Raw genomic sequence first — 56116 nt, forward strand, 5'->3', positions numbered from 1 at the left:
GACGATCTTCTTCTCGGCAGCATCGAACTCTTTTGCCTCGCGGCGGAGCTGGGCAGCTTCACGCTGGCGGCAACCGCGGCGAGCGTCACGCCCGCGGCGGTGAGCCGCTCCGTCGCGCGGCTCGAAAAACGCCTGGACGTGCGGCTTTTCGTGCGCACGACGCGCCAGATTCGACTGACCGATGCGGGGCGCCGCTACTTCGAGCAATGCCGCGACGCGCTCAATCGTCTTGCGGAAGCGGAACGCGAAGCCACCGGCCAGCAGACGACGCCGAAGGGCGTGCTGCGCATCAGCATGCCGACGCCTTACGGCCACTATCGCATGCTGCCGATCCTCGCGGAGTTCCGAACGCGTTATCCCGATGTGACCGTCGAAGCGCATCTGAGCAACCGCAACATCGACTTCGCCGATGAAGGTTTCGATCTGGCGATACGCGGCCGCGCGCCGCGCGATTCAGGACTGATCGCGCGCAAGCTGGAGGACGCGGAGCTGGTCGTCGTGGGCACACCGGCGTATCTGAAGCGCGCGGGCACGCCGAAAAGCATCGAAGACCTGCTCGAACACGAGTGCATTCAGTTCGAGATGCCGAGCACCGGACGCCCCGTGCCGTGGCTTTTCATGCAGAACGGCGAACCGGTGGAGATCAACACGCAAGGCGGCTACGGCACGTCCGGCGATGCGCTCGCGGGCATTCCGCTCGCGTGTCACGGCGCGGGCCTTTTTCAGACCTACCGATTCACCGTCGAAAACGAATTGCGCGCGGGCACGCTCACCGAAGTGCTGCGCGAGTTCGGCGGCTGCAGCAGACCGTTCATCCTGCTGTATCCGCACGGCAGGCATTTGTCGTCGCGCGTGCGGGCTTTTGTCGACTTCGTCGTCGAGAAGCTCGCGAAGCGTTGAATCACGCAATGTTTAAAGGATGCATATCCATGAGCAAGAACGCATTGACCTCGTTACTCGGCATCGAGACGCCGATCATTCAGGCGCCGATGGCAGGCGTCAGCACGCCCGCGCTCGCGGCGGCCGTATCGAACGCGGGCGGCCTCGGCTCGCTCGGCGTCGGCGCGATGAACGCGCAGGGCGCGCGCAAGGTGATCCGCGAGACGCGCGAGCTCACCAGCAAGCCGTTCAACATCAACGTGTTCTGTCATGCGCCCGCCAGCGCCGACGCTGCCATCGAGAAGGCGTGGACCGAATGGCTCGCGCCCGTATTCGCGCAATACGGCGCGACGCCGCCCGCGAAGCTGAGCGAGATCTACACGAGCTTCGTCGTCGATAAGGCCATGCTCGACGTGTTCATCGACGAGAAGCCGGCTATCGTGAGCTTTCACTTCGGCCTGCCGTCGAAGGAATATATCGATGCGTTGCGTGGGGCCGGCATCAAACTGATTGCATGTGCAACTAACGTGCGTGAGGCGGAGCAACTCGTGGCGGCGGGCATGGATGCGATCGTTGCGCAGGGCATCGAAGCGGGCGGGCATCGCGGCATCTTCGACCCGCAAGCCGACGATGACAACCTCGGCACCTTCGCACTCACGCGCTTGCTTGCAAGCAAGTTCGATGTGCCGGTGATCGCGGCGGGCGGCATCATGGATGGCGCGGGCATCGCGGCGGCGCTGGCGCTCGGCGCGCAGGCCGCGCAACTCGGCACGGCGTTCGTGCCGTGCTTGGAGACGTCGATCGATGAAGGGTATCGTCGCGCCATTCTCGGCGACGCGGCCAATCACACCACATTCACCGCGGCAATTTCGGGCCGCAGCGCGCGCGGCCTCGTCAACAAGTTCACCGAACTGGGGCGCGGCGCAGAGGCGCCCGCGATTCCCGCGTATCCCATCACCTACGATGCGGGCAAGTCGCTTCATGCCGCCGCCAAAGCGAAGGGCGAATTCGGTTACGGCGCGCAATGGGCAGGACAGGCGGCCGCGCTCGTGCGCGAATTGCCCGCAGCCGAACTGATGGCGCGGCTTGAATCGGAACTGCAGCAAAGCATCGCGGGCCTGCAGCAATACATATCTCGCTGAGCGCTATAAAGCTTAGTCGAAACGCTTCGTTGGTCGGGCGTCCTGTCGATGCTTCAATGATTCCGTCGCATTCACTGCGGCCTGCATCCGACAAACGCATACCAACGGAGATTTTCGATGTCCGATATCCCCACGCTCGCCGCCGATTCCACGCTTGCCCCCGTCACGTCGAACGAACCGTTCCAGGTGCGCCCGATAGGCGGTCGCATCGGTGCGGAAGTGCGCGGCGTGACGCTTTCCGCCGATCTCGACGCCGCCGCTATCGCCGCGATCAATCAGGCGCTGCTCGAACATAAAGTGCTGTTTTTCCGGGGCCAGTCGCATCTCGACGACGCCGCGCAGGAAGCCTTCGCCGCGCGCTTCGGCGAGACCGTCGCGCATCCTACCGTGCCGTCGCTGTCGAGCGGAAGCCGCCTGCTCGAACTCGATTCGAAGCACGGCACGCGCGCGAACTCCTGGCATACGGACGTCACGTTCGTCGATGCCTATCCGAAGATATCGATTCTGCGCGGCGTGGTGATTCCGCCCGCAGGCGGCGACACGGTGTGGGCCAACACGGCCGCCGCATACGCGAATCTGCCCGACGCCCTGCGCGATCTCGCCGACAAGCTGTGGGCGCTTCATTCGAACACCTACGACTATGCAGCGACACGTCATTTGCCCGACACCGAAACCGAGCGCGAATATCGCAAGCAGTTCACTTCGACGCTCTACGAAACTGAGCATCCCGTCGTGCGCGTGCATCCGGAAACGGGCGAGCGCACGCTCGTGCTCGGGCACTTCGTGCAGCGCTTCATCGGCCTGTCGCAGCGCGATTCGGATCGCCTGATCGAACTCTTCCACGACCACGTCACGCGTCTCGAGAACACGGTGCGCTGGCGCTGGACGCAAGGCGACGTCGCGATCTGGGACAACCGCGCGACCCAGCACTATGCCGTGGCCGATTACGGCGACGCGCATCGCGTCGTGCGCCGCGCGACGGTGCATGGCGACGTGCCCACGGGCATCGACGGGCGCAGAAGCCGCATCGTCAGGCAGGAAACGCGCAGCGCCTGACACGCTTCGCTTTTGCCCTTCACTCTTTCTCGATTGCACGATGACACTACGATTCAAGCTCCTCGTCGGCGCCGCGACGTTGTTCGCCGCGCTCATCGGTCCCGCGCATGCCGCCGATCCGGCTGTGGTGCGCATCGGCGTCGCGCAGCAGGGCAGCGGCGATCCGCCGACCTTCGGCGGCTCGCCGGCCGCGACCGCGCAGTTGCAGCATCGTGTCGAGGATGCATTGCGGCCCGCGCAGGTCAAGGTCGAATGGATCTTCTTCAAAGGCGCGGGACCGGCCGTGAACGAAGCGCTCGCCAACAAGCAGATCGATTTCGCATACCAGGGCGATCTGCCTGCCGTGATCGGCCGCGCGAACGGTCTGAAGACGCATTTGCTGGTGGCGTCGAACGTGCGCGCGGGCGTCTATGTCGCCGTGCCGCCCGACTCCGATATCAAGAGCGTGAAGGATCTCAAGGGCAAGCGCGTGGGCATCTTTCGCGGGACGAATCTGCAACTCGTCGCCGATAACGTGCTCAAGCAAAACGGCCTCACCGAGCGCGATCTGCGCGTGATCAATCTCGATACCGCCGCTGCACAGGCCGCGCTCGCATCGAAGGGCGTCGATGCGGTGTTCCTCGACTACTCGCTCTTCAAGCTGCAACGTCAGGGGCTCGCGAAGATCGTCTATGCATCGCGCGACGACGGCTTGCAGCTCACTCGACAGGCGCATCTGCTCGTGCTCGACGACTTCGAAAGCGCGCATCCCGATACCGTGCAGAAGGTCGTGACCGCGGTCGTTCAGGCGGCGTACTGGTCGTCCGATGAAGCGAACCGCAACGCGCTCTTCACGCTGTGGTCGAAGAGCGGCGTTCCGACCGAATCGTGGGCCTCGGAGTATGCGAATCAGCCGTTGAAGGATCGCAACTCGCCGCTCATCGATCCGTTTCTCGTCGCGCGCTATCAGGCCGTCGCCGATGACGCTTTGCGCCTGAACCTGATCCGCCAGCCCGTCAGCGTGAACGGATGGTTCGAGCCGAAGTATCTCGATCAGGCTCTGAAGTCGCTGAAGCTCGAAGCGTACTGGCCGCGTTTCGATGCATCGGGCAAGCCTGCCGGCGAACATCTCGCGGAGAATCGATAGATGGCCAATGCCCTGACGCGTGTGTTTCTGCCCGCGTATCGCGCGCGCGGGACGCTGTCTCGCGATACGTTGCGCACGATCGGCTGGACCGCGTTGCCGTGGATCGTGCCCATCGCTCTGGCCTTGCTGTGGATGCTCGGTTCGCGATACGGCTGGATTTCCGCGCAGGTGCTGCCGCCGCCCGCGCTCGTGTTCGAAACGCTCGGCGCGCTCCTGAAAAGCGGCGAGTTGTGGATGCATGTCTCCGCGAGCATGACGCGTGCTGCCGTCGGCTTCGGCGGCGGCGTGGCGCTCGGTATCTTGCTGGGCGGTTTGCTGGGCCTGTCGCGCACGCTGGAGGCTTACGTGCTGCCGAGCTTCAATGCGATCGTGCAGGTGCCCGTGCTTGGCTGGCTGCCGTTTCTGATGATCGTCGTCGGCATCGGTGAGCCGTTGAAGTATCTGCTGATCGGACATGCGGCGCTCGTTCCCGTGACGCTTTCGACGTTGCAGGGCTTTCGCGGCACGCCGCGCGCATTGCAGGAAGTCGCCGCGGTGTATCGCTATTCGCGCTGGCAGGTGATCACGCGTGTGACTTTGCCTTCGGCGATTCCCGTCATCGGCACCGGCGTGCGGCTCGCGTTCACGAAGGCGTGGCTCACGCTGGTGGTCGTCGAACTCGTCGCGTCGTCGGAAGGGCTGGGTTATCTCATCGTGTATGGACGGCAGCTCTTTCAGCTCGATCTCGTGCTGGCTGCGGTGCTGATCGTCGGGGCTATCGGTTATGTGGCCGATCGTCTGCTCAATGTTTTCGAGCGCAAGCTTCAGCGCGGCCGTTCCGTTTGAGGATCAATAGATGTCGACTCTGGATTGGGAAGCAGGATCGGTCAAAGGATCGTGGCGCGGCCTCGTGCTGCCAATCGCCGCGCTCGGCGTGTGGTGGTTCGTGTCGCGCGGCGCACAAGTCGGGCACGGCGTGATGGTATCGCCCGCGCAGGTCTGGGCCACCGCCGTCGAGCAGGTTCGAAGCGGCGCGCTCGTGCGTGCGCTGTCCGCATCGCTTGCACGCGAACTGACGGGATTTGCGATCGGCACGAGCCTCGGCCTCGCGCTCGGCGCGTTGCTCGGCATCTCGAAGCTGGCGAATCGTGCGATCGCGCCGAGCTTCAACACGTTCAAGCAAGTGTCGCTGTTCGCGTGGATTCCACTGATTTCCGTCTGGTTCGGTCTGGGCGATGTCGCGAAGGTCGTGTTCCTGTCGCTCGCGGCGCTCGTACCCGTCGTGATGCACACGAACGACGGCATTCGCGCCGTGCCCGCCGACTTGCTCGATGTGGCGCGCGCCTATCGCTACGGGAAGTTGCAGACGCTGGCGTATGTGGTGCTACCTGCGGCGTTGCCGTCGATCTTCACGGGCGTGTATCTCGCGCTCATCTATTCGTGGCTCGCGACGCTCGGGGCGGAGTATCTGCTCGTCGCGGGCAGCGGAATAGGCAATACGCTCGTGGATGGCAGCGAGCAGTTTCGCATGGATCTCGTCGTGTTCGGCGTGATCGTGGTCGGTTTGACGGGGTGGGCGCTGAATGCCCTCGCGCGCGGCGTGCAGCGGCGCTGGTTCGATACGTCGCGCGCGGCTTGAGGAGAATCCAGGAATGACGACTGTAATCGAGCAAGACAGCGGTCTGACGCTGCGGCATGTGAGCAAGCGCTTCAACGACGATGCGGCGCCTCCGGTACTGGATCGAATCGACTTGTCGATTACGAGTGGCGAGTTCGTGAGCATCGTCGGGGCGAGCGGATGCGGCAAGTCGACGTTGCTGCGGCTCGTGGCGGGACTCGATGGCAATCACGAAGGCGAGATCGAGTTCGACGGCAAGCGTATCGTGACGACCGATCTGTCGCGCGGCATCGTGTTTCAGGATCATCGGCTGTTTCCGTGGCTCGATGTCGAGCAGAACGTGGCCGTTGCGTTACGCAATGCGCCGCTCTCGAAAGCGGCAAAGGCGCGGGCGGTGGCGGAGCATATCGAGCTTGTCGGGCTTACGGGATACGAGCGGCACTATCCGCATCAGTTGTCGGGCGGGATGGCGCAGCGCGTGGCGATCGCGCGCGGGCTCGTCAATCGGCCGCGATTGCTGCTGCTCGACGAGCCGTTCGGCGCGCTCGATGCGCTTACGCGCAGTCGCTTGCAACTCGAATTGCAGCGCATATGGGAGCGCGAGCGGATCACGATGGTGCTCGTCACACACGATGTGGAAGAGGCCGTGCTGCTTTCGGACCGGATCGTGGTGATGCAGGCGCGGCCCGGGCGGATCGGCGAAGTGATCGACGTGAGTTTGCCGAGGCCGCGCAAGGTGGGACATCGCGAAGTCGCGCGCTTGCGGGACGATATCGTCGATACGTTCTTCACGGAAGCCGCCTAAAGCTGCGCTTCGATCGCAGCTTTGTCGATGACGGACCAGACGTTGTCGATCTTCCCTTCGCGGAACTCATAGAACACGTTCTCGCAGAACACGACGCGTTTTCCGTCGACGCGCAGTCCCATGAAAACCCCTCTCGGCGCGCACTCGAACCGCAATCGGCACGCGATGCGCGGCGGTTCCTCGATCAGCATTTGAATGTCGAAAAAGAGATCGGGTATCTCGCGAAAGTCCTTTATCAGCATCTCTCGATAATCGTCGAGCGTCAGCACGCGGCCGTTGTAGTGCAGCGCGTCATGAACGAACGTGCCGAGATTTAACCAGTCTTGCGCGTTCAGACAGGCGATATAGCCGCGATAAATTTCTGAAAGCATCGGATACGCTCTGCAAGAGTCGACGATCCGTGCATCCTCTCACAGCGCGACGCGCTCCAGTTCCCTCGCTCATCCAGCGATCTCTCACGGGAAAACCATGACGAGATTCGCTTTGAACTTCTTTCGTTTCGAAACTAGACTCTTCCGTGACGAAAGAGCGGATGGAAGCGGCCCGATGCTCACCAACAAGAGTTCATTGAAGCGACGCCTTCAAATCGTCGAGCTCGTTCGCAAGCGAGGCGAGGTTTCCGTCGATGAGCTCAGTCAGGCTTTCGAAGTTTCGAGCGTCACCATCCGCAGTGATCTGACTTACCTGGAGCAGCAGCGCTATCTTTTGCGCTCGTTTGGCAAAGCCCGCTATCTCGCGCAGAAGGCCGGAGACGACATACTCGTGCCAGCGTCCGACGCCGCTGCACGCAAGGCCTCCGAAACGCTTCTTGCCCGATTCGCGGCAGAGCGGGTCGCGGATAGCGAAGCGGTCATGTTGGGCGCGGGCGAGATCGTTCATAAGATGATTCCATTCCTCGCAGACCGTGCAAACCTTTCGTTGCTGGTGCAGGACGTTACGGTTGCGCAGACGGTTCAGCGGTTTCTGCACTGCGAGGTGCTTTTGACTGGCGGGCAACTGGAACACGGCTCGACCGTGATGACCGGCCCTGACGCCGAAGCTTCCGTCGGGCGGCGCGCGATCGATCTGTGCGTCCTGCAAGCATCCGGTGTCGATCGTGACGGCAACCTTTTGACGGCGAACCTGGCCCTGGCGCGTGTGGCGCAGGCAGCGCGCCGGGCTGCCAGGCGCACGATCGTCGTTGCGTTCCAGCCGGCGCTCGACGAACGCAGCGGCGAAGTGTTTGCAAGCGCGCAAGAGATCGACACGCTTCTTATCGACGATGGAATCGATCCGCCGACGATGGAGACGGTCATGCGCAAAGGTCTTCAGCTACAAAGGCGAGACACTGGAATTCTGGAGTTTCGCGCTTCCTGACAGGACGTATCGCGAAGTAGAAGAACCGAAGTGCACGCGCTTTCTGGCGCCTCGTGCATCGTTATCCTAATGAAAACCGACATGGCGAAATCTGAAGCGAAGCCGGACGCTCGTCCCGGCTGCATCCTCACGATGGGCGAGATTCTCGTCGAGATTCTCGCTACGGAAATCGGGCAGTCGTTCCGGCGGGCAGGAACTCTGGTCGGACCGTTCGCGAGCGGCGCTCCGGCAATTTTTATCGATCAGGTCGCGAAATGCGGTAGTCCGTGCGCGATCATCGGATGTGTCGGCGATGACGATTTCGGCGCGCTCAATGTCGAACGCCTGCGCGAGGACGGCGTCGATGTCTCCGGCATATCCGTCATCAAGGCCGCGACGACCGGCAGCGCGTTCGTCACCTATCGCAAGGACGGCGACAGAGACTTCATCTACAACATCGTCAACAGCGCGTCGGGACATCTCTCTGTCAGCGAGATTCGCGAACACTTGCTGAAGGATTGCAGGCATTTCCATGTGATGGGCTCCTCGCTCTTCTCGTTCCGCATCATCGAGGCGATGAAGAGCGTCATCGAAACGGTGAAGGCCAACGGTGGCACGGTCAGCTTCGACCCGAACATCCGCAAGGAGATGCTGCGCATTCCGGAAATGCGCGAGGCGCTCGACTTCATTCTCGACTACACCGATGTGTTCCTTCCGAGCGGTCATGAAGTGATGTTGCTCGCGAGCGCGAGCACCGAGAAGGCGGCGATCGACGAGTTGCTGGGCAGAGGCGTGCGCGAGGTCGTGGTGAAACGCGGCAAGGATGGTTGCAGCTACTACGACGGAAAAGACGAGCGCCACGTGCGGGCGTTGCCGGTGACCGAAGTCGACCCGACCGGCGCCGGGGATTGCTTCGGCGGTACGTATATCGCCTGTCGCGCACAAGGATTCGCTGTCGAACGCGCGTTGACGTACGCCAGCGCCGCGGGCGCGCGCGCCGTGACGTATCGCGGGCCCATGGAAGGCACCGCAACCCTCGCGCAACTGGACAAGTTCATCCAGGAGAGATCCGAGGCGAGCCATGACTGAAATCGTCACGCGGCTCACAGGCGACGCACGATTCGCGTCCCGGCTGAGGGGAATCTACTCGGTCTGCTCGGCTCATCCGTGGGTCATTGAAGCGAGCATGATGCAGGCGCTCGATGACGGCACGCCGTTGCTGCTCGAGTCGACCTCGAATCAGGTGAACCAGTATGGCGGCTACACCGGTATGCAGCCGGCCGACTTCGTGCGGTTCGTGCACGGCATCGCCGACAGCGTCGGTTTTCCTCGGGCAAGCCTGCTTCTCGGCGGCGACCATCTCGGCCCGAATGCCTGGAGCAATCGTCCGGCCGATGAAGCGATGGACCACGCGGACGCCCTGATCGATGCGTACGCCGCGGCAGGATTCCGAAAGCTTCATCTCGACACGAGCATGAGTTGCGCCGACGACCCGCCGCGTCTTTCGGACGAAGTCGTCGCCCGGCGTGCGGCCCGATTGTGCGCGGTCGCGGAGAAGGCAGCCGGGCGCGCGGGACTGCGCGAACGCCCGGTCTACATCGTGGGGACGGAAGTCCCCGTGCCCGGGGGCGCATCCGAAGCGCTCTCTGCGGTCGAGGCGACGAGTCCGCGTGCGGCGCTCGATACCGTCGCGGTGCATCGTGCGGCATGGCACGCATGTGGCCTGGACGCGGTGTGGCAGCGCGTCGTGGGTCTGGTCGTTCAGCCGGGCGTGGACTTCGACCATACGAAGGTCGTGGACTACGACGCGTCGTCCGCTCGCGAACTGTCGCATATCCTCGAAGACCTGCCTGACATGGTCTTCGAAGCCCATTCCACGGACTATCAGAAGCCCGAAGCGCTTTCGGCGCTGGTTCGCGATGGCTTCGCCATTCTGAAAGTCGGGCCCGGCGCGACCTTCGCGTTGCGGGAAGCGCTCTATGCGCTCGCGGACATCGAAGACGAACTGGTCGCAGCGGATGCGCGCTCCGATCTGCGAGCCGTGGTCGAGCGCGTGATGCTGGAGAAACCCACGAATTGGGAGAAGTACTACCACGGCAGCGAACAGGAAAAGCGCCTCTTGCGCACGTTCAGCTACAGCGACCGGATTCGCTACTACTGGGCCGATCCGGCGGTCGGCGCCGCAACGCGAAAGCTGGTGTCCAATCTGGAACGCGTCGACATAAGCGAAAACCTTATCAGCCGATACCTCCCGAACCAGTACTGGCCACGCCGGCGCGGTCTGATCGACGGTTCGCCGATGAGCCTGATCTTCGGTAAGGTCCGGGAAGTCATCGGCATGTATGCGGCTGCCTGTAGAAAGTAAGGCGTCTTTCTTACCTGTGCAGGGAAAACCCGCTTTGTTGGGCTTTCGACTCGAAACTAGAATTTTTCACGGTAAAAGCGGCTCGCCATTCCATGACGAGCGCCGAGGCGTACTGGAGGCGACATATGAGCAAGGTGACCCCGGTCAACAATGAGCAGCCAAAGCCTCGCAAGGGTTTCGCGTCTCAAATAATGCACTCGCGCGAGACCGGCATCGTGGGTGCGCTGGCCATCATGATCGTGCTGCTATCGATTTTTGCGCCGGACTTCGCCAGCAAGGGCAATCTGCTCAACGACGCGCGCAATCTGTCGTTCATCGGCATCGTGGTGCTCGGTCAGGCTGCGGTGATGATCACCGGCGGCATCGACCTTTCGGTCGGCAGCGTGTGGGGCCTTGCGGCGGTGGCGTCCGCCGCGATGATGCAGTCGGGCATGGGTGTCGTTCCGGCGTGCGCGCTCACGCTTCTCATCTGCGCCGCCGTCGGCTTCTTCAATGGCTTCTGCGTGACGAAGCTGCGCATGCTGCCGTTCGTGCCGACGCTCGCCACCATGAGCATCGCGCGGGCGCTCGCGCTCATCATCACACGCGGCAAGGCAATCGACGGCTTCCGGCCCGACGGCGACGCGTTCTTCGCGCTCGGCGGCGGCGATTTCCTCGACCTGCCGGTTCCCTTCATCATCTTCGTGGTGCTGGCGATCATCTCCGCGATCGTGCTCAAGAGAACGGTCTACGGCCGCCAGTTGTATGCGGTTGGCGGCAACGAACGCGCGGCGATGCTCACCGGCCTGAATGTGGACCGGCTCAAGATGAGCGTCTACATCATGTCCTCTGTTCTGGCGGGTGTCGCGGGCATCATCGAAGTGAGCTACCTTTCGTCCGCGATTTCGAACCAGGGCCTCGGCAAGGAGCTGAGCGTCATCGCAGCGGCGGTCATCGGCGGCACGGCCCTCTCCGGCGGCGAAGGCACCGTGATCGGCGTGTTCGTCGGCACGGTCATCCTCGAAGTGCTGCGCAATGGTCTCGTCTTGCTCGGAACGGACGCTTATTGGCAAGGGGTGTTCGTTGGTTCCGTCATCGTGCTTGCCGTCTTTATCGACCAACTCAGAAAAGGCGTCTGGCGACGTCGATGAGCGCTGTAACCATAACAACCCTTGGAGAAGACATGACACGCACCATGATCAGCGCAGTAGCAGCCGCCGTCCTGTTCGGACTCGGAATCTCGCAATCGCACGCAGCCGACAAGAAGGTTTTCGCCGTCGTGCCGAAGGCGCTCGGCGTCGCGTTCTACGCCGATGCGGAGAAAGGCTGCAAGGAAGAGGCGGCGAAACTCGGCGCCGAGTGCCTGTTCACGGGCCCGGCGCAACTCGATGACGCCGAGCAAGGCCGCATCGTGAGGGATCTGATCACGAAGAAGGTCGCCGGTATCGCGATTGCGCCGAATAACGCCGACTCCATCGGTAACGCCATCAGTGCGGCTGTCGCGAAGAATATCCCGATCGTCACGTTCGACTCCGATGCGCCGAAGTCCAAGCGGGCCGCGTTCATCGGCACGAACAACGAGGCTGGCGGCGAGGCCGCCGGGGAAGCGTTCGCGAAAGCGCTTCCGAAGGGCGGCACGTACGCGATTCTGACGGGCGGCTTGTCGGCGGCGAATCTGAACGAGCGGATCAAGGGCTTCAAGTCCAAGCTCGGCGGCAGCTTCAAGGAAGTGTCGGGTTCGCCCTTTGCGTGCAACGACGACTCCAGCACGGCGGTGCAACTGATTCAGGACATTCTCGCCAAGAATCCGAATCTCGACGGCATCTTCTTCGCAGGCGGCTGGCCGATGTTCGCGCCTGAGGCCTACATCCGCGCGGTCAAGAACAAGGCAGCCGACATCAAGTCCGGCAAGTTCGTGATCGTCTCGTTCGACACGTTGCCGTCGCAAGTCAAGCTGTTGAAGGAAGGCTACGCGACCACGCTGATCGGCCAGCGACCGCTCGCGATGGGCATCGAGTCGGTGAAACAGCTCAATGAACTGTCCAAGGGCGGCAAGATTCCGCCGATCACGGATACCGGTGTCGACATCGTGAATTCGTCCAACGTGGACAAGTTCGTCGGCGGCAAGTAATCCATCCGCCCGGGACCGGGATGCCCACGGTCCCATGCTTTCCTTGCGAAGAGTCCCCGCCATGACCGTTCTATTGAGCGTTGAGCAGATCACCAAGACCTATCCGGGTGTCAAGGCGCTGCAAGAGGTCTCCTTCAGCGTCGAGGCGGCGACCGTGCACGCGATCATGGGCGAGAACGGCGCGGGCAAGTCGACGTTGATGCAGGTCATCGCCGGGGCGCATTCGCCGACTTCCGGCAGGCTCATATTCGACGGACAGGAAGTCGAGTTCACCGGCACGCGCGACGCGGCGAAGAAGGGCATTTCCATCGTATTCCAGGAGCTCATGCTGGCTCCGAACATGACGATCGCGGAGAACATATTCCTCGGCACGGAGCCGCGCCTGGCGCGCGTGCTGGTCGACCGCGGCACGCTGCTGGAAAAGGCGAAGGCGGCCATGCTGCGTCTGGGCATCTCGCTCGACCCCGACACGCGTCTGGGCGATCTGACCATCGCCCAGCAACAGCTCATCGAAATCTGCAAGGCGCTGATTCACGAGCCGCGCCTGCTCATCCTTGACGAGCCGACATCGAGCTTGTCCGAAGCCGATTCGCTCACGCTCTTCAAGGTCGTTCACGAGTTGCGGGACCGGGGCGTGACCATCTTGTACATCTCCCATCGGATGCGCGAGGTGTTCGACAACTGCGACGCCGTAACCGTCTTGCGCGACGGCAAGCACGTGCGCACTGCGCGGCTTGCCGATACCTCGCCGGACGAGGTGGTCCGCCTCATGGTCGGCCGCGACCTTGCGGAGGTCAAGCGCGTTCGACCGGAGCACGCGGGCAAGCCTGTGGTGCTCTCGGTGGAAGGCCTGGGCGATGACCATCGTTATCGCGACGTCTCGTTCTCGCTTCGACAGGGCGAAATCGTCGGCCTTGCGGGTCTCATTGGAGCGGGTCGCTCGGAAGTGGCGATGGGGATCTTCGGCGCGCCTCCGCCGAAACACGGGACCGTCTCCATCGCGGGCAAGCCAGTCAAGATTTCCCGACCGCGCGATGCGATGCGGCTCGGCATTGCGCTCGCCCCCGAAGACCGCAAGGATCAGGGACTGGTTCTGGGCATGTCGGTCGGGAGCAATCTTTCGCTCGCTGCGCTCGGACTCGGCCGCCTGTCGAAAGGACCGGTCGTGCGGCCCATGCAGGAGGCGCGGCTGATCGACACCTACGTCGGACGATTCAAGATCAAGACGCCGACGGTCGAACAGCTGGTGCGGCTCCTGAGCGGCGGCAACCAGCAAAAGGTCGTGCTGGCGAAGTGGCTGGCGTCCAGACCGCGCGTGCTCATCGTGGATGAGCCGACGCGAGGCGTCGACGTGACGACGAAAGCGGAAATCTATGCGCTGATGCGGGAGCTCGCTCACGAAGGCCTGGCGATTCTCGTGATTTCGAGCGACCTGCCCGAGATTCTCACCATCTCGGACCGCATTCTGGTCATGCGCTCGGGGCAACTGGTCGGCGAGGTCGGCTTCGATGAAGCGTCGGAGGAGCGGATCATGTCTCTCGCCGCGCTCGAACACGCCGACCCCGCGCATCCGGAGGTCAAGCCGACCGGATTCGTTTCCTGAGCTGACTTCGAGACGCTCTCATAGAGGAGTTTCGCCGTGAACAAGGTTGGCATGTTCTACACCTACTGGTCGACCGAGTGGATGGTCGATTTTCCCGCGACGGCAAAGCGTATCGCCGGGCTCGGCTTCGACATGATGGAAATCTCGCTCGGCGAATTCCACAACCTTCCGGATGCGAAGAAGCGTGAGCTGAAAGCGGTCGCCGACGATCTTGGCCTCACGGTGATGTGCTGCATCGGGCTGAAGCCCGAGTACGACTTCGCCTCGCCGGAGCAGAGCGTGCGCGACGCCGGCACCGAATATGTGAAGCGTCTGCTCGACGATTGCCACATGCTCGGCGCGCCGGTCTTCGCCGGCCTCACGTTCTGCGCGTGGCCGCAGTCGCCGCCGCCCGGGATGAAGGACAAGCGGCCTTACGTCGATCATGCGATCGACAGCGTCCGACGCGTCATCGAGGTCGCCGAAGATTACGGCATCATCTATGCGCTGGAAGTGGTGAACCGCTTCGAGCAATGGCTATGCAACGACGCCAAGGAAGCACTTGCGTTCGTCGACGCAGTGGACAGCCCGGCTTGCAGGGTGCAGCTCGACACCTTCCACATGAACATCGAGGAGCATTCCTTCCGCGATGCGATCCTCGCGTGCAAGGGTAAGCTCGGACACTTCCATCTCGGCGAAGCGAACCGTCTGCCGCCCGGAGAAGGCCGTCTCCCGTGGGACGAAATCTTCGGCGCACTGAAGGAAATCGACTACGACGGGACCATCGTGATGGAACCCTTCATGCGCAAGGGCGGCTCCGTAAGCCGGGCCGTTGGTGTCTGGCGCGACATGTCGAATGGTGCGACGGATGAGCAGATGGACGAGCGCGCTCGCCGCTCGCTGCAGTTCGTTCGCGGCAAGCTGGCCTGACCGCGCAGGCCGGCAAAACGGCCATTCTTGCGTCCTGCTTCACGCGCCATCAGTTTTGCTTATCGGCATATCGATGGCGCGAGCCCGGCGCACACCTCGCCGCGCCCGTCCCGGCGGGCTTCCCGCACGCCGAAACCCCATGCACATAAGTAAATTACTGGTTAACGCGTAGTACCAGCGCCGTCGCCTTCCTCGCTACCCTTCGGGCTTCAGTTTCACTAAAGCAAGCCCGCTCGGCCACGCATTCAGAAGGAGTAGCGCACATGGCACGGATCATCGGAGGCATTGCCGCCTCGCACACACCGACTATCGGTTTCGCGTTCGACAAGAACAAGCGCGACGATCCCGTCTGGGCGCCGATCTTCGAAAATTTCGCGCCGCTCGCGAACTGGCTCGCGGAAAAGCAACCCGATGTCATCGTCACGATCTACAACGATCACGTCACGTCGTTCTTCTTCGATCACTATTCCGCGTTCTCGCTCGGCGTAGGCCCGGAATGGCGCGTGGCGGACGAAGGCGGTGGCGCGCGCGATCTGCCGCCGATCAAGGGTCATCCGGCGTTTGCCGCGCACATCGGCACATCGCTGATGTCCGATGAATTCGACATGTCGTTCTTCCAGAACAAGGCACTCGATCACGGCTGCTTCTCGCCGCTCTCGATGCTATGCCCGCACAAGCCCGAATGGCCGGTCAAGCTCGTGCCGCTGCAAATGGGCGTGCTGCAATTGCCCGTGCCGAGCGCGCGCCGCTTCTACAAGCTGGGCCAGGCGCTGCGCCGCGCGATCGAAAGCTATCCGGAGGACATCAAGGTTGCGATTCTCGCCACGGGCGGTCTCTCGCATCAGGTGCATGGCGAGCGCGCGGGCTTCAACAACACGGAATGGGACGCGCGTTTCCTCGATCTCTTCGAACGCGATCCCGAACAGCTCGCGGACATGACCATCGCCGAATATGCGGCGCTCGGCGGTTACGAAGGCGCCGAAGTGATCATGTGGCTCACGATGCGCGGCGCGTTGTCGTCGAATGTCGTGTGCAAGCATCGCAGCTATTACCTGCCGTCGATGGCGGGCATCGCGACCGCGATCTACGAAGGCGAGGACAGCGAGACCAAGGCGGCGATCGTCGAGCGTCATCGTCAGAAGATGGCCGTGCAACTCACCGATGTCGAGAAGCTCGAAGGCACCTATCCGTTCTCGATCGAAACCGCCGTGCGCGCGTATCGCATCAACGAATATCTGCATCGCATGGTCGAGCCCGTGCATCGCGAGGCGTTCAAGGAGAACGAGGAAGCGAGCTTCGAGTCGGCCGGTCTCTCCGAACAGGAGCGCGATCTCATTCGCCGCCGCGACTGGCGCGGCCTGCTTCATTACGGCGTGATCTTCTTCATGCTGGAGAAGCTCGGCGCGGTGACGGGCGTTTCGAACCTGCATATCTACGCCGCGATGCGCGGTGAAACGCTCGAAGAATTTCAGAAGACACGCAACGCGCCCGGCGCGCTGTACTCGGTCGCGGGCAAGGGCGCGGGCAAGCTCGACTGGGACAAGGCGAAGAACTGAATAAAAGAGGAGACAGGAGACAAACATGGCTATCGGTAAAACCATCGACATCAAGGGCTTCATCGACGAACGCCCGATTTCCGCCTACCAGTGGTTGCTGGTGGCGCTGTGCTTTCTGATCGTGACGGCCGACGGCATGGACGTCGCGATCATGGGCTTCATCGCGCCTTCGATCATCGCGGACTGGCATATCTCGCGCCCCGCGTTCGGCCTCGTGATGAGCGCGGCGCCGATCGGTCTCGTGATCGGCGCGCTCGCGGCGGGACCGGCATCGGATCGCATCGGACGCAAGTGGGTGCTGATCACCTCGGTGTTTCTCTTCGGCGTGTTCACGATCGCGACCGCGTTCACGAATTCGCCTTCGAGCATGGCACTGCTGCGCGTGCTGACCGGTATCGGCCTCGGCGCGGCCATGCCCAATACGACGACGCTCCTCTCCGAATACGCGCCGCAACGCAAGCGCGCGCTGCTCATCACGATCATGTTCACGGGCTTCAATCTCGGCTCGGCGCTCATCGGTTTCCTCGCGGGCGGTTTGATTCCGGCGCACGGCTGGCGCTCCGTGCTGATCTGCGGCGGCGCGCTGCCGCTCCTGCTGATTCCGCTGCAAATCTGGTTGCTGCCCGAATCGGCGCGTCTGCTCGCGGTGCGCGGCGCGACCTCGGCGCGTATCGGCAAGGTGCTCGGCCGCGTGTGCGGCGCACGCTTCGACGGCAATGAAACATTCATTTCGAACGAGCCGCCGCTGCCCACGAAAAAGCCCATCGGCGTGTTGTTCTCGCAGGGCTACGGCCTGATGACAGCGGCGCTGTGGATCACGTATTTCATGGGCCTGCTCGTGATTTATCTGCTCACCGGCTGGTTGCCGACGCTGATGAAGGACGCGGGTCTCACGGTGTCGTCGGCGGCGAACATCACGGCGATGTTCCAGATCGGCGGCACGATCGGCGCGATCATCGTCGGCTGGATCATGGACAAGGTGCGCCCGGCGCCCGTCATCAGCGCGGCGTATCTCGGCGGCGCGGTCTGCGTGCTCGGGCTGGCGTGGATCGGGGCGTTGTCGTCGTCGCTTGCCGTGCTCGTGTTCGCAGCGGGCTTCTGCATGAGCGGCGCGCAAACGGGCCTCAACGCGTTCGCACCGAGCCGCTATCCGACGGTCGCGCGTGCAACCGGCGTGAGCTGGATGCTCGGCATGGGCCGCTTCGGCAGCATATTCGGTTCCGCGTTCGGCGGCGCGCTGCTCGGTCTCGGCTGGGAGTTTGGCGCGATCCTCGCGATGCTCGCCGTACCTGCAACGCTCGCCGCGATCTCGATTCTCGTCGCGCAACGCACGCGTGCCGACGAAGCGCACGCACAAACGACCGCAGCACATTAGTACCTGGAGTAAAGGATGATCATCGACATTCACGGCCACTACACCACCGCGCCGAAGGCGCTGGAAGCGTGGCGCAACCGGCAGATCGCCGCCATCAAGAGTCCATCGGAGATGCCGAGCGCATCGGAGCTGCATATCGGCGACGATGAACTGCGCGAGTCGATCGAAGCGAACCAGCTTCGACTGATGCGCGAGCGCGGCCTCGATCTCACCGTGTTCAGCCCGCGTGCGAGCTTCATGGCGCATCACATCGGCGACTTCGAAGTGTCGAGCACGTGGGCCGCGATCTGCAACGAGCTGTGTTATCGCGTAAGCGAGCTTTTTCCCGACAGCTTCATTCCGGCGGCGATGCTGCCGCAGAGTCCGGGCGTCGATGTCTCGACGTGCATTCCCGAGCTCGTGAAATGCGTCGAGCAATACGGCAATGTCGCGATCAACCTGAATCCGGACCCGTCGGGCGGACACTGGACGAGCCCGCCGCTCTCGGATCGCTACTGGTATCCGATCTACGAGAAGATGGTCGAGTACGACCTTCCCGCGATGATCCACGTAAGCACGAGCTGCAATGCGTGCTTCCATACGACGGGCGCGCATTATCTCAACGCGGACACGACCGCCTTCATGCAGTGCCTCACGTCCGATCTGTTCCGCGATTTTCCGACGCTCAAGTTCGTGATTCCGCACGGCGGCGGCGCGGTGCCGTATCACTGGGGACGTTTTCGCGGTCTCGCGCAGGAGCTGAAAAAGCCCTTGCTGAAGGATCATTTGCTGAACAACGTGTTCTTCGATACCTGCGTCTATCACCAGCCGGGCATCGACTTGCTGACGCGCGTGATCCCCGTCGACAACATTCTGTTCGCAAGCGAGATGATCGGCGCGGTGCGTGGCATCGATCCTGAAACCGGGCATTATTTCGACGACACGAAGCGCTATGTCGAGGCCGCGCAGATCGAGCCCGAAGCGCGCTACAAGATTTACGAAGGCAACGCGCGCCGCGTGTATCCGCGCCTCGATGCGGCGCTCAAAGCAAAGGGACGTTGATATGTACGAACTGGGAGTGGTGTATCGCAACATCGATCGCGCGAACGCGGATGCGGCCGACAAGCTCGGCGCGCTGGGCTCGGCGACCGTGCACGAAGCGATGGGCCGTGTCGGCCTCATGAAGAACTACATGCGGCCGATCTACACGGGCGCGCAGGCGGGCGGCACGGCCGTGACCGTGCTGCTGCAACCGGGCGACAACTGGATGATGCACGTCGCGGCCGAGCAGATCCGTCCGGGCGATATCGTCGTGGCTGCATGCACGACCGACAACACCGATGGCTTCTTCGGCGATCTTCTCGCGACGAGCTTCAAGGCGCGCGGCGCGCGGGCGCTCATCATCGATGGCGGCGTGCGCGATGTGCGCATATTGACGGAGATGAATTTCCCGGTCTGGAGCCGCGCGATTTCGGCGAAAGGCACGGTGAAGGCGACGCTCGGTTCGGTGAACATTCCCGTCGTGTGCGCGGGCGCATGGGTCACGCCCGGCGATGTGATCGTCGCGGATGACGATGGCGTCGTCGTCGTGCCGTCCGCATCGGCGCAACAGGTGCTCGACAAGGCCGTGGCGCGCGAAGCGTTCGAAGAAGAGAAGCGCGCGAAGCTCGCAAGCGGCGTGCTCGGCCTCGACATGTACAAGATGCGCGAGCCGCTGGAAAAAGCGGGCTTGCGTTATATCGACTGACGCGCATGAGCATGAACGGCATTTCTTCGATGGCCACGCGCCAGGTGCTCAACGATCTCGCGTCCGCTTTCGAAGCGAAGTCGGGCGAGCGTGTGGCGATCGAATCGGTGGGCGGCGTCGCGGCGCTGAAGCGGATCGAAGAAGGCGAGGCGTTCGATATCGTCGTGCTCGCTTCGGACGCGATCGACCGGCTCGCGGCGTCGGCGCGCATCGATGCAACGAGCCGCGTGCGGATCGCGCGCTCGGGCGTGGCCATCGCGGTGGCGAAGGGCGCGCCGCGTCCCGCCATCGACGATGAAGCCGCCGTGCGCGAGGCCGTGCTCGCGGCACGCAGCATCGGTTATTCGACGGGACCGAGCGGGGTTTATCTGACGCGTCTGTTCGAGCGCTGGGGCATCGCGGAACGCATCGCAGCGCGCATCGTGCAGGCGCCGCCGGGTGTCGCGGTGGGCACGCTCATCGCGCGTGGCGAAGTGGAGCTGGGCTTCCAGCAGATGAGCGAGATGATCGGCGTCGAAGGCATCGATGTGCTCGGCATGTTGCCGCCGCAGATTCAGACGCTGACGGTGTTCGAGGGCGCGATCTGTGCGAACGCGAACGCGAACGCGCCGCAACTCGCGCGCGCGTTCCTTGCGTTTCTCGCTTCGCCCGATGCCGACGGCGCGAAAGTGCGCCACGGCATGGAGCCTTGCTAGTCACATCAATACGTCATTCGGCCACGGCGTAACGTTCGAGCCAGTGCGCATACGGCGCGGGCAACGCCCACGACGGCTTCTCCACCTTCAACTGCTTCGCGGCGTGATACGGCCAGTGCGGATTCGAAAGATGCGCGCGGCCGACCATCACGAGATCGAGCTGACCCGACTCGACGGCGCGTTCCGCGTTGGGCGGCGAATCGAATCCCCATGCCGATGCAACCGGAATCTCCGCTTCCCGGCGCACACGCTCCGCGATCGGGCCGAGGAACGCCGGTCCCCACGGAATGCGCACATCGGGCGTCGAGAAGCCGACGCTCACGCTCATCAGATCGAGTCCCTTGCGACGCAGCGTCTTCGTCAGTTCGATGGATTCGTTCAGCGTGACTTCATCGCGGCCATTGTATTCGATGACACCGAAGCGCGCCGTCAGCGGCAAATTCTCCGGCCACACTTCACGCACCGCATCGAAGGTCTCGACGATGAAACGGCTGCGTCCCGCGAGATCGCCGCCGTATTGATCGTCGCGCTGGTTCGCATCCACCGAGAAGAAGCTCTGCGCAAGATAGCCGTGCGCGAAGTGCAGTTCCAGCCATTCGAAGCCCGCTTCGCGCGCACGACGCGTAGCCGCCGCGAAGTCCGCTTTCACGCGCTCGATGTCTTCGAGCGTCATGGCCTTGGGCATCTTCGGCAACCCCGCGCCGAACGCGACGGCCGATGGCGCGAGCGTGTCCCAGCCGCGTGCGTCGTCGGGGGAAATGTGATCGTCGCCTTCCCACGGACGGTTCGCGCTCGCCTTGCGGCCCGCATGCGCGATCTGGATGCCCGGCACCGCGCCCGCCGCCTTGATCGCCGTGGCGATCTTCTTCATGCCTTCGATGTGTGCATCGTCCCAGAGGCCCGTGCAGCCGGGCGTGATGCGGCCTTCCGGCGACACGCCCGTCGCTTCGACGATCACGAGGCCCGCGCCGCCGCGCGCGAGGCTCGCGTAATGGCTGACGTGCCAGTCGTTGACGAAGCCGTCGATGGCGCTGTACTGGCACATCGGCGGAATGGCGATGCGGTTGCGCAACGTGACGTCTTTCAGTTTGAACGGAGTGAAAAGTGCTGACATGCGGGTTTTCTCGAATTGAGTTGAGGTCTGCAATTTAACCGCTCAGTGTCATAATGAAAACTATGTGGGGATTATCGATTCGATAAAATTTTGTGATACTCAATCCGCAATGGCTGCGCACCTTTCTTGCGCTCGTCGATCTCGGCAACTTCACGCGCGCCGCCGAACGGCTCGATTTGACGCAGGCGGCCGTGAGCCAGCACCTTCGCCATCTCGAAGACGCGCTCGGCCTGCTCGTGATACGCCGTCCGCGCGGCATCGAATTGACGCCGGCGGGCAAGGCGTTGATCGACTATTGCGAAGAGATGGAGCTGGCGGGCAAGCGTCTCGCGTCGCGTCTTTCGGATAGCGAAGACGAAGCCGGCGAGATCGGCCTCATCACGCCGGGCAGCATCGGGCTCGTGCTGTTTCCGCTATTGCTGGACTTGCAGCAGCAGCGTCCCGAATGGAAGATGCGTCATCGCTTCGGGCCGGATTCGGAAGTGCTCGAAGCCGTATTGCAGAGCCGCTACGATCTGGGCATCGTCGCGTTGAAGCCCGACGATCCTCGCCTTGCCGCGAGCAAGTTCATCGAAGAGCCGCTCGAACTCGTCGTGCCCGCGAATGCGGATGTGCATGAATGGAGCGATCTGGAACGGCTCGGCTTCATCGATTATCCGGACGGGCACATGATGGCGAGCCGCTTGCTGAGCCGGCGCTTTCCGGGCAATCCGGGCGTCGGCAGTCTGCGAAGGCAAGGCTTCTGCAATCAGATCAGCCTTATCCTGGAGTTCGTCGCGCGCGGGCTGGGCTTCACGGTGATACCGCGTTATGCGCGCATCGCGTTCGGCAAGCCGGAAGCGATAGGCGTCGTGGAATGCGGCGCGCCTGTCGTCGATACGCTGTGGCTCATTCGTCGCGCGGAATGGCCGCTGCCCGCGCGTTGCGCGCGAGCCGTGGAGTATCTGCGGGAACGTGTCGGCGTTCCCGCGATGCAGGCCGATACGAAAAGGAAGCGCCGCCGCTAGTCAATGCCCCCAGCGCAGCACGAGCGGATCGAGCTTGCGCGCGACCTTGAGCAACCCTTCGCGCACGGCGGGCGACATCGGTGCGAGCGGATGACGCACCGCATCGGAGCGAATCACGCCGCCTTCCTTCATCAAGGTCTTGCACGCGGCGAGCCCGCATTGCCGGTTCTCGTAGTTGATGAGCGGAAGCCATTGCTGATACAGATCGGCGGCTTTGTCGGCATCGCCCGCAAAGTACGCATCGACGATCTTGCGGATGCCGTCCGGATAGCCGCCGCCCGTCATCGCGCCGGTCGCGCCCGCGTCGAAGTCGGGGATCAGCGTGATTGCCTCTTCTCCGTCCCACGGACCGACGATCGCATCGCCGCCGAGCTCGATCAGTTCGCGCAGCTTCGATGCGGCCTGCGCCGTTTCGATCTTGAAGTACGACACATGCTCGACATCGCGCGCGAGCTTCGCAAGGAACGATGCGGAAAGCGGCGTGCCCGCGACGGGCGCGTCCTGAATCATGATCGGAATATCGATCGCATTCGACACTTCGCGATAGAACTCGTGAATGCCGCGCTCGCCAACGCGGATCGTCGCGCCGTGATACGGCGGCATGATCATGACCATCGCGGCACCCGCGTCCTGCGCGGCGCGGCTGCGCTCGGCACAGACGCGCGAGCTGAAGTGCGTCGTCGTGACGATCACGGGCACGCGGCCCGCGACATGTTCGAGCACGGTGCGCTGAACGGTATCGCGCTCGGCATCGGACAGCGCGAACTGCTCGGAGAAATTCGCGAGTATGCAGACGCCGTGCGAGCCGGCGTCGATCATGAAATCGATCGCGCGCTTCTGGCCTTCGAGATCGAGACGGCCCTGATCGTCGAAGATGGTCGGGGCGACGGGAAATACGCCGCGATAAGCAGGTGCAGCCATTGAAGTGTGTCTCCTGTGATGGGTCTAGATTCGATACAGCGCGCTCGCATTGTCGAAGAATAGCGCGAGGCGTTCTTCCCGCGTGCGATCCGCGACGATGGTCTTGAAGCCCGCGAAAAGATCATCGAGCGTGACGACGAGACTGTCGACCGGAAAATTACTCGCGAACATGCAGCGGCCGACGCCGAAGCTTTCGATCGCATCGCGCACGATGCGTCCGTTGCGCGCGACGCTCCAGCTTACGCCAGCTTCGCCGATGCCCGATATCTTGAGCCATACGTTCGGCCATTGCGCGAGCGCATCGAGCGCGGCGCGCCATGCGGCGAGCGCTTCTTCGCTGCGATCCGCGGGCAGCCCCGTATGGTTCACGATGATTTTCATCTGCGGAAAATCGCGCGCCAGTTCCGCCGCTTCGCTGAAATGCCACCACGGCGCCTGCAACTCGAACATCAGGCCGCTTTGTGCGAGCAATGCATAACCGCGTCGCCAGCGCGCGCAACGCATCGAGCCGGGCGCAGCGAAATCCGCGCGATGCTCCGCGCGCGCAACGGTCTTCGGCTTGTGACGCACGCTGCGCACGAGCGGCATGTCGCGATACGCGCCGATCACATCGGCGGCATCGGCGGCATCGTCGCGATCGAGCCAGATTTGCGCGGCCATCGCGTTGGGCAAGCCGGTGCGCTCGTGCAATGCGGTGGCCCAGCGCGCCTCGCCGAGCACGTCGCGCGGATCCCATTCGCCTTCCATCATCACCGTCTTCACGATGCGATGATTGCCCGCCTGCGCGAAGTAATCGTCGGGCAGGAAGTTCCGGCAGATCGCGGCGTAATCGCCATAGCGAAACGGAATGCGCGGCAGATCGCGCAGCCACGGATGATAGTTGCGCGCCACGTCCCAGAAGTGATGATGTGCGTCGACGATGGGCAGGTCCGCGTCGTCGCCGGTTTCCAGGAAGCGCTCGCGCAAGGCTTCGATGCGCTCTTGCATCATGGCGTCAGCTCAGGCGGTCTTGCGCCATGCGCACGACGATGTCGAACGCTTTTTGCGTCGCGCCGACATCGGCACGGCCCTGGCCGTGGATATCGAAGGCGGTGCCGTGCGCGGGCGTCGCGATCGGCACGGGCAGGCCGCCGTGCACGGTGACGCCGCGCCAGAAGCCCATCAGCTTCATCGCGATCTGACCTTGGTCGTGATACATCGTGACGACGCCGTCGAAGACTTTCTGATCGCGTGCGCGCACGAAGATGGTGTCGGCGGGGAAGGGGCCTTGCGCGTCGTAGCCTTGCGCGCGTGCGTGTTCGACGGCGGGCGCGATCACGTCGATTTCCTCGCGGCCGAACGCGCCGTTATCGCCGTTATGCGGATTGAAGCCGCAGACCGCGATGCGCGGCTCTTCGATGCCCGCGCGCTTGAGGCCATCGTGAATCAATTGCACCGCGCCGACGATGCGCTCCTGCGTCAGCTTCGCGCTCACGTCCTTCAGCGCGATATGCGAGGTCACGCGCGAGGTCCACAACTCGTCGAGCACGTTGAACTCGCAGAATGCGCCGCTGAAATCGAGCTGGCGCGCGAACCATTCCATTTCGTCGTTCGTCTCCATGCCGGCCATGTGCAGCGAGGTCTTGTTGACGGGCGCGAAGAGCATCGCCTGCGTGAGGTTCGCGCGCGTCATCGCGAGCGCATGTTTAAAGGCTTCGAGGCTGTAGCGGCCGCCGCGTTCGGTCGATACGGCGCGCTCGTAGGGGGCGTCGTCGGGCAGGCGGAAGTCGATGAGCGAGGGCACGTCGGTATCGCGCGCGGCGGCATCGACGCTATCGACCAGTCGGTAATCGAAACGTTGCTGCGCGATCTCCATGCCGTGATCCAGCTCGCGCTTGTCGCCGATGATGACGAGATCGGCGCGCGCGCGATTCTCCGGTTTCGCGACGAGACGCGCGATCAGTTCGGGACCGATGCCGGCGGGGTCGCCGAGAAGCACTGCGATGAGAGGTTTCATGTGTGTAGGGTCTCGTGATCGGATGTTAGCGGGTGCGGCGCAGATCGATGGCGATCGAACCGAAGATATACACCAGCGCGCACGCGCCGTAAAAATGCAGCACCGCATCGAAGGAACCGGTGCGCTGAAGAATGAAGCCCGTGATGAGCGGAATCGAAATCCCGCCGACGCTGCCCGCGCAGTTCATGCACGCACCGAGCAGACCGACGCGTCCGGGGCTTGCGAGCAACGAAGGCAGGCTCCAGTAGAGACTGCCCCACATCAGCAGGAACGATGCGCCGCACAGCACCGCGACCGCGACGACGGGCGACGTGATGGTCGGCAGCGAGGCGAACACGGCGAGCGTGACGAGCCCCGACACGGCGATCATGCTCTTCACGACCTTGCCGCGCGAGAAATTCATCGCGCACAGCGCATCGCACAGAAAGCCGCCCGACAGCGAGCCGAGTGCGCCTGCGAGGAAGATGAAGAAGGTCGCCGCGCCGATCTGCGACAGGCTCAAACCGCGCGCCTGCGTCAGATAGCTCGGACCCCACGTGAGCAGGCCGAAGAAGATCATCGCCCAGCTCATGCGGCCGACGCACATCGCGATGGTCGAGCGCAGCGGCAGCGGCGCATCGTCCTGGCTTGCGCGCGCCGCGCTGGATACGGACGGCGCGCCGTCGCGGATATGCGCGAGTTCCGCGCCGTTCACGCCCGGATGTTTCGCGGGATCGTCGCGCAGATAGCGCCATGCGAGCCAGCCGCATGCGATGGTCGCAAGTCCCGCGACGACGAACGCCGTGCGCCACGAGCCGAACATAAGGATCAGATTGGAGATCGCGAGGCCGCCGATCGCCGCGCCGAGGGGTGAACCCGCATCCATCAGCACCGCGCCGCGCGCGCGTTCGGTGCGCGACAGCCAGAGCGCGTTGAGCTTGCTGCCCGCTGGAAAGAGCGGGGCTTCCGCGCCGCCGAGACCGACGCGCAGAAACAGCATCGACAGGCCGCCGGTGGCTGCGCCCATCAACGTCTGAAAGATTCCCCACAAGACAGTCGCGCCTGCCACGACCTTGCGCGGCCCGAGTTTGTCGATGAGCCAGCCGCCCGGAATCTGCAGGAGCGCATACGACCAGAAGAAGCTCGACAGCACGAGCCCCTGCATCGCGGGCGAGAGCGCGAACTCTTTCGCGATGGTGGGCATCGCGATGGAAAGCGAGATGCGGTCCACGAGGTTGATCAGCGTGATGAGAAATACCACGCCGAAGATGCGCCAGCGTACGCTCGTCGCGTGTTCGGACGAGGCGGCGTCGCGCGCCGCGTGTGATTCGATCCTGCTCTCCATGTCTGTCTCCGGATAGTGTCGGGCTTCATTGGCCCTGCATCATTGCGTCATTCGATGATGTTGAAGTCGCTCAGATGCTTGTCGGACAGCGTGATGCCGAGGCCCGGCGTTTCATCGGAGAGTTGCAGATAGCCGTTCTCCGGGTGCGGCTCGCCGTCGAAGATGTAGTAGAAGAGCTCGTTGCCCACTTCGACGTCGAACACGGGGAAGAACTCGGACATCGGGCTCGCGGTGCTCGCCATCGTCAGGTGATAGTTGTGCATCTGGCCCGCGTGCGGAATCACGGGAACGGACCACGCTTCCGCCATTGCGTTGATCTTGCGCGCGGCGGTGATGCCGCCCACGCGGTTCGTGTCGTATTGAATGACATCGACGGCGCGACGTTCCAGCAGATCCTTGAAGCCATAGCTCGTGAACTCGTGCTCGCCGCCGGATATCGGCACGATGTTCATCTTTTTAAGCTCCTGATAACCTTCGACGTCGTCGCCGATCACGGGCTCTTCGAGCCAGCGCGGATTGAACTCGGCAAGACGCGGCAGCATGCGGCGCGCGTATTCCAGCGTCCAGCCCATATAGCATTCGAGCATGATGTCGACATCGTCGCCCGCGAGTTCGCGCAACAGGCGCACCTGTTCCAGATTCTTGGCCATACCTTTCGGGCCGTCTTTCGGGCCATAGCCGAAGCGCATCTTCATCGCGGTGAAGCCCTGATCGAGATAACCTTGCGCTTCCGCGAGGAATGCATCGCGGTCGTCGTTGTTATAGAGCTTCGACGCATAGCACCAGATCTTCTCTTTCGTGCGGCCGCCGAGCAGTTTGAAGACGGGCTTTTTCACGGCCTTGCCCATGATGTCCCACAGCGCGATATCCACGGCGGAGATCGCCGCCATGCCGATGCCCTTGCGACCCCATGCGAGCGTGCGCCGATACATCTTCTGCCAGATGTATTCGTGATCGAACGGATCTTCGCCGATCGCGATCGGTGCGAGATATTCATCGACGATCTGTTTCGCGACGCGCGGCGCGAGCGCGCAATTGCCGATGCCGACGGTGCCGTCGTCGCATTCGATCTCCACCACGAGCCAGCCGTGAAAGCGGAACGAGCCCATTGCGTCGCCGCGTTCGTAGAGAACATCGACGGCGTTGGTGCAGAAATGCGATTGCGGCGGCACGACCTTGCCTTTCCATTCGAAAACGCGTGCGCGGACATGCTTGATCTTCATCTTCGGTGTCTCCGGTCTATTCGGGTGAGGCCGCTGAAACGAGGGTTTGCGCGGCTGTATCGGGTAGCGCTAGTGTGCGAAACTCCGCGATAACTGACCATTGAATTATTTGCATCAGGCTATTTCCTGGAGTTATCGCTCGCATGATCGCGCCCGCCCCGACCATACGCAAACGCCTGCGCCTGCGTCATCTGCAATTGATGATGGCGCTCTCGGAGACCGAATCGCTCAGAAGCGCCGCCGACGAACTCGCGATGACGCAGCCCGCCGCGACCAAGGCGCTGAAGGAACTGGAGGACACGATCGGCGCGACGCTGTTCGTGCGTCATGCGCGAGGCATGGAGCCGACGATCTACGGCGAAGCGGTGATGCGATACGCGCGCGTCGTCTTCGAGGATCTCGACGAATTGCGCGAGGAGCTGGCGGCGATCGAGGCGGGCGATATCGGCAAGGTGCGCATCGGCGCGGTGATGGCGCCGGCGCCCGATCTGCTGACGAAGGTGATCGTGCAACTTAAGGAAGCGCATCCGCGCTTGCAGATCAGCGTGCAGATCGATACCAGCGATGTGCTCGTGCAGGCGTTGCAGCAGGATCAGCTTGATATCGTGGTGGGGCGCATTCCTTACGGCTTTTCCGCGCTCGATTTGACGTTCGAGACCTTGTCGGAGGAGGCGCTGACGATCGTCGCGCGGCCGGAGCATCCGGCTGTCGGGATGGCGGCGAAGCCGAAGCTCGCCGATCTGGCGAAGTATCCGTGGATCGTGCAGCCGCATCCGAGTCCGATGCGGCAGATCATCGATCAGACGTTTCGCGAATCGCGGGTTGCGCCGCCGGTTAGCACCGTCGAGACTTCTTCGATTCTTACTACCTTGTCGTTGTTGCGGGACTCGGACATGCTTGCGGTGCTGCCGAGTTCAGTCGCGGACTATTATTCCGCTTTGGATACGATTGCTTCATTGCCTACGGGGTTGAGGGGGCGGCTCGCGCCCTATGGGTTGATTCTCAGGAAGAACAGGCGGATTAGTCCGGCGACGCAGTTGGTGATTGAGGCGATTCGGAGGGCTTGAAGGATTGGTTTTGCGTCCGCTCCTTTAAACATTTCCGGCTATGCCTTTTGGAAGATGGAAGACCTTTGGGAATACCTTCGCGGAAAGGCCTTCAAAGCGAAGGAAGAGGCAGAAGCAAGCGTTGAAGGGGCTCAACACCTACGCGGTGCGAATTTGGCCAATGTCGATCAATCCAGTAACGGCCCTCAATCTGCCTAGCTGCCCCCCCCCCCCGGGATGACCGATTCACCAGATAGTAAGTACCCGGCGGTATCGGTCCAAATTCGGGTTTTACTATGGCGGCGAGGTTGTCCTGCCCTTCTTTCTGTCCTGAGAAAACCTCTAACGTGCCGTATCCATCGCACGCGAGAGTTGACCGGCTGCGATTGTTGAGTGTGAAAGTACAACGCACCGTCATGCTCACATTTCAGACTTCCAGCGCGGCGATTCCGGCGCGCGCGATCTCAGCATCTTCTTCCGATTTCACACCCGATACGCTGACCGAACCGACTACCTCGCCCGCCACGACTATCGGCACTCCGCCCTCGAGGAAACCCATCATCGGCGCGCTCAGGAAGGCGACGCGCCCCTGTTTGATGAGGTCCTCGTAGAACTTGCTCTCACGACGACCCAGGACGGCCGTGCGCCCCTTTGCGAGCGCCATCTCGATCGAGCTCAACGTGGCGCCGTCGAGGCGGTTCAGGTGAAGCAGGTGGCCTCCGTCGTCGAAGATCACGATCGTCACTGGCCAGTTGCGGGCCAGTGCGTGCTGCTCCGCCGCGGCGGCGATTTTCTTTACGTCATTGTCGGTCAATACGGTTTTTGTTTTCATCGCTATGGTATTGCTTCCAGGGAAAGGACCCACGGTCGAGTGCGCGGTTAAGGAAGACCATCCTATGAGCCGCCGTAGGAAGACTCAAAGTTAACATTTGACCGAGGCAGCATTCCCGATCGTTATGACGTCGGCAATCTTCATCGCGGACTGTCAGGCGCCCGGTGCGCGCCGGGCTACGCGGCGCGGTTCCAACGACGCACGGCGGTGTGCGGCGAGCTGCACTACACCGCGGGTGCGCCGCAATTGATCGAAGAATGCATGCACGGTCGGCGAGAGTCGGCCCGCCTCGGAGCAGACCAGTCCGAATTCGCGATATCGTGATTTGGTGAGAGGGAGCACGCGCAACCCTTGGCGCGCGGCCGGCAGCATCGATTCCGGCACGAGCGAAAGGCCCATGCCCTCCCGGATCAGTTCGAACGCGGTCGAGTAGTCGCGTACCGAGATGCGCAGATCGGAAAGCGCGTACCCTGTTTCCTCGATCAGCCATTGGCTGTTCGAGCGGCAGCCGCCTGTTGCGAGCACGTATGGCTCGGACGCCAGTTCCTCCAGCGACACTCCGATCCTGCTCGAGCGCCGCGCTAGCGGATGGCTGGTCGGGACGGCCACCACCCACGCGTCGCGACCGAACACAAGTGCCTCGCGCTCCACATCCGGGTTCATCACGACGCCGACGTCGACCGTGCCGTCAGCAAGCCACGCCTCGATTTCCTCGTCAGTGCCGTCAAGTGAGACGACGTCGATGCAGGGATACTTCTGCCCGAACGATTGCAGGAAGCTGGGGAGTATGCTCGCGAAGACCGACGGGAACGTCGCTAGCTTTATGCGCCCCGCATGTAGACCACGCGACATGTCGACCAGCGTCTTGATCGATTCCCATTCGATCAGCATGCGCCTAGCCTGCACAATCACCTGTTCGCCGATCGCAGTCACCGTGGTGCGGCGCCGATCGCGCAGGAGTACCTTCACTCCAAGCATGTCCTCCAGATGGCTGATGGCTTGACTCGCACCCGACTGCGTGATGCCGACCTGCTCGGCTGCTTTCGAAACGCAGCCCGCATCCGCCACGGCCACCAGCAAACGCCAATGCGTTAAGTTCATCACGATAAGCAGTCTGCCTTATGATTAAAATTTGAAGAACTAATTTTCCCAGCGGCGGGACTAGCAGTAAGGTCGTGACCCCATTCATTGAGTTCCTCACTATGACACACGGCCGTTCTCGCGATCTGTCCTCTGTTGCCACCGTTAGCCCGTCTACCGTGGGACGCACCGCGCTCGTTTCCGTCGCGCTCGGCTCGTTGATGGTCGCGCTCGACGTTACCGCGCTGAACGTAGCGCTGCCGAGCATCGGGCACGCGTTCGAAGTCGGCATCGATCGGCTCCAGTGGATTGCGAGCGCTTACACGCTGATGTTCGCAAGCCTGCTGCTCGCATCCGGCTCGGCCAGCGATCGGCTTGGCGCGCGCGGCACCTTCGTTGCGGGCCTGATCGTATTCATGGCGGCGTCTATCGCCTGTGGTAGTGCGGCCGGCATCGTCGTTCTGATCGCCGCACGCGCGGCGCAGGGCCTGGGCGCGGCAATCATGTTGCCGAGTTCTATGGCGCTGCTCGCTACAGCCTATCCCGATCCAGCCCGACGCTCCGGCGCGATTGCGCTGTGGGGAGGCATCTCGGCAGTCGGCCTGGTGGCCGGCCCGATAGTCGGGGGGCTGCTCTGCGAGCTGACCGGCTGGCGCGCGATCTTCTATCTGAATGCCCCGTTTTGCCTGGTCGCGATCGGTGCTGCACTGCGCTGCGACGAGCGGCACGCCGAACACGTGCGTGCGTTCGACCCATGCGGCGTGGTTCTGTCGGCGGTGGCGCTCGCCGCGATCACGTTCGCGCTGATCGAGGCACCGATGCGCGGCTGGCATGCGCCGCTGATCGTCACGACGATGACTGTGGCTGTGGTGGCGGCGGTCGCGCTGGTCACCGTTGAGCGACACGTCGCAGAGCCGATGCTGCCGCCGCAATTGTTCGCGTCCCCGGCCTTTTCGGCCTCGGTTGGCGTCGCGTTCCTTCAGACTTTCGCTTACTACGGTACGCTGTTCGTGCTGCCCGTCGCCTTGCAGATGCATGGCGTCGACCCGCTCGCGGTAGGTCTGCAGCTTGCGCCGATGACAGTCACCACCGGTGTGGCTGCCACCCTCTCGGGACGCCTTTCCAAGGCGTTCGGTATGCGCCGCATGATGACGCTCGGCATGCTGTCCGGCGCCGTCGGAGCGCTCGTTTTCTGCACGTTCGGTGTGACGCAAGGGACGTTCGTGCTGACCGCCCTCCTGCTCGGCATGGGGGGCGCGACCCTTCCGCTGATCGTCGCCTCGGCACTCGCCGAGGTGTCGTCGCACCGTGCCGGCATCGCCTCGGGAGTTGTTAACGCGGCGCGGCAAAGCGGGGGCGTGCTCGGCATTGCATGCCTCGGCGCACTGATGAACAACGGCCGCGCTGATGCGCGGCCCGCGCTGCTGGTCATTGCGGTTGCGTTTTTTGGCGCAGCCGCGCTGAGCTTTGCGCGCCTTCATCATCCCGCGCGCGCCGCAGCCTGCACCAAGTTCTGACGAGATACTTGAAGAAGGCCGGATCGCTGGGCATGGCGCGTGATTCATCATGAGCCCCAGCGCCGAACGGTGCCGCTGTCGAGCCCGAGCAGGTCAAGCATGCGTCCCACGCTGTGATCGACGATGTCGTCGATCGATTTCGGCTTCGCGTAGAACGCCGGCACCGGCGGCATGACAATCGCTCCCATCTCGGTCACCTGCGTCATCGAACGCAGATGGCCGAGATGCAGCGGCGTCTCGCGCACCATCAGTAGCAGCGGGCGCCGCTCCTTCAGCGTGACGTCAGCGGCGCGCGAGAGAAGGCCATCGGTCACTCCTGTGGCGATCTCGGAGAGGCTTTTGATTGAGCACGGGGCTACCACCATCCCCATGGTGCGGAACGAACCACTGGAGATGGCCGCGCCGATGTCAGTCGAGGCGTAGTGAACGCTTGCCATTTCCTTGACCTGCTCGACCTTACACGGCAGTTCGTGGGTCAGCGTGATACGCGCTGCGCGCGTCATGACGAGGTGCGTCTCGATTTCCAGGCGCCGCAGGCATTCAAGCGTGCGGATCCCGTACAGGATGCCGCTCGCGCCGGTAATTCCGACGACCACGCGTCGCACGGGTGCGTGCGCGCTCATGCATCACCTTCTTCATCCATCGCGTCGAAGCGCTCGACCAGGGCCGGCTCGCCTGGTAGCCCGAGTTCGCGCCATCGGTCGGCAACCTGCAAATAGACCGATTCGCGCAACAGGGTTCGACGCGGAAAGGTCTTGATATGGCGGTAGTCTTTGCAGGCGTTTATGAGTGCCTTTGAGCCATATAGCCGCTTCTCGGGTGGGTTCTGGGACGGGTCGAGCGGCGAGCCACGCGTGTTGCGCAGGATGTCGATGTCGTCGGCCGGATTGGTCCGCGTGCCCATTGCCCACAGCACCTGGTCCATATCGGTCGGGTCGACGTCGTCGTCTACAGCGATGATCCACTTGGTGACATAGGCGCCGCCGGGCACCTGTGCCGCGAGCGAGAGCGCCTGCGCGGCGTGGCCCGCGTAACGCTGCTCAAGGCTGATTACAACCAGCGCGAAGGCACCGGCTGCGGCCGGATGCGCATAGACGCCTTTGATTCCCGGGATGCCGAGCTTGTCGAGATCGGCCCAGATCTTCGCCGAACGAATGGTCGAGAAGAACGCGCTCTGTTCGTTCGACGGATAGTCAGCCATCAACGCATTGGTCAGGATCGGGCGGTCGCGGAAGTGCAGTGCCGTTACCTCGATCAACGGACACTCGATGTCTTTGGTGCCGTAGTAGCCCGTAAATTCGCCGAACGGGCCCTCCTCCTTTGTCGCACGGGGATAGATCAGCCCTTCCATAACGATCTCGGCTGCGGCCGGCACCAACAGGTCAGATTGTGTCGCGCGTACAACGTCGATTGCGCAGCCTTTGATGCCGCCTGCGAAGCCATATTCCGACACGCCTGGCGGGAGCGATTGCGAGCCCGCCACCATCAGCAACGGGTCGACACCCCAAGCCGCCGCAACCGGCAGTGCTTCCCCGCGTGCCCAAGCCTGATGAATATGGCGCAACGCGTCCTTGCCCGGCGCCAACGAAAGACCGACATGACGCGCCCCCTGTATCATCATCCGGTAGGTTCCGACATTCAGATAGCCCGATTCGAGATCGCGCGTAACGACGGCGTCGGCCGTCCCCGCGTAGCGACCACCGTCGCGCGGCCAATGCTGCGGAATCGGCAGTTTTGATAGGTCGATGTCGGCACCGTAAAGGCTGTTCTGGTAGAGCGGCGCCTCGTCAATCGACACTTCGCGCGGGTCAATCGCGACGCGCAGCTTGTCCTTAGTGCGACGGATCAGTTCCAATGTGGGCGTGGTCGGGTCTTCCTCCAGCGTGATCGCGGTACGCGCGACGCTGGGCCCGAACAGATTCCAGAGATGGCGGAAGCCATAAGGCTTCGCGTCGGTGTCGAACAGTACGGCCGGCGAGGTTTCAGTCTTCGCCAGCAGATACGTGATCGCGCTCATTTCTTCGCGCGCGTCGACTGTGGCATCGATTCGTTGCAGCTCGCCAATGCGTTCTACGCGGGCCAGCCAGTCGCGAAGGTCTGCGACTGGCCCTGTGTTGTGAATCATGCGGCACTCCGTATTCTTTGTGATAGATGGCACGAAGGGACGATGCTCCCGCACCGTCCCTTCGTGCCCGGCAAGGTGGATTGGGCTACTCGCCGTCGATCGAATACTTTCCTGGCCCGAGTGCGCACAGGAACACGAAACCGGCTGCGATACTAATGTTCTTAAAGAAGTGGACGAAGAAGGCGTGATGTTCGACCGGGTTCGTCGACTTCCAGAATGCGTGGCCTATGATGCCGGTGCCGATCGTGTAGACGGCGAACAGCGCGGCCAGCGGGCGCGTCCAGAAACCGAGCAGCAGCACAAGACCGCCGAAGAACTCGATGACGGTCGCGACAATCGCAGTGAATTCGGGAAGTGGCGCATCGACCGAGCGCAGGTAGGCGAGGACCGTGGCATGATCGGTCAGGTAGGTCCAGCCGAAATAGAGGTACAACGCGAGGATCATGATCCGCCCGATCAAGATAATGGCGTCGCGCTGGTTTTCTAAGAAGTGATAGCGAAGTGTTGTCATTGTTGTGCTCCCATGCTTCTATGAAATGCCAGTCCGGCGGACCGCCGAACCGGCACCGTTTTAGGCTGTCGTCAGCCTGAAGGCGTTGCGATTGACGGCGTTGTCGAGCCGCGGCGTGCCGTCGAACACGCTCAGGGCGTTGGCGGCGGCAAGTTGCGCCATGCGCTCAACTGCTTCACGCGTGACACCCGCAAGATGTGGCGAGCAAATCACGTTCGACATCTCCAGCAACGAGTTGCCAGGAACAGGCGGCTCGGAGGCGAACACGTCGATGGCGGCGCCAGCCAGATGTCCGTTCGACAGCTTCTCGGCCAGCACACTTTCGTTGACGATGCCGCCGCGCGCCGTGTTGATGAGGAACGCGCCATGTCGGAACCGGGCGAGGCGCGCCTCATCGATCAGGCCGATCGTCTCGTCCGTCTTCGGGCAGTGCAGCGTGACGAACTCCGCACCCGGCAAGGCCGCATCGAGATGGGCGACCGGATCGACACCCGCCGAACGCAGTTCGTCGTCGGCCACGTAAGGGTCATACGCGCTCACGCACATGCCGTACGCCTGGCACAGCCGCGCGACGCGCGAGCCGATCCGGCCGAATCCGATGATCAGCACGTTACGGCCGCGCAGTTCGCCCGGCAGATACCGGTAGCGTTCATGCCAGCGATCCATCCGCACGAGCGCGTCGAGTTCGTGTACACGCTTGATAAGCGCGTGCATCGAGGACAGCGTGTGCTCGGCAACTGCGTCGCAGTTCGCGCCGGTGCCGATCATCACCGGGATGCCGGCCGCGCTCATGGTGGGCACGTCCACCGCGTCGTACCCGACGCCGATCCGTGACACCACCTGCAGACCGTTGGCGACTGCGAGTTCGGCACGACCGAAGGCAGTCAAGCCGAGAATTACGCCATGGACGACCGGCTGCGCAGCCAAAAGAGCACAGAACTCGTCCTGCTTGATCGTGTTAGCGAACTCGATTACTTCGAGATCGTCGCGAGCGGCGAGCATGTCCTTGCCAGTCTGACCGAGAATCTCCGCGACCAGCAGCCGTTTCTTGCCGCCATCGGCGTTTGTGTGATGGGCCGTCATGTCCTCACCGTCCTTCCCGCGTGGAAAAGAAGCCGTCATCGTTGATGCTAATCCGATGCATGACGCGCTCTGCATCGCGCGGCAAATCGGTCGCGCAGTGAATCACCGAGCGGTTATCCCAGATCAGCAGATCGTTCGCTTCCCAGTGGTAGGCAAAAATATGTTTCGGCTGGAGCACGTGCACGAAGATTTCGTCGAGCAGGGCGCGGCTGTCCTCGTCCGAATATCCCTCGATCCGCGTCGTGTATCCGGGACTCAGGTAGAGCGCTTCCTGGCCAGTATGGCCATGACGCACGATGGTCGGATGCGAGATGGCCGGGAACGACGTGGCGAGGCGCTGAAAGATCTCCTGAACCGATTCACCGAGATCGCTTTGCTTAACCTTGTATGTCCAGCGCACGTCGTGTTTTGCCTGACGGCCCTCGATGCGCGCCCGCAGGTGCGCCGGCAGCGTGCGCAATGCCTCCTGCATGTCGACGAACAACGTATCGCCCCTGCCTTCTCCGTCCGGGAGGCGTTGCGCGTGCAGAAAGGTAAGCGGTAGCGGCTCGATCAGATACGAGGAATCGCTGTGCCACATGTTGCCGATTTTGCGTGCGCCAACCGATGTGCCGGTGGTTCCCCCATTGCGATTGTCGATTACGAGGATGTCCGGGTAGTCGGGATCGTGATAGTTCTTGAGCCGGAACTGTTCGGGTTCACCAAAACGCCGGGCGAAGTCCAGGAATGCGTCGCGATTTATCGGCTGGTTCTTCAGCGCGACAACCTTGCGTGAGTACATGAGTTCGCGGATCGCGGCAATGTCGCGTTCCGTCGCCGTGCCGATATCGAAATCGACGATCGCCGTGGTGAAAGATTGACTCAAATGGATTTGTTTCAAGTGGATGCTCCCGAAACGATTAGACGAAGGCCGGGGCTTCATCGGACCCCGCGAAGGCTGCATTGTGCGTTTCCACCGCCTTCTCGCCTTCACGTGCGCGCAGCAGGGACGACAGTTCGCGAATGTCGTCCGGATCGTGCGCGGCTGTGACGGCCATGCGCAGGGCGGCTTCACCGCGCGGCACGGTCGGGAAAAATACGACCGACACATAGTGGCCGCGTTCGAGCAGATATTCGCCGGTCTCGATCGCCCGTTCCTCGCTACCGATGCGATATATACGGATCGGCAGCTTGCTGCCAATCGTCTCCGTCGGGATCACGTGGTCGAACAGCGCGAGGTTTTGCTGCAGAGAACGTTGCAGCATGCCGAGTTCCTCGCCCATGTGGATCTTGGCAGAGGCCAGCGCCGCGCCCACCGAAGCCATGCTCGGCGCGCACGAGAACCCGTATGTCGGAGCATAACGGCGTACCGCGTTTTCGATGTCGCGCGATCCGAGCATCAGTAAGCCGCCTGCCGCGCCGAAGCCTTTACCGAGTGAGGCCGCAACGATCGTTCGGTGATCAAGTTCACTCAGTTGCGAGCGCACGAAGCCTTCGCCACGCTTGCCGACGACCGAGATACCGTGTGCGTCGTCAAGATAGACGAACAAGCCGTACTTGTCCTGCAGTGCGCGCAACTCGCGCACGGGTGCCGCGCCACCCATCGAATAGGCACCGTCGCCGACATAGGCGACTAAGGGATGGCTCTGGCACAGGCGCTCGAGATGTTCGAGATCGTTGTGCTCGATCACGATAACATCGGTTTCCTCACGCAACACGGGGATGTGATATTGGAGCGTGACGTGGGCGAAGCGGTCGAACACGATCAGGGGCTTGACTCCAGCCGTGAATAGGCCAGCCGCAAGCAACGGCAACGCGCCCATGTTGGCGGCCGCGACAGTCGGAAACACCACCACACTGCTTACCTGGAACAGGTTTGACAACGTACTTTCGAGACGGGTCAAGGGCTCCGCTGACAAGCGCGTGCGCGCCACCGAGAAGTGCACGGATTTGATTTCGTCGGCCGCAGCGCGCGCGGCTGCGAGCACGTGCGGATGGCTGTCGAGGTTCAGATAACCGCAACGCGTGTAGTCGACCACCTGCTGCCCGGTAGTCGCGATTTCGATGCGCCGATAGTCGCCCACGCGACACGATACTCCCATCAGGCCCTTTTCATATGCAGCATTGAAATGAGGTTCACTGATCTCCGCCATTCTTGCCGCATTACGTGCCTTGGGCTTGACCAAGGCACCAAGTTCGCTGTTGCCATGTTGATTATTATTATTCATTCACGTCTCCATCTATTAAGTACACTTCATACTCCTTATTGTTTGCCTCGGAATGCGGAACAAATCATCCCAAGAAACCAATATCTCGCCAAATGACATCTTGCACGCTACGATATGAGGAATTGTCATGGAACAGTTTTGGCGCGCCGACGCAGGTCCTAGGGAATTGAATGGTCCGTTTGGAATGACAAAAAATCACGAAATGGAAGGGGCGATCAATTTCGATCAAATTGACGATCCGAATTTGTCTTCTTTTGGATAACTACTATACGGGGTGATCAATGGCTGGAAAGCTTCCATCGCTGAACGGTCTAAAAGTATTTGAATGCGCGGCGCGTCATATGAGTTTTACAAAGGCGGCCTCCGAACTGAATGTCACGCAGACGGCGATCAGCCATCAGATGCGGCGGCTTGAGGATGAACTAGGGATGCGTCTGTTTCACCGCTTCAAAGAGCGACTAGAATTAACCGTCCAAGGGCAAGCCTATTTGCATGGCGTCAGCCTCGCGTTCGATCAACTGCGCTTCTCCACGGAGCAATTGCACAATGGCTGCAACAACACCACGCTCGCTATTTCCACGCTCGCCACATTTGCGTCGAAATGGTTGTTGCCACGGCTCGGCTCGTTTCGTCTAGAGCATCCTCAGATCGATATTCGCGTGAACGCCTCAACAGACCTCGTCGATTTCGTAGCTGGTGGTGCTGACACGGCGATTCGCTATGGCATCGGTGAGTGGAAGGGGCTGCGCGCCGACCGGCTGATGACCGACGAGATCTTCCCCGTATGCAGCCCTCGGCTGCTGACAGGAAATCACCCGCTCACGAGCCTAAACAATCTCGCCCACCACACACTGCTGCAGGTGAGCGGCGTGACCAGCAACGACTGGAGCATCTGGCTCAAGGCGGCCGGACTGCCGGCTAACTTGACGGGCGACGCGAGCCTGACCTTTGATCTTGCGCTGATGGCGGTGCAGGCCGCCGTGGATGGCCACGGTGTGTGCATCGGCCGGCGCGCCTATGTCGAGGACGATCTGCGCGCCGGTCGGTTGGTCGCGCCGTTCGGCAAGTCGGTGGCGACCAATCGAGCCTTCTATCTCGTCTCGCCGCCCGATCTCGCCAACTGCGCGAAAGTCGTGGCGCTACGCACTTGGCTTCTCGACATGATCGGCGACACGGAAATCCAACGGACCACGGAGGCTTTTGATTTTTGATAACTGGACGACGCGGCGCTCTCAAAAACGCGTGAATGACATCCACGGCTGACTGCTGGTACCCTTAAGATAGATCGCATCTCAAAACGATTTCTACGATGCTGCCGACTTGGCGGCAGAGCTATCGTTGGAAGTGGCGTAAGCGGCGTAGAGAAAAGGCAGAAGAAGGCGGTGACGACCGAACGAGAATGTTGCCTCTCACCTTAACACTTCCTCAATCGAACTCCGCCACCACGGCGAAGCGTACGCAGGATACTGATTCAGCAAGGTGCGCGGCGGATCATCGAGCAGGCAATCGAGGCGGAACTGACAACAATGCTCGAGCAGTATTCGAAGTGAAGACGATCGATGGCCGGCGAGTGGCCGCGCGCAAGGAGCTACTTGCCAAAGTGCGAGATCGTCACGGCTATGGGCCCTGTGCCGGTCCAAGTGCCGAAGGTGCGCGACCGGTCGAGTTCGGGCATGAAGGAAGTCAAGGTCCGCTGTTATCGGTAGCGTCATGAGTCACGCCTGGCCGCGTGATTCAAACAAACAGCCTCCGGGATTCCCCGGGCGGTTCACTATCCGCGTTCTACGAATTCCCCGGGCCAGAACACTGGCAGCACGTGCGAACCACGAAACCGATTGAATCGACACGCGACGATTCGCCATCGCACGAGCCGCACGCGTAATTGCCTGTCGCCCGCCCATCTTCGCCACGGTGTTCAAACTGATTGCGGCGGCGGAGCGGTCATTGAGAAAGATCCGCGACGTAGACAAGATCGGGACTGCCTTGCCAAATTGCCGGAAGAAGTCCCGTTAACGGATGCGGATTTCGATAAAGGGATGAGGGTCTTACGGCATCTGGGAAGCGACGATCCGGTGCCCCGGATCGTTCGTTTGATCTCTCTAACACACGATGTCATCGAGGTCGGCGGTGACCTCCGTGTGTTGCGATGACGAAATTAACTCGTCGCGTGAAGGTTTGGGAACGAGGACTTTGAAATTTTCTACACTATTAAACAGCCTTCGTTAGGCCTTCAAGGTCCATTGCCCTTTTAACGCAAGGTCGCGCCCGAACGCGCTCGTACCAGGACCGCAAATTACCAAGGGGCGTCAGATCGATATCAGCATGATAGACCGAGTCGATCCATGTCGCCTTTCCCCAGCCAGTAAGGGCTAACAGGTAGGCATCGGCCACTGTGAAGGAATCGCCCATAAGATGACTTCGTCCATCCAACTGGCGATCGATCCATTCGAAGCGGCTTTTCAGCTTGGGCTTTGCTGTTTCGACGTATTTCCCTGCTGCCACAGCATAAAGAAGCGGGATGTAACCCTTATGGATTTCTGATGTCAAGAAATTGAGCCATTCCTGCAGGCGATAGCGCGCCATTGTCCCATTAGTCGGAGCCAAGCCACTTTCCGGCCGTTGATCCGCCAGAAATTGCGCGATCACAGGTCCCTCGCGTAGGGTAGATCCATCGTCTAGTTCCAGTATCGGTACATAACCCAAATCAGTAACGTCATAGAAACTGCCGCCGCCTTCTATGACATGTTTGCGCGCATCGACACGAATCAATTCGGCGTCGATTTCAGTTTCTTGCATAACGATATGCACAGCTAACGAACAACTGCCTGGTGAATAGTATAACTTCATGAAGTCCCTCTGAACGATCAACTTGATGCAACGGTATTACTATCTCTCATGTGCTATAAAAAGGGAAGAAGGAACCGATTTGTCATGTAGGTACAATTTTTATACCAAAAGGGATTGATGTTTTGAAAAGCAGTGTGAGTGGGTGCTCCGTGGAGGAGGCAATGCGGCTGCTCGGTGGTCGTTGGCGCTTATTGTTGGTCTCGTATCTCGTTGACGGACCCAAACGTTTCAGCGAGCTTCGCAGGGATATGCCCGGCATCTCTCAGCGCATGTTGACGCTTGATCTTAGGGCATTGGAACAGGAGGGTCTCATCAAACGAACAGTTTTTGCAGAAGTACCCTTGAAAGTCGAATACCGACTAACCGACGACGGGTTGCGAGTACGGCCCGTAGTTGCCGTCATGAAGGAGTTTGGGCTTTGGTTGAAAAGTAGAGGATGACTGCGGTCGGTGGTAGAGCGCACCTCGTTATACACAAATGGTCACAATTCGAGGTCGTGGCATAACGTGGAGCATTAAAGGGGGATCGGCGGGCGAAGTAACTGCTCAGGCGGTTCGCAACTCGGCCAACAGCCAGCGTCCAAGGCGCGTGCTGGCGCTGGGCCGAGACAATGGCGTCATATCGGTTTCTGTGCGATGAGCGCATCGACTGGCGCGACATGCGCAGCCGCACTGAGATCGCACCGCGGCGCGCATGGCGTAGTTGCCGGTGGTGCTGGGTATTGCCGATACGACAGAGCTGAACTTTGCTCATCATCGAATCGATACCATCGACTTGAAGGAACGCGGCAAAAGGGGCTAAATGTCTTACCCATGTCTCCGGTCGATACACAGCAGCAAAGAAAGTGACTGCCGCCCCGCATAGGGGCAGTGCCAATAAACCGACACGAACCCGGGATCCGGCAACCAACGCGAAGAACCCCTACCTCCCAAACTCCAACTCCTCCCGCGCAGCATCATCATCCGAAGCAGAACCCACCCCCCGATCCAACGCGATATCCGGCCGCATAAAAAACGTCATCACGATCCCAACAGCGAGCAACCCAAGCGACCCTGCAAAAGGCAACGTCCAACTCCCCGTCCGATCGACGACAAACCCAAACACGATCGGCGAAAAAATCCCTGCGATAGCAGATCCCGCATTCACGAGCCCACTCGCGATCCCGACGTGCTTCGGCGTAATGTCCATCGGCACGGCCCAGATCGGCCCGATCGTCATCTCCAGAAAGAAGAACGACAAGCTCAACGACGCCGCCATGACCGGCAGCGACTTAACGACCATCACCGGCGCGAGAAACACGAGCGCACCGAGGAACGCGACGATGATCATGTTGCGACGCGCCGAAACCACACTGCCCGTGCGCTTCAGAATGCGATCCGAAATCACCCCGCCCGCCGTATTGCCCACGACGCCCGACAGAAACACACCCGCCGAAAAGAGCGCCGAACTCTTCAGATCGAGTCCGCGTCCGTGCATGAAGAACGTCGGCAGCCACGTGAAGAACAGCCAGCCCGTCCAGCCATAGCAGAAGTAGACGATCATCGTCGGCGAAATGCGCTTGAGCAGGCGGCCCCAGGGCGTCGGCTCGCGCGTCTTGTCGACGGCGACCTTGTCTTCAGGCGGCAACTCGGCTTCTTCCTCGGCCGTCATATGCCGATGCTTGCGCGGGTTATCCGCGAAGTACCACGCATACACGACGACCCACACAGCCGTCAGCGCGCCGACCAGCACGAACGACGCACGCCACGAAGCGAACGCGACGAGCAACGCGATCAAAGGCGGCGTGAGCGCATTGCCGAGTCGCGAGAACGAATGCGTGAGGCCCTGCACGAAACCGCGCTTGCTTGCCGGATACCAGTTGACGAGCGCGCGCGCCTGCGCAGGCAACGCCGCGCCTTCGCCGACGCCGAGCAACATGCGCGCACAGAACAGCGACACGACACCGCCCGCGAAGCCCGTAGCGATCGTCGCGACGATCCAGATCGATGCGCACAGCACGAGCGTCGTCTTCGCGCCGAAGCGGTCGCTGAACCATCCGCCGATGACCTGGCAGATCGCATACGTGTAAGCGAAAGCACCGAACACGAGGCCGATGTCGGTATTGGTGAGATGAAGGTCGTCGCGTATCAGGCCTGCCGCAGCGGACAGGTTGACGCGATCGAGATACATGATGAACGACATCGCGCACATCAGCGCGAGAACGGAACGTGTGACTCTGGGGCGATGCAGCATCTCGTGTGTCTCCTCCGAGGCTTGTTGCGCTCTTGTTCGAGGACGGACCGCATGTCGATCCGACGCATCGCAGTCTCGCGAAAACAGCGATAGCCGTCTATTGAATTCGCCTCATGAGGTGATTACCGGCGGTTATGGCTCGCGCAAAAGCACGCGGCTCGCGTCCCGAAGGATCGCGAGCCGCGCATCGTCCAACCGCGAAGGTGCTTCAGGCCGCCGCGCGCATGCCTTCGTCGTGAAGACGGAAGGTCTCCACCGCCGTGCGCAACGCGCCCGCCTGATCTTCCAGCGACTGCGCCGCCGCCGCCGCTTCCTCGACGAGCGCCGCGTTCTGTTGCGTCACCTCGTCCATCTGCGTGACGGCGCGCGCCACTTGCTGGATGCCGCTGCTTTGCTCTTCCGAAGCCGCCGCGATCTCGCCCATGATGTCCGTCACGCGCTGCACCGCCGTGCTGATCTCGGTCATCGTGCGGCCCGCTTCGTCGACGAGCGCAGTGCCCGATTGCACGCGCTCGACCGAGTTGTCGATCAGTTCCTTGATCTCCTTCGCCGCCGCCGACGAACGCTGCGCGAGCGAGCGCACTTCGCCCGCCACGACCGCGAAGCCGCGTCCTTCCTCGCCGGCGCGTGCCGCTTCGACAGCCGCGTTCAGCGCAAGAATGTTCGTCTGGAACGCAATGCCTTCGATGATCGTGATGATGTCCGCGATCTTCGAGGAGCTCTGGTTGATCTCGCCCATCGTCGTCACGACCTGCGACACGACATGGCTGCCCTTGCCCGCGATCTCCGACGCGTTCGCCGCGAGCACGCTCGCCTGACGCGCATTGTCGGCGTTCTGCTTGACCGTTCCCGTCAGCTCATCCATGCTCGACGCCGTTTCCTGAAGCGCCGACGCCTGCTGTTCCGTGCGCGAGGAAAGATCCACGTTGCCCGCCGCGATCTGCTTGGTCGCGGATGCAATCGATTCGCTGCCGCCGCGCACCGTGCGAACCGTATCGATGAGGCTCGACTGCATCGTCGCAAGTCCGCGCAACAACTGGCCCATTTCGTCGTTCGATGTCACCGTCACGTTGCGGCGCAGATCGCCGGTCGCGATCGCATCGAATTGCGCGAGTGCGGCATCGAGCGGACGCGAAATACGGCGGCGCAGCGAGATCCACGTATAGAAGGCCGCGGCGACGCCGAGCAGAATCGCAACGATGCAGCCGAGGCGAAACGTGCCGAAGACTTCCTGGCCGTGATCATACGAAGCCTTCGCCTGTTCGAATTGCAGCTTGCGCAGCAGGACGCCCGTCTTCGCGAATTCGGTGAAGGCGGCCTGCATCGCGCTTGCGTCGTCGACGATCTTCGCCTGATCTTTCGCGCGGACATCGGCATAGCCCGCGTCGATCAGCTTTTGCAGCGCGAGACGCTGCTCGTTGAACTTGTCGGCGAGCGCCTTTTCTTCGGGGCCTTGCGGCAGGCCGGAATATTTCGTCCATGCGTCGTCGGAGGTTTTGCGCATCAGCGAGCCGCGTCCGATCGCTTCTTCCGCCGCGGGCGTGCCGACATTCAGCGCCGCGCGGTCGAACGAGAGGCGCTCGCGCGCCATGAACATTTCCGCCTCGCCGACCGACACCGCGCTCGGCATTTCATTCGTGAAGAGGTCGTACGTGACCGCGTTGGACCGGCTCATGCCGATCACTCCGACCATGCCGATCGCGATCAGCAGCGCGCTCAGAAGCGTCATGGCCAAGGCCAGTCGGCCTTTGATTGTCGAAAACATAGCTCTCTCAAGGTGGCTGCATCGCGAAGGCGCAAGCGCGCGGGCGGCGATGCTTCGCCTGCTGCGCGGCCGCTGGAATCCATCGGCTGGCCTGTATAACGACAGCAGGACAAGGTCCTTTAGTGAGCATTTAGTGAGCAAGTAAAACGTTTTTCAAAACGCTTACGCAGAAAAAGCCCTGTTTACAGGGCCTTTTCGCTGTGGGTCAGGGTTTGCCGCCGATCCGGTCGAATGTCGTCAGCAAATCGGCGAGTGATTGTTTACAGGCTGCTTGCTGCGGTGTCTTCGCGCGCAGCGCTTCCAGCGCGCGGTCGATCGCCTTGTCTACGACATGCCAGTCGCTCGCGGCACGCGGCTTGAGCGACGGCTCCGCTTCGTCCCACGAGACTTCGAGGTCCTTGATGCGCGCCTTCGCGCCGGCGAGATCGCCCTTGTCGACGAGCGTCGCGGTATCGGCGGCGATCGTGCGAAACGGCGTCAGGTCCCCGAGCTTCGATGCAGCGTGCGCCGTGCCGATCGGTTCGAATCCGGCCGACGTGATCGAGCCTGTAAAGGCGCTGATGGCGACGGCCGCGCAAAGCGCCGCGCCCGCGATATGACGGGATTTCATGGTCTTCTCCTTGGATGAGGTCAGGCAGGATGCGAACCGCCGCGCCGGCGCCGTGCCTGGCTCGTGTGATCGAGATAAGTCACATAGGCGACGAGCGCGACGATGATCGCGAGAAAGAGGGCGCTGGTGTAGATCGTGCCGAATCCCATGCCGCCGTAAGTACGCGGCTGCGACATGAGATCGCCGAGCGATGCGCCGAGCGGGCGCGTCAGGATGTACGCGATCCAGAACGCGGCGACGCGATTCATGCCGAGAAACGCCGCCGCGCCCGTGATCGCAATGAGTGTGGCGAAGATCAGCACGCCGAGCGGGAAGCCGAGGCCGAGCGCTTCGGTGGCGAGATCGCCTGCCGCGGTGCCGAGCGCGAAGGTGCAGAGAATCGCGCACCAGTAGAAGAGTTCGCGCCGCCGCGTGTCGATCGAACGTATGGAGAGCGAATGCTCGGTGCGATGCCAGATCGCGAAGATGAAGGCGAGCAGCACGGCGAAGCACGCGGTGCTCGCATAGAGACTCACGCCCGCGCTGTCGGTCAGCGCATCGGTGATCTGCGTTCCCGCGATACTGATCAGCACCACCGTGAGCCAGTAGAGCCACGGCACCATGCGGCGCGTGCGCATCTGCATGAAGAGGGCGGCGGCGAGCAGCGCAGCCGTGATCGCATCGGTCACGATGACACCGAGTCCCGCGTTCACCGCGAGATAGTCGGCACCCGTTTCGCCGACGGTCGTCGACATGATCTTGATGATCCAGAATGCGAGCGTGACTTCGGGTACCTTGTTGAGCATCGCGGGCATGTGTCGCCTCCTCGTGTCGGTGCGAGCGCGCGAACACCGCGCGTCGTCATCGCGAACTGTGTGCGCCGATACTTAGTGCGCGCTTAGGTAACCGCGAGGCAACCGCCGCCCGAAAACCGTCCTAAACTTCATGCGGGCTCACGAGGGGAATCGCCGAGCATGTCCGCCGACGCACCGCATCTTCGTCTCGCCGACGAAATCAAGGTCTGGCCGCTCCTGCGCGCGACCATCGCGCTGTTGCCGTTCGTCGTGCTCGCGCTCGCAACCGGCAACGACTTGTGGATGAAGGCCTCGCTGCTCGCGATCGGCACCGTGATCGGGGAGGACAGGCTCGCGCTGAGACCGCTCGGTGTCCTCGCGCATGGGCTCGCGATCATCGCCGGAACGTATCTTCTGCTGCTTGCCGAACGGGTTCCGGTGTTCTTCGTCGTCGCGTGCATGTTGCTCGCGGCGGGCGTGATCCTGCTCGTGTCGCGCGGCAAGGAATTGCGCGCGCTCGGCAACTGGACCTTCGTTCCCGTGCTCATCCTCGCGAACGAACTTCAGGGCGGCCGCACCATCGATGCGCTGTTGCGCGAAGTGCCCGCCTCATTGCCTTATCTGCTCGTCGCGCTCGTTCCGGCGCTGGTGTCGGCGCATATCCGCTCGCGCGGCAAGCCCGCCGCGCGCTGGTCCAATCTCGACGATTTCGGCGAGCGCGCGCCCTTCGGCGAAGATCTCGCGGCGATGCTCGCGAGCGTGGGCATAGCGGCGGTGATGGTGGTGCTCTGGCACATGGACCGTGCGCAATGGGTGATCTGGGGCGCGGCCAGCATCGTGACGGGTTCGGTCGATACGGCGCGCACGAAGCTCGCGAACCGCGCGTTCGGCGTGATCGTGGGCGTGCCGATCGGCATCGTGCTCGGACGGTTCGTCGTACCGCATTCGGACATCGCCGTCACGCTCGCGACGCTCGCGGCCTTCCTCACGCTCGTCGCGTTTCAGCGCTACGTCGTCGGATATTTCTTCCGATGCGTGTTCGTGGCGCTCGCGATCATGCTGGCGAACCAGTCCGCCGCCGATGCATTCGAGCGGCTCACGCATGTGCTCGCAGGCGGCGTGATCGGCATTGTGTGCGTATTCGGCGCGCATGCCGTGGCGCGGCGCTTGTCGCGTTGATGGTTGCTTATCGCGAACGACGGCAGCATCGTCGCGATCCACATGCCGACGAACCCAGCCGCCGCGCGCAGCCACGTGCGCCCGCACATCGGCGTGAACGCGGGCAAGAGCATCGAGCCGCCGGGCATCGGCAGATCGCTCATCGATGATATCGGCGTGTACATCGCGCAGGTCACGATCACGCCCGCCAGCAAGACCAGCGCGGCCACGACGACAAACCGGCGACGTGAAACGCACATGCTCTCTCGTTCGATGATCGCGGTCAGCACGTTCATGATGTCATCCCTTTGCGTTCGTCCGGTGCGCGTCGAGTACGGTGTTAGATTAGTCGCGGGCATGCACGGCAAAGGAGTGACAAGTGTGTCGGGATTCGCATGGATTCACTGATCACGGCGGCGGCGCGCGCGCTCGCGGCGGGTGATCCGCTCGGCGCGCTGAACCGGATCGCGCTGCGCGAGGACGCGAGTGCGCTCGCGTTGCGCGGCATCGCGATGGCGCAGCTCGGCGACTTCGTGCGTGCGCGCGCGCTCGTGAAAAGCGCGGCGCGTGCGTTCGGCACGAAAGAGGCGCTGGCGCGTTCGCGATGCATCGTCGCGGAAGCGGAGATCGCGTTGGCATCGCGCGATCTCACGTGGCCCGCCAAGACGCTCGATCACGCCCGCGCGATTCTCGAAGCGCATGGCGACCACGTGAACGCAGCACATGCGCGCTATCTGGAAGTGCGCCGCGCGCTGCTCATCGGACGGACCGACGATGCCGAGCGCATGCTCGCCGGGCTGAATCCGGTATCGCTTCCGGCCGCGTCGCGGGCCGCGCATGAGCTGATCGCGGCAGGCATCGCGATGCGGCGTCTGCACACGCAAGCGGCGCACGCCGCGCTCGAACGCGCGACACAAGCCACGCGGCAAGCAGGCATTCCGGCGCTCGCCGCCGAAGTCGAGAGCGCCTGGCGCATCCTCAGCACGCCCGTCGCGCGTCTCATCGCACACGGCAACGAGCGGCTGCTCCGGCTCGAAGAGGTCGAGGCGCTGTTTGCATCGAATACCTTCGTCGTCGATGCATGCCGTCTGTGCGTGCGCGAGAACGGCACGTCGATATCGCTCGCGACACGTCCCGTGCTCTTCACGCTCGCGCGCATGCTCGCGCAGGCATGGCCACACGACGCGCCGCGCGATGCGCTGATTCTGCGGGCGTTTCGCATCAGGGAAGCGGACGAGACGCATCGCGCGCGGCTGCGCGTCGAGATGGGCAGGCTGCGCACGATGCTGCGCGCGCACGCGGGCATCGATGCCACTTCGCGCGGCTTCGTGCTGAAGCCGCGTCATGCGCGCGAGGTGGCGGTGCTCGCGCTGCCCGTCGAGGACGAGTACGCGCCGCTGCTCGCGTTTCTCGCCGATGGCGAATCGTGGTCGAGCTCGGCGCTCGCGATCGCGCTCGGTGCGAGCCAGCGCACGGTGCAGCGCTCGCTCGATGCGCTCGCCGCGAGCGGCAAGGTGCAATCGTTCGGACGCGGTCGCGCGCGCCGCTGGACCACGCCGCCGATGCCCGGATTCACGACGACCTTGTTACTCCCCGTCGGGCTCGCGAGTGATTAGCATGAACGCACGATCAATCATCAGGAGGACGGTGAAATGAAACGCGCAAAGGCTGAAATCATCCGTGAATACGGGCCTTTTCCGGATGTCGAAGGGGTGCACGGCGTCACCTGGGACGGCGAGCGCGTGTGGTTCGCGGCGGGCGACACGCTCAATGCCTTCGATCCGGACAGCGGCAGGAAAGAGCGCTCGCTGAACATCGCGGCGCATGCGGGCACGGCATTCGATGGCGAGCATCTGTTCCAGATCGCCGAGGACCGCATCCAGAAGATCGATCCGAAGACAGGACGCGTACTCTCGACGATTCCCGCGCCGGGCGGCGGCGCGGACTCCGGCCTCGCGTGGGCCGAGGGTACGCTCTGGGTCGGGCAATACAACGAACGCAAGATCCATCAGATCGATCCGGACAACGGCGCGATCCTGCGCACCATCGAGTCGAATCGCTTCGTCACGGGCGTGACGTGGATCGACGGCGAACTCTGGCACGCCACCTGGGAAGGCGACGAGAGCGAGCTGCGGCATATCGATCCGCAATCGGGCGAGGTCATCGAGCGGTTGGAGATGCCCGAAGGAATGGGCGTGTCCGGGCTGGAATCCGACGGACATGAGCGCTTTTTCTGCGGCGGCGGGCGCACGGGAAAGGTGCGGGCCGTGCGCAAGCCGAAGCGCGGCTGAACACGGCTTTCGTCTGATGTTGCGACACGGCGCGGCGATCGCCGCCGCCGCGTTCCTTACTAAAGACTTCCTCCCTCACGCCGATAAACACCGATCAAAGCCATCATTAGAACAGGGCCAGAAAGGTGCAGAGAGGCGCCAACGATTTCCTCGGGACCATCGGCGAGAACGTCGCCAGGAACCTGCCGTACATCGAACACGCACGTCGTTTCGATGGGCTCGGTCTCGCTCCGCTCGGCGTGCTCATCGCGGCGTGCGGCACCTTCTTCGTGCCGCTGCCGTGGAACGTGCTGCTCGCCGCGCTCGTCTTCGGCGCGACGATCGTCGTGCATCGCATGCAGGTGACGAATCGTCAGATCTTCGTCGCGCGGCAAGTCGCGCATGGGCTGCTTTCCATCGCCGAGGACTGCCTCAAGCTGCTCTCGCTCGAAGGCCGCATCATGTGCATTTCCGATGTCGGCAGGCGTCTCATCGAAGCGGACTGCGCCGAAGATCTTGTCGGCATCGACTGGCTCGCGCTCTGGGACGGTCCCGATGCGCGGCAGGCCTTCGAGCGCGCGAAAGCGGGTGAATCGACGTCGTTTTCCGGCACCTGCCGCACGATGAACGGCAAGCTGAAATGGTGGACATCGACATTTGCGCCGGTCTACGGCGAGCATGGCAAGGTCACGGCCGTGCTGTGCAAATCGCGCGACATCACCGCGGAAGTGAATCTCATCGACGAACTGCGCGGCAATGCGCGCGTGCAGAAGGATATGGAAGATCACGTCGATGCCGTCTTCTGGACCGCGACGCGCGATTTCCGCGAGCTGCTGCACGTGAGTTCCGCGTTCGAACGCATGTGGGAAATGCCGATGTCCGCGCTCGAAGCCGATCAGACCGCGTGGTCGCAGCGCGTGCATCCCGACGATCTGCCCGCGCTGCGCGACGAAATGCGCACGGCGCTGAACACGGGCGCCGCGACGCAGAGCTATTTCCGTCTGTGCCTGCCGCACGACCGCACGCGCTGGGTTCGCGCGGATATCTATCCGGTGACCGAGGACGGCGTGGTGTCGCGCGTCGTGAGCGTGTGCGTGGATGCCACCGACGAGCGCCAGCGTCTTCAGGAACTGCATCGGCTCGCGAACACCGACAGCCTCACCGGCCTCTCCAACCGCAACGCGATGATGGACGCGCTCCTGAAACGCTGCGAAGGGGGCGCGCCGTTCGCGTATCTCTTCATCGATATCGATCGCTTCAAGTCCATCAACGACACGGCGGGCCATATCGCCGGCGATGCGGTATTGCGCACGATCGCGCGGCGCATTCAGGAAACGCTGCCCGAAGGCGCCGTGGCGGCGCGTCCGGGCGGCGACGAGTTCACGGTGATCCTGCCGGGCGTCTTCGAACAGGAAAGCATCGCGCGCGCGTGCCGCAAGCTCTCGCTCGCCTGCCATCGTCCGATCAAGATCGAATGCAAGAGCCTGACGATGACCTGCTCGATCGGCGTCGCGCTCTATCCGGAGCACGGGCGTACACCCGAAGCGCTCTTCATCAGCGCCGACATGGCGATGTACGCAGCGAAGCGCGCGGGCCGCAACACGTTCCGCGTGTTCGGCGATCGCGAGAAGGACGATCTCGCGCGCGCGCATCTCGAAGCCGAACTGCACGGCGCGATCCGCGAGAATCAGTTCGTGCTGCATTATCAGCCGCAGTATCGCGTGGATTCGGGCGAGCTCGTCGGCGTCGAGGCGCTCTTGCGCTGGGATCATCCGCAGCTCGGGCTGCTCGCGCCCGGCGCGTTCGTGCCGGTGCTGGAAGAGAGCGCGCTCATCGTCGAAGCGGGGCACTGGGTCATTCGCGAGGCCGTGCAGGCCGCGTCGCAACTCGCGCTCGCGCTGCCGCAGGCGTGTTCGGTGGCGCTCAACGTGTCGCCGAAACAGTTCCGCGATCCGCGCCTCGTCTCCGTGCTCAGACACGCGATCCGGCGCGGCTGCATCGATTCGAACCGCATCACGCTGGAGATCACCGAATCCGCGCTGATCGACAATGTCGACGACGCGCAGGAAGTGCTCTCGAACGTGCGTGCGATGGGCGTGCGCATCGCCATCGACGATTTCGGCACGGGCTATTCGAGCCTCAGCTACTTCGCGCGTTTCCGGCCGGACGTGCTGAAGCTCGACAAATCCTTCGTCGACAACATCGCGACGGACGCGATGGTGCGCACGGTCGTCGAAGGCGTGATCGATCTCGCGCACAAGCTCGGCGTAACCGTGGTCGCGGAAGGCGTCGAGACACAGGAGCAACTCGATACGCTGCGCGAAATGAACTGCGACAAGGTGCAGGGCTTCCTGCTCAGCCGTCCCGTGCCGCTCGCGAATCTGATGGCGCAGGCCGGCGCGGAAGAAGCCGCGGCGCTGCGCTGACACCGGCGTTATCATCGCGACACTCGCGCATGCGAGCCGGAGACAACCGATGAACACTTCATCCTTACGCGTTTCGCTGGCCGTGTTCGGCTTTTCGATCAGCATGCTCGCGCTCGCCGATGCCGCGCCGCCGTGTCCGGGCGCGAACGACGCGAACCCAGGAAAGCTGGTTCAGGTTCGCGATTTCACGCCGGTCAGCAAGGAAGGCGGCTCGTCGCGTTTTCTCGGCTCGCGGCTGCGTTCCGCGCGCAACACGATGAAGGTGGATCAGAACGCATCGGCGCTGGCCGAAGGCATCGTCAGCAAGCTCGCCGCGAAGGGCATCGGCGCGTGTCACATGACGGCGGATTCGCCGCCGCCGACTTCGGGCTGGCTCGTGACCGGCGAATTCGACGAAACGCTGACGTCGGGATTCGGCTCCGCGTTGCCGTCGATGGGTTCGTCGGACAAGAAGCCCAACACGCATGTCACCGTGCAGCTCGCCAATCTCGCCGCGAGCCCGGATGCGCCGCTCACGCAGATCGACACGAGCAGCGAGCTTAAGGGGCAGAAATCGGCGGCAGCGCCCAAGCCCTACGGCGCGGCGGCGCGCTTCGTGATCAACACGGCCGAATCCATCTCCTCGCTCGACGATCTCGCGGCAAAGATCGCCGATCAGATCGCGACGGAGAAGGCGAAGCTCGACGCCACGCCGCAGTAACGCGAATCACAGCGCAAGAACTGGAGTGCCGGCGCGCGCCGCATCCGTGACGATGAGCTATCTCATCCGTCACGGAGCCACGTCGATGCGCTTCCCCGCTTCCTTCCAACGCCTCGCCTGGTCGAACCTGCTCGCGCAATCGGCGGAGCAGATCGGCCTTGCCGCCGCGCCGCTCGCCGCCGTGTTCGCGCTCGGCGCGTCGGCGGTCGATATCGGTCTGTTGCAGAGTGCGCAGACGCTGCCGTTTCTGCTGCTGTCGATTCCACTCGGCGTGATCGCGGATCGCCGCTCGCGCCGCACGTTGATGGCCACGGCCGAATGCGCCCGCGCGCTCGCGATGGCCTGCGTGCTGCTGCTCGTGTTCGCGCACGCATTGACGCTGCCGCTGCTCGCGCTGCTGGGCTTTCTCGGCGCGACGGGCACGGTCGCCTACAACGTCGCCGCGCCCGCGCTCGTGCCGGCGCTGGTCGAACGCGCCGCGCTGCCCTCGGCGAACGGGCGCATCGAGCTGGCGCGCAGCGTCGCGTATTCGGCGGGGCCGGCGCTGGGCGGGCTGATCGTCGGATGGATCGGCGCGGGCTGGGCCTATGGCTGCGCGGCGGGCTTGTCGGCGGCAGCGGCGATGATGCTCGCGGGATTGCGCGAACCGCCGCGCCGGAGCGCCGCCGCGCGTCATTTCCTGATCGAATTGCGCGAAGGCGCGCGTTTCGTCGGCCGCGATGCGCTGCTGCGCCCGATGCTCGCCACCGCCGTGTTCTTCAACATCGGCTTCTTCACGTTGCAATCGGTTTATGTGCCGTATGCGGTGCAGCGGCTCGGCCTGAGCGCGTCGGCGGTGGGCGTGACGCTCGGCGCGTATGGCGTCGGCATGGTGTGCGGCGCGCTCGCGGCGCCGGCCGTGGCGCGGCGCATTGCGTTCGGACGCATGCTGCTCGTCGGGCCGTTTTGCGGGCTGGCCGCATCGCTCGTGATGGTCGGAACGCTCGCGGTGCCGTCGTTCTGGCTCGCGGCATCGAGCTTCTTCCTGCTGGGCGCGGGGCCGATTTTGTGGACCGTCGGCTCGACGACGCTGCGCCAGGCCATCACGCCCGCGAACATGATGGGGCGCGTCTCGGCGCTCAACAGCACGGCGACTTACGGCGCGCGTCCGCTGGGCGCGCTGCTCGGCGCGGCGATCAGCGCGCGCTTCGGCATGGCGCCGTGCCTTGTCGCGGCGGCGGCGGGCTTCGTCGTGCAGGCGTGGATCATCGCGGTTTCGCCGGCGGCGCGTCTTTCCGGCGTGCCCGAGGGCGCGCTCGTTTGACGCTCGCCGTGGGCGGATGAGCGAACATCGGCATCCGCCTGAGAATCCAGTCGAGCAATTCCTGCGGTCCCGCCGCGAGCGGACGCCCGGTCTTCACGAGCAGCTTCGCCTGCGCGCTTTCGAAGAGCGGATGCGCGATCGGGATCGTCGTCAGCTCGCCGCTCGCCAGCTCCCGATACGCGGCGAACTCGCCGATCAGCGTCATGAAATTCTCCGCGGCGACAAAGCGCTTCAGCGCGCCGAGCGAGTTCGTCGTGAGCGTCGGGCGGATCGCGAGGTTGTCGGTCGTCTCCAGCATCTTCACGACATGGCCGATGCCGAAACTGGGCGGCATCAGCGCGAGCGGATAGTCGAGCAGATCGCGAATGCGCGCGACGCCGCCGCGCAGCGCCAGCGGATGATCGCGCCGCGCGAGCAGCACGACCGGCTGCGGCGAGCTCGCGCGACTCTCGATGCGCTCGTGCGGCGGCGGATTGTACGCAAGGCCGATATGCGCGCGGCTTTGCGCGACTTCTTCCAGCAGATCGTCGACGGCGAGCATCTGCATGTCGATTTCGAGGCGCGGATAGCGCGCGCAGAACGGCGCGAGCACGTCGTCGACGAGCGTATCGACATAGCCTTCGCTCACCGCGAGCCGGATCTGGCCTTGCTGCAATCCCTTCAACGCATGCAACTGGTCCTCGAGCTTCTCCTGCTGCGAGCGATAGCCGCGCCAGAATTCGAGCAGATGAAATGCCGCCTCGGTCGGCCGCACGCCGCGCGGCTCGCGCTCGAAGAGCCTCGTGTCGAGTTCGTCTTCGAGCAGTTTGATCTGCCGCGCGATCACCGACGGCGACGTATTCAGATGATCCGCCGCCCCGCGAATCGTGCCGTGCGACAGCACTTCATGAAAATAGCGCAGGCGCTGCTGATTGATCTCGCGCATCGTCATCGGCTCCGTGTTGCTCACAGAGCAACGATACGTGAACTTAGTTGCTCTTGCCAGTACAGTCGCACGCGCTCAACATCGCCTTACCCGATAAGGGGGAGACAAACCAGGAGACGCGGATGTCGACGATACAGACCCTGCGAGGCGGCGATGCCGTTTCGGCGCTCTACAGCAGAATCAACTGGCGGCTCCTGCCGCTGCTCATCGCGTGCTACATGTTCGCGTATCTGGATCGCGTGAACGTGGGCTTCGCGAAACTTCAGATGCAAAGCGATCTCGGCTTCTCCGATGCGGCGTATGGCGTCGGCGCCGGGATCTTTTTCATCGGCTACGTGCTGTTCGAAATTCCGAGCAACCTGATGCTGCCGAAGATCGGCGCGCGCCGCACGTTCAGCCGCATTCTCGTGCTGTGGGGCATTACGTCGGCGTGCATGCTCTTCGTGCGTAACGTGCCCGCCTTCTACGCGATGCGCTTCCTGCTCGGCGTCTTCGAAGCGGGCTTCGCGCCGGGCATGATCTATTACCTCTCGTGCTGGTACGGACCGAAGCGCATGGCGCGCGCGATCGCGCTCGTGTTCGTCGCGGGGCCGCTCGGCGGCGTCGTCGGCGGGCCGCTCTCGGCGTGGCTGATCTCGTCGCTGGCGGGCGTCGGCGGACTGGCCGGCTGGCAGTGGATGTTTCTCGTCGAGGGCCTGCCGTGCATCGCGCTGGGTGCGCTCGTGTGGCGCGTGCTCGCCAATCGTCCCGCCGATGCGCGCTGGCTGACAGAGGACGAGCGGCGTCTCGTCGATGCGGAAGTCGGCGGTCATGGCGGCGCGTCGCATCGTATCGATTCGTTC

57 protein-coding genes and 2 pseudogenes (2 of these 59 cut by a window edge) are annotated in these 56116 nt (G+C 62.8%); 37 read left to right on the top strand and 22 right to left on the bottom strand.

From position 1 onward, the window contains the following. The 7 genes from IAG25_RS05190 to IAG25_RS05220 form a co-directional block, all read left to right on the top strand. Window positions 1-900 carry the 3' portion of a LysR family transcriptional regulator gene (locus IAG25_RS05190; RefSeq protein ID WP_187603889.1) on the top strand. It extends 15 nt beyond the left edge of the window, so only the last 900 of its 915 coding nucleotides appear in the window; the start codon falls outside the window, past its left edge; its stop codon occupies window positions 898-900. Between the two features lie 29 nt (window positions 901-929). After that, window positions 930-2021: an NAD(P)H-dependent flavin oxidoreductase gene (locus IAG25_RS05195; protein WP_187603890.1), complete on the top strand. Its 1092-nt coding sequence runs from the start codon at window positions 930-932 to the stop codon at window positions 2019-2021. A 117-nt stretch (window positions 2022-2138) separates the two neighbouring features. Further along, the gene (locus IAG25_RS05200; protein ID WP_187603891.1) at window positions 2139-3077 is read left to right on the top strand and encodes a TauD/TfdA dioxygenase family protein; all 939 of its coding nucleotides are present in this window, start codon (window positions 2139-2141) and stop codon (window positions 3075-3077) included. A 40-nt stretch (window positions 3078-3117) separates the two neighbouring features. After that, on the top strand, window positions 3118-4203 hold the full coding sequence (locus IAG25_RS05205; RefSeq protein ID WP_187603892.1) for an ABC transporter substrate-binding protein: 1086 nt from the start codon (window positions 3118-3120) through the stop codon (window positions 4201-4203). Then, on the top strand, window positions 4204-5028 hold the full coding sequence (locus IAG25_RS05210; protein ID WP_187603893.1) for an ABC transporter permease: 825 nt from the start codon (window positions 4204-4206) through the stop codon (window positions 5026-5028). It abuts the gene before it with no gap. A 10-nt stretch (window positions 5029-5038) separates the two neighbouring features. Then, window positions 5039-5821: an ABC transporter permease gene (locus IAG25_RS05215; protein WP_187603894.1), complete on the top strand. Its 783-nt coding sequence runs from the start codon at window positions 5039-5041 to the stop codon at window positions 5819-5821. 13 nt (window positions 5822-5834) lie between these two features. Beyond that, window positions 5835-6605: an ABC transporter ATP-binding protein gene (locus IAG25_RS05220; RefSeq protein WP_187603895.1), complete on the top strand. Its 771-nt coding sequence runs from the start codon at window positions 5835-5837 to the stop codon at window positions 6603-6605. On the opposite strand, the gene IAG25_RS05225 is transcribed toward IAG25_RS05220, so the two are convergent. Further along, the gene (locus tag IAG25_RS05225) at window positions 6602-6976 is read right to left on the bottom strand and encodes an ester cyclase (RefSeq protein ID WP_187603896.1); all 375 of its coding nucleotides are present in this window, start codon (window positions 6974-6976) and stop codon (window positions 6602-6604) included. The two genes, IAG25_RS05220 and IAG25_RS05225, sit on opposite strands and share 4 nt — an antisense overlap. A 175-nt stretch (window positions 6977-7151) precedes the next feature. On the opposite strand from IAG25_RS05225, the gene IAG25_RS05230 reads away from it, so the two are divergent. The 12 genes from IAG25_RS05230 to IAG25_RS05285 all read left to right on the top strand — a co-directional run bounded on the left by IAG25_RS05230 (window position 7152) and on the right by IAG25_RS05285 (window position 20279). After that, the gene (locus IAG25_RS05230) at window positions 7152-7961 is read left to right on the top strand and encodes a DeoR/GlpR family DNA-binding transcription regulator (protein WP_187603897.1); all 810 of its coding nucleotides are present in this window, start codon (window positions 7152-7154) and stop codon (window positions 7959-7961) included. Window positions 7962-8042: 81 nt separating this feature from the next. Beyond that, window positions 8043-9029: a tagatose kinase gene (locus IAG25_RS05235; RefSeq protein ID WP_187603898.1), complete on the top strand. Its 987-nt coding sequence runs from the start codon at window positions 8043-8045 to the stop codon at window positions 9027-9029. Beyond that, window positions 9022-10305, top strand: a complete 1284-nt coding sequence (locus tag IAG25_RS05240; protein ID WP_187603899.1) for a D-tagatose-bisphosphate aldolase, class II, non-catalytic subunit — start codon at window positions 9022-9024, stop codon at window positions 10303-10305. The genes IAG25_RS05235 and IAG25_RS05240 overlap by 8 nt, the downstream gene beginning before the upstream one ends. A gap of 125 nt (window positions 10306-10430) precedes the next feature. Beyond that, on the top strand, window positions 10431-11435 hold the full coding sequence (locus tag IAG25_RS05245; protein WP_187603900.1) for an ABC transporter permease: 1005 nt from the start codon (window positions 10431-10433) through the stop codon (window positions 11433-11435). Window positions 11436-11467: 32 nt separating this feature from the next. Further along, entirely contained in the window at window positions 11468-12415 is a 948-nt protein-coding gene (locus IAG25_RS05250) for a sugar-binding protein (protein ID WP_187603901.1), read from the top strand. Window positions 12416-12476: 61 nt separating this feature from the next. After that, window positions 12477-14018 (top strand): sugar ABC transporter ATP-binding protein, encoded by a 1542-nt coding sequence (locus IAG25_RS05255; protein ID WP_222946396.1) that lies wholly within the window; start codon window positions 12477-12479, stop codon window positions 14016-14018. A 36-nt stretch (window positions 14019-14054) separates the two neighbouring features. Continuing rightward, complete coding sequence (locus tag IAG25_RS05260; protein ID WP_187603903.1) at window positions 14055-14927, top strand: D-psicose 3-epimerase; 873 nt, start codon at window positions 14055-14057, stop codon at window positions 14925-14927. 263 nt (window positions 14928-15190) lie between these two features. Next, a complete protein-coding gene (locus IAG25_RS05265; RefSeq protein ID WP_187603904.1) occupies window positions 15191-16483 on the top strand; it encodes a gallate dioxygenase in 1293 nt (430 codons plus the stop codon). Between the two features lie 25 nt (window positions 16484-16508). After that, entirely contained in the window at window positions 16509-17858 is a 1350-nt protein-coding gene (locus tag IAG25_RS05270) for an MFS transporter (RefSeq protein ID WP_187603905.1), read from the top strand. A 15-nt stretch (window positions 17859-17873) separates the two neighbouring features. Then, window positions 17874-18899, top strand: coding sequence for an amidohydrolase family protein (locus IAG25_RS05275; RefSeq protein ID WP_187603906.1), 1026 nt, complete (start codon window positions 17874-17876; stop codon window positions 18897-18899). A 1-nt stretch (window position 18900) separates the two neighbouring features. Then, on the top strand, window positions 18901-19584 hold the full coding sequence (gene ligK / locus IAG25_RS05280) for a 4-carboxy-4-hydroxy-2-oxoadipate aldolase/oxaloacetate decarboxylase (RefSeq protein ID WP_187603907.1): 684 nt from the start codon (window positions 18901-18903) through the stop codon (window positions 19582-19584). Window positions 19585-19589: 5 nt separating this feature from the next. After that, window positions 19590-20279: a substrate-binding domain-containing protein gene (locus tag IAG25_RS05285; RefSeq protein ID WP_187603908.1), complete on the top strand. Its 690-nt coding sequence runs from the start codon at window positions 19590-19592 to the stop codon at window positions 20277-20279. A 13-nt stretch (window positions 20280-20292) separates the two neighbouring features. Here the strand turns inward: IAG25_RS05285 and IAG25_RS05290 are convergent, their stop codons facing one another. Beyond that, complete coding sequence (locus tag IAG25_RS05290) at window positions 20293-21393, bottom strand: NADH:flavin oxidoreductase/NADH oxidase (protein ID WP_187603909.1); 1101 nt, start codon at window positions 21391-21393, stop codon at window positions 20293-20295. Window positions 21394-21488: 95 nt separating this feature from the next. On the opposite strand from IAG25_RS05290, the gene IAG25_RS05295 reads away from it, so the two are divergent. After that, the gene (locus tag IAG25_RS05295; protein WP_187604480.1) at window positions 21489-22400 is read left to right on the top strand and encodes a LysR family transcriptional regulator; all 912 of its coding nucleotides are present in this window, start codon (window positions 21489-21491) and stop codon (window positions 22398-22400) included. On the opposite strand, the gene IAG25_RS05300 is transcribed toward IAG25_RS05295, so the two are convergent. The 5 genes from IAG25_RS05300 to IAG25_RS05320 are packed head-to-tail and all read right to left on the bottom strand — an operon-like array spanning window position 22401 to window position 27864. After that, a complete protein-coding gene (locus IAG25_RS05300; RefSeq protein ID WP_187603910.1) occupies window positions 22401-23321 on the bottom strand; it encodes a dihydrodipicolinate synthase family protein in 921 nt (306 codons plus the stop codon). Between the two features lie 24 nt (window positions 23322-23345). Continuing rightward, window positions 23346-24311 (bottom strand): amidohydrolase family protein, encoded by a 966-nt coding sequence (locus IAG25_RS05305; RefSeq protein WP_187603911.1) that lies wholly within the window; start codon window positions 24309-24311, stop codon window positions 23346-23348. A gap of 4 nt (window positions 24312-24315) precedes the next feature. After that, the gene (locus IAG25_RS05310; protein ID WP_187603912.1) at window positions 24316-25317 is read right to left on the bottom strand and encodes a 4-hydroxythreonine-4-phosphate dehydrogenase PdxA; all 1002 of its coding nucleotides are present in this window, start codon (window positions 25315-25317) and stop codon (window positions 24316-24318) included. Window positions 25318-25342: 25 nt separating this feature from the next. After that, on the bottom strand, window positions 25343-26641 hold the full coding sequence (locus IAG25_RS05315; RefSeq protein ID WP_187603913.1) for an MFS transporter: 1299 nt from the start codon (window positions 26639-26641) through the stop codon (window positions 25343-25345). Between the two features lie 47 nt (window positions 26642-26688). Further along, window positions 26689-27864 carry an L-rhamnonate dehydratase gene (locus tag IAG25_RS05320; protein WP_187603914.1) on the bottom strand — a complete coding sequence of 392 codons (1176 nt, stop codon included), beginning with the start codon at window positions 27862-27864 and terminating at the stop codon, window positions 26689-26691. Between the two features lie 143 nt (window positions 27865-28007). On the opposite strand from IAG25_RS05320, the gene IAG25_RS05325 reads away from it, so the two are divergent. Further along, a complete protein-coding gene (locus IAG25_RS05325; RefSeq protein ID WP_187603915.1) occupies window positions 28008-28931 on the top strand; it encodes a LysR family transcriptional regulator in 924 nt (307 codons plus the stop codon). A gap of 91 nt (window positions 28932-29022) precedes the next feature. Here the strand turns inward: IAG25_RS05325 and IAG25_RS42225 are convergent, their stop codons facing one another. The 3 genes from IAG25_RS42225 to IAG25_RS05340 all read right to left on the bottom strand — a co-directional run bounded on the left by IAG25_RS42225 (window position 29023) and on the right by IAG25_RS05340 (window position 30843). Further along, window positions 29023-29328, bottom strand: coding sequence for a tlde1 domain-containing protein (locus IAG25_RS42225; protein ID WP_375336505.1), 306 nt, complete (start codon window positions 29326-29328; stop codon window positions 29023-29025). Window positions 29329-29337: 9 nt separating this feature from the next. After that, on the bottom strand, window positions 29338-29742 hold the full coding sequence (locus tag IAG25_RS05335; protein ID WP_187603917.1) for a heme-binding protein: 405 nt from the start codon (window positions 29740-29742) through the stop codon (window positions 29338-29340). Window positions 29743-29895: 153 nt separating this feature from the next. Continuing rightward, complete coding sequence (locus IAG25_RS05340) at window positions 29896-30843, bottom strand: LysR family transcriptional regulator (protein WP_222946418.1); 948 nt, start codon at window positions 30841-30843, stop codon at window positions 29896-29898. Between the two features lie 74 nt (window positions 30844-30917). On the opposite strand from IAG25_RS05340, the gene IAG25_RS05345 reads away from it, so the two are divergent. After that, on the top strand, window positions 30918-32339 hold the full coding sequence (locus IAG25_RS05345; RefSeq protein WP_187603919.1) for an MFS transporter: 1422 nt from the start codon (window positions 30918-30920) through the stop codon (window positions 32337-32339). A gap of 47 nt (window positions 32340-32386) precedes the next feature. Here IAG25_RS05345 and IAG25_RS05350 read toward each other — a convergent pair whose 3' ends face one another. The 4 genes from IAG25_RS05350 to IAG25_RS05365 all read right to left on the bottom strand — a co-directional run bounded on the left by IAG25_RS05350 (window position 32387) and on the right by IAG25_RS05365 (window position 35977). Beyond that, on the bottom strand, window positions 32387-32962 hold the full coding sequence (locus tag IAG25_RS05350; protein ID WP_222946397.1) for a UbiX family flavin prenyltransferase: 576 nt from the start codon (window positions 32960-32962) through the stop codon (window positions 32387-32389). Beyond that, window positions 32959-34464 carry a UbiD family decarboxylase gene (locus IAG25_RS05355; RefSeq protein ID WP_187603920.1) on the bottom strand — a complete coding sequence of 502 codons (1506 nt, stop codon included), beginning with the start codon at window positions 34462-34464 and terminating at the stop codon, window positions 32959-32961. Before IAG25_RS05355 ends, IAG25_RS05350 begins: the two co-directional genes overlap by 4 nt. An 85-nt stretch (window positions 34465-34549) precedes the next feature. After that, window positions 34550-34975 carry a DoxX family protein gene (locus IAG25_RS05360; RefSeq protein ID WP_187603921.1) on the bottom strand — a complete coding sequence of 142 codons (426 nt, stop codon included), beginning with the start codon at window positions 34973-34975 and terminating at the stop codon, window positions 34550-34552. 60 nt (window positions 34976-35035) lie between these two features. Then, a complete protein-coding gene (locus IAG25_RS05365; protein WP_255503595.1) occupies window positions 35036-35977 on the bottom strand; it encodes an NAD(P)-dependent oxidoreductase in 942 nt (313 codons plus the stop codon). Here IAG25_RS05365 and IAG25_RS41395 point away from each other — a divergent pair. After that, on the top strand, window positions 35879-36103 hold the full coding sequence (locus tag IAG25_RS41395) for a hypothetical protein (protein WP_255503611.1): 225 nt from the start codon (window positions 35879-35881) through the stop codon (window positions 36101-36103). The two genes, IAG25_RS05365 and IAG25_RS41395, sit on opposite strands and share 99 nt — an antisense overlap. Here the strand turns inward: IAG25_RS41395 and IAG25_RS05370 are convergent. Further along, window positions 36063-36980: a TauD/TfdA dioxygenase family protein gene (locus IAG25_RS05370; RefSeq protein WP_187603923.1), complete on the bottom strand. Its 918-nt coding sequence runs from the start codon at window positions 36978-36980 to the stop codon at window positions 36063-36065. The genes IAG25_RS41395 and IAG25_RS05370 overlap by 41 nt on opposite strands. Beyond that, entirely contained in the window at window positions 36958-38265 is a 1308-nt protein-coding gene (locus tag IAG25_RS05375) for an aminotransferase class I/II-fold pyridoxal phosphate-dependent enzyme (RefSeq protein WP_187603924.1), read from the bottom strand. The genes IAG25_RS05370 and IAG25_RS05375 overlap by 23 nt, the downstream gene beginning before the upstream one ends. A 127-nt stretch (window positions 38266-38392) precedes the next feature. Between IAG25_RS05375 and IAG25_RS41400 the strand changes: the two genes are divergently transcribed. The 4 genes and pseudogenes from IAG25_RS41400 to IAG25_RS41405 form a co-directional block, all read left to right on the top strand. Further along, window positions 38393-38527 (top strand): hypothetical protein, encoded by a 135-nt coding sequence (locus IAG25_RS41400; protein WP_255503542.1) that lies wholly within the window; start codon window positions 38393-38395, stop codon window positions 38525-38527. Between the two features lie 19 nt (window positions 38528-38546). Then, a complete protein-coding gene (locus IAG25_RS05380; RefSeq protein WP_187603925.1) occupies window positions 38547-39476 on the top strand; it encodes a transcriptional regulator GcvA in 930 nt (309 codons plus the stop codon). 252 nt (window positions 39477-39728) lie between these two features. Then, a pseudogene (locus tag IAG25_RS42500) lies at window positions 39729-39944 on the top strand (IS256 family transposase); the annotation flags it as partial. A gap of 89 nt (window positions 39945-40033) precedes the next feature. After that, window positions 40034-40239, top strand: a pseudogene (locus tag IAG25_RS41405) (IS256 family transposase); the annotation flags it as partial. A 234-nt stretch (window positions 40240-40473) separates the two neighbouring features. Here the strand turns inward: IAG25_RS41405 and IAG25_RS05385 are convergent. Beyond that, on the bottom strand, window positions 40474-41112 hold the full coding sequence (locus tag IAG25_RS05385) for a glutathione binding-like protein (RefSeq protein WP_187603926.1): 639 nt from the start codon (window positions 41110-41112) through the stop codon (window positions 40474-40476). Window positions 41113-41234: 122 nt separating this feature from the next. On the opposite strand from IAG25_RS05385, the gene IAG25_RS05390 reads away from it, so the two are divergent. Then, a complete protein-coding gene (locus tag IAG25_RS05390) occupies window positions 41235-41552 on the top strand; it encodes a winged helix-turn-helix transcriptional regulator (RefSeq protein WP_187603927.1) in 318 nt (105 codons plus the stop codon). A gap of 101 nt (window positions 41553-41653) precedes the next feature. After that, entirely contained in the window at window positions 41654-41854 is a 201-nt protein-coding gene (locus IAG25_RS05395) for a transposase DNA-binding-containing protein (protein WP_187604482.1), read from the top strand. 179 nt (window positions 41855-42033) lie between these two features. Here the strand turns inward: IAG25_RS05395 and IAG25_RS05400 are convergent, their stop codons facing one another. From IAG25_RS05400 to IAG25_RS05415, 4 genes are all read right to left on the bottom strand, one after another. Beyond that, a complete protein-coding gene (locus tag IAG25_RS05400; protein WP_187604483.1) occupies window positions 42034-43431 on the bottom strand; it encodes an MFS transporter in 1398 nt (465 codons plus the stop codon). Window positions 43432-43552: 121 nt separating this feature from the next. Next, window positions 43553-45109, bottom strand: a complete 1557-nt coding sequence (locus tag IAG25_RS05405; protein ID WP_187603928.1) for a methyl-accepting chemotaxis protein — start codon at window positions 45107-45109, stop codon at window positions 43553-43555. A 205-nt stretch (window positions 45110-45314) separates the two neighbouring features. Further along, on the bottom strand, window positions 45315-45719 hold the full coding sequence (locus IAG25_RS05410) for a histidine kinase (RefSeq protein ID WP_187603929.1): 405 nt from the start codon (window positions 45717-45719) through the stop codon (window positions 45315-45317). Between the two features lie 20 nt (window positions 45720-45739). Then, entirely contained in the window at window positions 45740-46504 is a 765-nt protein-coding gene (locus IAG25_RS05415) for a COG4705 family protein (RefSeq protein WP_222946419.1), read from the bottom strand. A gap of 168 nt (window positions 46505-46672) precedes the next feature. Between IAG25_RS05415 and IAG25_RS05420 the strand changes: the two genes are divergently transcribed. The 7 genes from IAG25_RS05420 (at window position 46673) to IAG25_RS05450 (ending at window position 54349) form a co-directional block, all read left to right on the top strand. Next, window positions 46673-47671: an FUSC family protein gene (locus IAG25_RS05420; protein ID WP_187603931.1), complete on the top strand. Its 999-nt coding sequence runs from the start codon at window positions 46673-46675 to the stop codon at window positions 47669-47671. A 42-nt stretch (window positions 47672-47713) separates the two neighbouring features. After that, window positions 47714-48058 carry a hypothetical protein gene (locus IAG25_RS05425; protein ID WP_187603932.1) on the top strand — a complete coding sequence of 115 codons (345 nt, stop codon included), beginning with the start codon at window positions 47714-47716 and terminating at the stop codon, window positions 48056-48058. Further along, window positions 48046-49266, top strand: coding sequence for a helix-turn-helix domain-containing protein (locus tag IAG25_RS05430; protein WP_187603933.1), 1221 nt, complete (start codon window positions 48046-48048; stop codon window positions 49264-49266). Before IAG25_RS05425 ends, IAG25_RS05430 begins: the two co-directional genes overlap by 13 nt. Window positions 49267-49302: 36 nt before the next feature. Further along, on the top strand, window positions 49303-49941 hold the full coding sequence (locus IAG25_RS05435; RefSeq protein WP_187603934.1) for a Vgb family protein: 639 nt from the start codon (window positions 49303-49305) through the stop codon (window positions 49939-49941). A gap of 125 nt (window positions 49942-50066) precedes the next feature. Further along, on the top strand, window positions 50067-52346 hold the full coding sequence (locus IAG25_RS05440) for an EAL domain-containing protein (protein ID WP_187603935.1): 2280 nt from the start codon (window positions 50067-50069) through the stop codon (window positions 52344-52346). 49 nt (window positions 52347-52395) lie between these two features. After that, entirely contained in the window at window positions 52396-53046 is a 651-nt protein-coding gene (locus IAG25_RS05445) for a hypothetical protein (RefSeq protein WP_187603936.1), read from the top strand. Window positions 53047-53098: 52 nt separating this feature from the next. After that, on the top strand, window positions 53099-54349 hold the full coding sequence (locus tag IAG25_RS05450) for an MFS transporter (RefSeq protein ID WP_255503543.1): 1251 nt from the start codon (window positions 53099-53101) through the stop codon (window positions 54347-54349). Here the strand turns inward: IAG25_RS05450 and IAG25_RS05455 are convergent. Further along, window positions 54291-55274: a LysR family transcriptional regulator gene (locus IAG25_RS05455; RefSeq protein ID WP_187603937.1), complete on the bottom strand. Its 984-nt coding sequence runs from the start codon at window positions 55272-55274 to the stop codon at window positions 54291-54293. The genes IAG25_RS05450 and IAG25_RS05455 overlap by 59 nt on opposite strands. 122 nt (window positions 55275-55396) lie before the next feature. Here IAG25_RS05455 and IAG25_RS05460 point away from each other — a divergent pair, with 122 nt between their 5' ends. Further along, on the top strand, window positions 55397-56116 hold the 5' portion of the coding sequence (locus IAG25_RS05460) for an MFS transporter (protein ID WP_187603938.1). 594 nt of this gene lie beyond the right edge of the window; the window shows 720 of its 1314 coding nt (coding positions 1-720); the start codon lies at window positions 55397-55399; the stop codon falls past the right edge of the window.

It is taken from the genome of Caballeronia sp. EK, from assembly GCF_014384845.1.
GTDB lineage: Bacteria > Pseudomonadota > Gammaproteobacteria > Burkholderiales > Burkholderiaceae > Caballeronia > Caballeronia jiangsuensis.

Excerpts from the sequence above, each read along its gene's own strand:
- IAG25_RS05195 (WP_187603890.1), top strand. The coding sequence starts at position 930 with ATGAGCAAGAACGCATTGACCTCGTTACTCGGCATCGAGACGCCGATC.
- IAG25_RS05200 (WP_187603891.1), top strand. The coding sequence starts at position 2,139 with ATGTCCGATATCCCCACGCTCGCCGCCGATTCCACGCTTGCCCCCGTC.
- IAG25_RS05205 (WP_187603892.1), top strand. The coding sequence starts at position 3,118 with ATGACACTACGATTCAAGCTCCTCGTCGGCGCCGCGACGTTGTTCGCC.
- IAG25_RS05210 (WP_187603893.1), top strand. The coding sequence starts at position 4,204 with ATGGCCAATGCCCTGACGCGTGTGTTTCTGCCCGCGTATCGCGCGCGC.
- IAG25_RS05215 (WP_187603894.1), top strand. The coding sequence starts at position 5,039 with ATGTCGACTCTGGATTGGGAAGCAGGATCGGTCAAAGGATCGTGGCGC.
- IAG25_RS05220 (WP_187603895.1), top strand. The coding sequence starts at position 5,835 with ATGACGACTGTAATCGAGCAAGACAGCGGTCTGACGCTGCGGCATGTG.
- IAG25_RS05225 (WP_187603896.1), bottom strand. The coding sequence starts at position 6,976 with ATGCTTTCAGAAATTTATCGCGGCTATATCGCCTGTCTGAACGCGCAA.
- IAG25_RS05230 (WP_187603897.1), top strand. The coding sequence starts at position 7,152 with ATGCTCACCAACAAGAGTTCATTGAAGCGACGCCTTCAAATCGTCGAG.
- IAG25_RS05235 (WP_187603898.1), top strand. The coding sequence starts at position 8,043 with ATGGCGAAATCTGAAGCGAAGCCGGACGCTCGTCCCGGCTGCATCCTC.
- IAG25_RS05240 (WP_187603899.1), top strand. The coding sequence starts at position 9,022 with ATGACTGAAATCGTCACGCGGCTCACAGGCGACGCACGATTCGCGTCC.
- IAG25_RS05245 (WP_187603900.1), top strand. The coding sequence starts at position 10,431 with ATGAGCAAGGTGACCCCGGTCAACAATGAGCAGCCAAAGCCTCGCAAG.
- IAG25_RS05250 (WP_187603901.1), top strand. The coding sequence starts at position 11,468 with ATGACACGCACCATGATCAGCGCAGTAGCAGCCGCCGTCCTGTTCGGA.
- IAG25_RS05255 (WP_222946396.1), top strand. The coding sequence starts at position 12,477 with ATGACCGTTCTATTGAGCGTTGAGCAGATCACCAAGACCTATCCGGGT.
- IAG25_RS05265 (WP_187603904.1), top strand. The coding sequence starts at position 15,191 with ATGGCACGGATCATCGGAGGCATTGCCGCCTCGCACACACCGACTATC.
- IAG25_RS05270 (WP_187603905.1), top strand. The coding sequence starts at position 16,509 with ATGGCTATCGGTAAAACCATCGACATCAAGGGCTTCATCGACGAACGC.
- IAG25_RS05275 (WP_187603906.1), top strand. The coding sequence starts at position 17,874 with ATGATCATCGACATTCACGGCCACTACACCACCGCGCCGAAGGCGCTG.
- ligK (WP_187603907.1), top strand. The coding sequence starts at position 18,901 with ATGTACGAACTGGGAGTGGTGTATCGCAACATCGATCGCGCGAACGCG.
- IAG25_RS05285 (WP_187603908.1), top strand. The coding sequence starts at position 19,590 with ATGAGCATGAACGGCATTTCTTCGATGGCCACGCGCCAGGTGCTCAAC.
- IAG25_RS05290 (WP_187603909.1), bottom strand. The coding sequence starts at position 21,393 with ATGTCAGCACTTTTCACTCCGTTCAAACTGAAAGACGTCACGTTGCGC.
- IAG25_RS05300 (WP_187603910.1), bottom strand. The coding sequence starts at position 23,321 with ATGGCTGCACCTGCTTATCGCGGCGTATTTCCCGTCGCCCCGACCATC.
- IAG25_RS05305 (WP_187603911.1), bottom strand. The coding sequence starts at position 24,311 with ATGATGCAAGAGCGCATCGAAGCCTTGCGCGAGCGCTTCCTGGAAACC.
- IAG25_RS05310 (WP_187603912.1), bottom strand. The coding sequence starts at position 25,317 with ATGAAACCTCTCATCGCAGTGCTTCTCGGCGACCCCGCCGGCATCGGT.
- IAG25_RS05315 (WP_187603913.1), bottom strand. The coding sequence starts at position 26,641 with ATGGAGAGCAGGATCGAATCACACGCGGCGCGCGACGCCGCCTCGTCC.
- IAG25_RS05320 (WP_187603914.1), bottom strand. The coding sequence starts at position 27,864 with ATGAAGATCAAGCATGTCCGCGCACGCGTTTTCGAATGGAAAGGCAAG.
- IAG25_RS05325 (WP_187603915.1), top strand. The coding sequence starts at position 28,008 with ATGATCGCGCCCGCCCCGACCATACGCAAACGCCTGCGCCTGCGTCAT.
- IAG25_RS42225 (WP_375336505.1), bottom strand. The coding sequence starts at position 29,328 with ATGACGGTGCGTTGTACTTTCACACTCAACAATCGCAGCCGGTCAACT.
- IAG25_RS05335 (WP_187603917.1), bottom strand. The coding sequence starts at position 29,742 with ATGAAAACAAAAACCGTATTGACCGACAATGACGTAAAGAAAATCGCC.
- IAG25_RS05340 (WP_222946418.1), bottom strand. The coding sequence starts at position 30,843 with ATGAACTTAACGCATTGGCGTTTGCTGGTGGCCGTGGCGGATGCGGGC.
- IAG25_RS05350 (WP_222946397.1), bottom strand. The coding sequence starts at position 32,962 with ATGAGCGCGCACGCACCCGTGCGACGCGTGGTCGTCGGAATTACCGGC.
- IAG25_RS05355 (WP_187603920.1), bottom strand. The coding sequence starts at position 34,464 with ATGATTCACAACACAGGGCCAGTCGCAGACCTTCGCGACTGGCTGGCC.
- IAG25_RS05360 (WP_187603921.1), bottom strand. The coding sequence starts at position 34,975 with ATGACAACACTTCGCTATCACTTCTTAGAAAACCAGCGCGACGCCATT.
- IAG25_RS41395 (WP_255503611.1), top strand. The coding sequence starts at position 35,879 with ATGGACGACCGGCTGCGCAGCCAAAAGAGCACAGAACTCGTCCTGCTT.
- IAG25_RS05365 (WP_255503595.1), bottom strand. The coding sequence starts at position 35,977 with ATGCTCGCCGCTCGCGACGATCTCGAAGTAATCGAGTTCGCTAACACG.
- IAG25_RS05370 (WP_187603923.1), bottom strand. The coding sequence starts at position 36,980 with ATGAAGCCCCGGCCTTCGTCTAATCGTTTCGGGAGCATCCACTTGAAA.
- IAG25_RS05375 (WP_187603924.1), bottom strand. The coding sequence starts at position 38,265 with ATGAATAATAATAATCAACATGGCAACAGCGAACTTGGTGCCTTGGTC.
- IAG25_RS41400 (WP_255503542.1), top strand. The coding sequence starts at position 38,393 with ATGGAACAGTTTTGGCGCGCCGACGCAGGTCCTAGGGAATTGAATGGT.
- IAG25_RS05380 (WP_187603925.1), top strand. The coding sequence starts at position 38,547 with ATGGCTGGAAAGCTTCCATCGCTGAACGGTCTAAAAGTATTTGAATGC.
- IAG25_RS05385 (WP_187603926.1), bottom strand. The coding sequence starts at position 41,112 with ATGAAGTTATACTATTCACCAGGCAGTTGTTCGTTAGCTGTGCATATC.
- IAG25_RS05405 (WP_187603928.1), bottom strand. The coding sequence starts at position 45,109 with ATGTTTTCGACAATCAAAGGCCGACTGGCCTTGGCCATGACGCTTCTG.
- IAG25_RS05410 (WP_187603929.1), bottom strand. The coding sequence starts at position 45,719 with ATGAAATCCCGTCATATCGCGGGCGCGGCGCTTTGCGCGGCCGTCGCC.
- IAG25_RS05415 (WP_222946419.1), bottom strand. The coding sequence starts at position 46,504 with ATGCTCAACAAGGTACCCGAAGTCACGCTCGCATTCTGGATCATCAAG.
- IAG25_RS05420 (WP_187603931.1), top strand. The coding sequence starts at position 46,673 with ATGTCCGCCGACGCACCGCATCTTCGTCTCGCCGACGAAATCAAGGTC.
- IAG25_RS05425 (WP_187603932.1), top strand. The coding sequence starts at position 47,714 with ATGCCGACGAACCCAGCCGCCGCGCGCAGCCACGTGCGCCCGCACATC.
- IAG25_RS05430 (WP_187603933.1), top strand. The coding sequence starts at position 48,046 with ATGGATTCACTGATCACGGCGGCGGCGCGCGCGCTCGCGGCGGGTGAT.
- IAG25_RS05435 (WP_187603934.1), top strand. The coding sequence starts at position 49,303 with ATGAAACGCGCAAAGGCTGAAATCATCCGTGAATACGGGCCTTTTCCG.
- IAG25_RS05445 (WP_187603936.1), top strand. The coding sequence starts at position 52,396 with ATGAACACTTCATCCTTACGCGTTTCGCTGGCCGTGTTCGGCTTTTCG.
- IAG25_RS05450 (WP_255503543.1), top strand. The coding sequence starts at position 53,099 with ATGAGCTATCTCATCCGTCACGGAGCCACGTCGATGCGCTTCCCCGCT.
- IAG25_RS05455 (WP_187603937.1), bottom strand. The coding sequence starts at position 55,274 with ATGCGCGAGATCAATCAGCAGCGCCTGCGCTATTTTCATGAAGTGCTG.